Below are 57,354 nucleotides of genomic sequence, written 5' to 3'. Positions count from 1 at the left end.
GTGTGACCGCATCAACGATGAGACGGAGGCCGACATCGACAACCAGCGGACAGGCGGCATGATCACGCTCACGTTTGCCAACCGCAGCCAGATTGTGATCAATCTGCAAAAACCGCTGCAGGAAATCTGGATGGCCGCCCGCGCCGGCGGCTTCCACTACAAATTTATAAACGGCCAATGGACGGACACCAAGGACGCCAGCGAGCTGTTTGCCCGGCTGTCACGGCACGCCAGCGAACAGGCCGGTCAGGCGCTGGTGTTCAACGCCGCGCCGTAGTGCACAAAGTGGGGGGCACGAACGCAGTGAGCGAACGTGGTTGAGCATGCCATTTTCCGCAAGGCCGCCCCAAGGAAAATTAGCCCCCTCGGGGGGCAGCGCAGCACACGCAGTGGCAAGCGTGGGGGGCAATATTTCTAGTTCTTGAACAGATCCAGAATCCGTTTTCTTTCGTCACCGGGCGGTGGCGATTGGATCGCTGCGCCCGGCGGCACTGGCTGGCCCGTGACCGGGTTGTCGGTGCCGGCGCCTGGGGCGGGCTTGTCGCCCAGACCGACACTGCTGATGCCTGAACCTTTGGCGTATTCGTCATAAAACCACTCGCCACCCATGTTGATCACGCCTTCAGGCGGTGAATACTCGGTGACGGGCACACCTTTGAGTGCGTAATCCATGTAGTTGATCCAGATGGGCAAGCTCAGGCCGCCGCCGGTTTCCCGGTCGCCGAGCTTTTTCGGCGTGTCATAACCCATCCAGACCGCCGCCGTCAGCGTCGGCTGGTAACCGACAAACCAGGTATCTATCGAGTCATTGGTGGTGCCGGTTTTGCCAAACAGATCGGGCCGTTTCAGGGTGGCTTGCGCTCTGGCGGCGGTGCCGCTGCGGGCGACCTCCTGCAGCAGGTTGGACATGACGAAGGCGTTGCGCGTGCTGATGCCGCGCACCGACTCATCCAGCACGGGGACCGGGCTTTCAACCAGCACCTTTCCTTTTTGGTCGGTGATTTTGGTGATCAGGTAGGGGTTGACTCGGAAGCCCCCATTGGCAAACACCGAATAACCGATGGCCATTTGCAGCGGCGTGACAGAGCCGGCGCCCAGCGCCATGGTCAGGTAGGCCGGGTGTTTGTCGGCGTCAAAGCCAAAATGAGTCACCCACTCCTGCGCATATTTGGGGCCAACTGCCTGCAATATTCGGATGGAGATCATGTTTTTGGACCGAGCCAGGCCGCGCCGCAAGCTCATGGGCCCTTCAAACGTACCGTCGTAATTTTTGGGCTCCCAGGGCTGGCCACCGGTGACGCCGGCGTCAAAAAACAGCGGTGCGTCGTTGACGACGGTGGCGGGCGTGAAGCCTTTTTCCAGCGCGGCTGAATAGATAAAGGGCTTGAAGCTGGAGCCCGGCTGGCGCCAGGCCTGGGTCACGTGGTTGAACTTGTTTTTTGCGTAGTCAAAACCGCCGACCAGGGCCTTGATCGCACCGGTGCGCGGGTCCAGAGCGACAAAAGCGCCCTCGACTTCGGGCAGTTGCGTGATTTCCCAGGTGTTTTTGGGCGTTTTGGCGACGCGTATCAAGGCGCCGCGGCGAATCTTGATGTTGGGCGCGGCCTTGTCGGACAAGCCGGACTGGGCTGGTTTGAGGCCATCACCGGTGATCTCTATGGTCTCGCTGTTCTGGCGAACCGCCACGATTTTCTTCGGTCCGGCTTCCAGGACGATCGCCGACATCACATCGTCGTTGTCCGGGCTGTCGGCCAGGGCATCGTCAATCGCGTCTTCGATGTCCTGGGGGTCTTTGGACAGCTCGATGAACTTCTCGGGGCCGCGGTAAATCTGCCGCCGTTCATAATCCATGATGCCTTTGCGCAAGGCCTTGTAGGCCACGGTCTGGTCGGCGGCGCGCAGGGTGGTGAAAACATTCAGGCCGCGGGTGTAGGTTTCATCGCCGTACTGGTTGAAAACCAGCTGACGCACGGTTTCCGCGACAAATTCGGCATGCACCCGGCCAGCATCGGGACCGGATTTGATTTTGAGCTGCTCGTTTTTGGCCGCCTCCGCCTGCTCTGGCGTGATAAAGCCGTTTTCCAGCATGCGGTCAATGATGTAAAGCTGACGCGTTTTAGCCCGCTTCGGGTTGCTCACCGGGTTGTAGGCGGACGGGGCCTTGGGCAGGCCCGCCAACATGGCGGCTTCGGCGATGCTGACGTCTTTCAGTGGTTTGCCGAAATAGGTTTCCGAGGCGGCGGCAAAACCGTAGGCGCGTTGTCCCAGGAAGATCTGGTTCATGTAGATCTCCAGAATCTGGTCCTTGCTGAGCATGTGCTCCAGCTTGAAGGTCAGCAAAATCTCGTAAATCTTGCGGGTGTAGCTTTTTTCTGTGGACAGGTAGACATTGCGGGCCACCTGCATGGTGATGGTGGATGCGCCCTGGCTCTTGGCGCGTCCTACATTGGCCAGGCCAGCACGGATCACACCGATATAGTCCACACCGCCGTGTGAGAAGAAACGTGCGTCCTCAATGGCCAGCACCGCATCTTTCATCACTTTGGGAATGTCGCCAATCGGGGTCAGGTTGCGGCGCTCCTCGCCAAACTCGCCAATCAGCACGGCATCGGACGAATAAACGCGCAGCGGCAGCTTGGGCCGGTAGTCCAGTAAATCGGACACATCCGGCAGGTTGGGGTAGGCCACGGCCAGCGCAACAGCCACCACCATCAGCAGCGACACAAAGCCAGCCAGCGCCAGCCCTAAGCCCCAGGCGGAAATTTTCAGCAAAACCCGCATCCACTGAGGGCGGTTGGCGGGAGGTGAGCGGGATTCAGAAGGCGAGGAATTTGAAGGCATGGGGTTCAGCGTAAGTGCGCGTCAACATTATAAAAAATTGCCTGCGCGGGAAAACTTGAGGGCTTGTCCGCGATCTCGCATTTTGCGTTTACTGGCAGATCGTGGTTCCCGCATCAATTCGGCCAAAGCTGCGAAAAGCGTCTACTTTTGACAACGGTGATAGTAAGCCAAAACCGGAAAATCCTTTGTTGTACAAGGACCTTACTGATAGCATTCAAGTGATTTCTTAAGTTTGCAGGGCTACACATTAGCCATCATTTGGGGACTGTCTTGATCTCTTTGGGATCCTTATTTAGCCGTCAATCGTCAGCCTTGCTGGGTTTGGACATCAGTTCCTCAAGTGTCAAGCTGGTGGAGTTGAGCCGCGACAAGGCCGGCAACCTGGTGCTGGATCGATGCGCGATTGAACCCCTGGAGCGAGGCTGGATCACCGACGGCAATGTGGAAAAGTTCGACGAAGTGGCCGAGGCGGTACGCCGCCTCGTCAAAAAAAGCGGAACCCGTACCCGCAATGTGGCCATGGCTCTGCCAGCATCGGCCGTGATCACCAAAAAAATCATCCTGCCGGGTGGATTGACCGAGCAGGAACTCGAAATCCAGGTCGAAGCCGAAGCCAACCAGTACATTCCTTTTTCGCTGGATGAAGTCAGCCTGGATTTTTGCGTGATCGGTCCCAGCGCCAGTTCGGCGGGCGATGTGGAAGTGTTGATCGCCGCCTCCCGCAAGGAAAAAGTCAATGACAGGCAAGGTCTGGCCGAGGCGGCGGGGCTCAAGCCCGTGGTGGTGGATGTGGAGTCCTATGCGTCGCGCCTGGCCACGGCCCGCCTGATAGAAAACCTGCCCAACAAGGGGCTGGACACCATGGTGGCCTTGTTCGAAGTGGGTGCCCTGACGACCAGCATGCAGGTCATCAGGAACGACGAGGTGTTGTACGAGCGTGACCAGGCTTTTGGCGGTGCCCAACTGACCCAATTGATCGTGCGTCAATATGGTTTTTCCCCGGAAGAGGCCGAAAGCAAAAAACGCAGCGGCGACCTGCCGGATGACTATGAGTCCAGCGTGCTCAGGCCTTTTGTCGACAGCATGGCGCAGGAAATTGGCCGTGCGCTGCAGTTCTTTTTTACCAGCACGCCGCATAACAAAGTCGACTATGTGATGCTGGCGGGGGGCTCGTCGGCTTTGCCCGGCCTGACCGAGGCCGTGACTCAGCAAACTTCCTTTTCTTGCATGGTGGCCAATCCTTTTGAGGGGATGACCCTGGGCAGCAATATCCGGGAGAAAAAGATGAAGCGTGAAGCAGCGTCTTACCTGACCTCGTGCGGCTTGGCCTTGCGGAGGTTTTTCCAGTGATTCTGGTCAATTTACTTCCCCACCGCGAAGCGGCGCGCAAGCGCAGGCGCGAGGCATTTTTTGTTGCTTTGGGTATTGCGGCTTTGGCCGGTGGCCTGATTTGCGGCGCTGTGTATTCGTGGTACCAGGCGCAGATCTCGGGGCAACAGGATCAAAACACCTATCTGAAGACAGAAATCACCCGCCTTGACAATCAGATCAAGGAAATCGCCGGTTTGCAGCAGGAAATTGCTGCACTGCGTGCCCGGCAAAATGCCGTGGAAGACTTGCAGGGCAACCGCAATCTGCCGGTTTACCTGCTGGATGAACTGGTCAAACAATTGCCTGATGGCGTCTACCTGACCAGCATGAAGCAAGACAACCAGGTGGTTCTGCTGGCCGGGGTGGCCCAATCCAACGAACGGGTTTCCGAGTTGCTGCGCAATCTCAGTAACAACAGTCCGTGGCTGACCCGGCCTGAACTGATTGAAATCACAGGCAGGAGCCTGTCGCTCGGAGCGCGTGACCAGCGCCGCGTGGCCAATTTTTCGATGCGGGTGGCGCTCAAACGCGCGACAGATGTACAGAAAGCCGCGGCATCTCCGGGTACGCCAGGATTCACTGGCCCCGCAACGGTCAAACCCGCGCAAGCCAGCCCTGTCGCGGCCAAGAGCTGACCAAACGACTGGGAACAAGCACTGAATATGGCAAGTACTTCTAAAGTTAGCATCGATTTTGCGGCGCTCCAGGATGGACTGAAGGCCCAATTTGTGGGCCTCAATCCGAACGATCCTTCCTCCTGGCCCGCCTTTCCCCGCTACCTTCTCTGTGTGTTTGTGACCGTGGTCGTGGTGGTCGCCTTGTGGTTTTTGTGGCTCAGTGCTTCCGACGAGGAACTCCAGGCCGAACAGGCCAAAGAAGTGCAGTTGCGGGAAGACTTCAAGAAGAAGCTGGCACAAGCCGTGAATCTGGAGGCTTTGAAGAAGCAGCGAGAGCAGGTCCAGCAATACGTGACCCAGCTGGAAAAGCAGTTGCCGAGCAAAGCCGAGATGGACGCGCTCTTGTCGGACATCAACCAGGCGGGATTGGGCCGCAGCCTGCAGTTCGAGCTGTTCAGGCCTGGGCAGGTCAGCGTCATGGACTATTACGCCGAGTTGCCGATCGCCATCAAGGTGACGGGCCGTTACCATGACATTGGTGCTTTTGCCGCGGATATTGCCAACCTTTCGCGCATCGTGACCCTGAACAATATCGCGATTGCCCCAGTCAAGGACGGCATGATGAGCATGGACAGCACGGCCAAGACTTTCCGCTATCTGGATCCCGACGAGGTCGCTCTGCAGCGTAAAACGGCGGCGGCCGCGAAAGGCCCGAAAAAATGAAACAGACGCGTATTAAAAAAGCGGTTTTACTGGCATTCGCGTTGGGCGCATGTGTGGGGCTGACGGCTTGCAGTTCCTCAGAACAGGAAGAGCTGCAGCAATGGATGACCGAGCAGCGCAGCCAGACCCGGCCAAAAATCGAGCCCTTGCCAGAGCCGACAAAATTCTCGCCGCAGGCATATACCCAGGAGGCGGCGATTGAGCCTTTCAGCAATCAGAAATTGATGCAGGCGCTTAAACGTGACTCCAACCAGGCGACCGCCAATGCCGCGCTCATTGCGCCCGAACTGAACCGGCGCAAGGAACCTCTGGAAGCCATGCCTCTGGACAGCGTGGCCATGGTGGGCAGTCTTGTGAAGCTGGGTCAACCGGTGGCCTTGGTGCGGGTGGATAACTTGTTGTACCAGGTGCGGATAGGCAACTATTTAGGTCAGAACTACGGCCGTATCACGAAAATTTCTGAAACCGAGCTTGCCCTGCGTGAAATTGTGCAGGACGCCGCAGGGGAGTGGATGGAGCGGACGGCCAATTTACAGCTTCAAGAGGGATCCAAATGAATAAGAAGGCTTGGGCGATGCAGACGGATATGTTGTGGGGCACATGGTCACGGGTATCTGCTCGCGTTGTCATCGGTACGGCATTGTTGGCGGCTTCTTTGTCCACATCGCTTTGGGCGCAAGCCCAGAATGCCATTCAGTCCGTGACCGGCTCTGTGCAGGGTGGTACTGAAGTGATTCGTATCGACCTCGCGGAAGCCTTGACGGCAGTACCTACGGGCTTCGCGATTCAAACGCCGGCCCGCATTGCGCTGGATTTCCCCGGCGTCAGCAATTCAATGGGGCGTTCGGCCGTCGACCTGAATCTGGGCAATTTGCGTTCGGCCAACGTGGTGCAGGCGGGAGAGCGAACCCGTGTTGTTTTAAATCTCAAGGCGCCGACGGCCTACACCGCGCAAATTCAGGGCAAGTCTCTGCTGATCACGCTGAATCCAGTGACCGTCGCCGAACCATCAGCGCTTGCTGCCCCCATTTTTGCGGAAAACCGTAACCGCGATACCTTGCCGTTGAAGGATATCGATTTTCGACGGGGTGCCGACGCCTCCGGCCGGATTGTGGTGGATCTGGCGAACAACCAGGTGGGTGTGGACATCCGCCAGCAGGGCCAGACCCTGGTCGTCGAATTCCTGAAAACTGCCTTGCCCGAGGGTCTGCGCCGCCGTCTGGATGTGTCGGACTTTGGCACACCGGTTCAAAGCGTGACGACCTCCCAGGTTGGAGATAAGGTCCGCATGGTGGTAGAGCCCAAAGGCTTGTGGGAGCACAGCGCTTATCAAAGCGACAATCAGTTCGTGGTGGAAGTGCATCCGCAAAAAGTGGATGCCTCCAAGCTGTCTCAGGGGCCTGGGTACACCGGCGAAAAACTGTCGCTGAATTTCCAGAACATTGAAACCCGCTCCTTGCTGCAAGTCATTGCCGACTTTACCAACTTCAACATCGTGACCTCCGACAGTGTCACAGGTGCTGTGACCTTGCGGCTGAAAGATGTGCCTTGGGATCAGGCCCTGGACATCATTTTGCAGGCCAAGGGCCTGGGCATGCGGAAAACCGGCAATGTGTTGCTGATCGCGCCCAAGGATGAACTGGCGGCGAAAGACAAGCTTGATCTGGAGTCGCGCAACGCGATTCAAAATCTGGAGCAGGTGCGCACGCAGGATTTCAGGTTGAACTATGCAAAGGCGGCGGACATTGCAAGGGGATTGACAGGAACCGGAGCGGCTGGCGCCACCAAAATATTGTCCCCGCGAGGCAGCGTGATTTCAGAGGTGCGGACCAATCAGCTGTTCGTGACCGATATTCCTTCCAAGCTTGAGCAGGTCCAAAGCCTGATTGCCAAGTTGGATATTCCCGTACGCCAGGTCTTGATTGAGGCGCGTATTGTGGAGGCCTCGGATACCTTTGGTAAATCAATCGGTGTCCGGCTTGGCGGACGACCATTCACTCTGAATGGAAGCCAGAATACACAGTTCGGTGCAACTTACATCACGCCTAATATTCCGCCAGGTACAGCCCCGTCGTTGGGCAGTAATTTTGGAACCACAGCCGGCGATTTTGTCAACTTGCCTGGGGTCGGTCAAAATGGATTTCCTGCGGCAACCTTTGCTGTCTCCCTGTTCAACTCTTCATTAACAAGGCTCTTGAACCTCGAGATTTCAGCGATGGAAGCCGATGGCAAAGGCAAAATTGTGTCCAGCCCCAGGATTGTGACCGCCGACCAGGTCAAGGCGCTGATTGAGCAAGGCACGGAGTTGCCTTATCAGCAGGCGACCTCCAGCGGGGCAACGTCCATTGCCTTCCGCAAAGCCAACCTGAAACTTGAAGTGACACCGCAAATCACCCCTGAAGGCAACATCATCCTGCAAGTGGATGTGAACAAAGACAGCGTGGGCCGATCGACGACCAATGGTTTTGCGATTGATACCAAACATATCCAGACCCAAGTCCTGGTCGAAAACGGCGGCACCGTGGTGATTGGCGGTATTTTTGAGCAGACCGAGCGTGAGGATGAAACCAAGGTGCCTTTGCTAGGCGACCTGCCAGGGGTGGGAAATTTGTTCAAAACGAGAACACGTACCGCCAACAAGTCCGAGCTGCTGGTCTTTATTTCGCCCAAAATGATATCGGGCACTGCCCTGCGCTGAGCTTGGTCGCCGGGCCTGAGTCAGGGTTGGATTGAAAGGCCTGCTGGGTAGCAGGCCTTTCAATTTTCTGATTCAGTACTCGCTCAGTTGCTTTCCTCAACTCTCTGCTTTTTGACGATGACTCTTGAGATGAGTGTCCCTTGACCCCCCTTTCCCATATCTCTCTTGTCGGCCTGCCGGGCTCCGGAAAATCCACGGTGGGTCGCCAGTTGGCCAAACGTCTGGGCCTGCCCTTTCTGGACAGCGATCACGTCATTGAGGCGCGTCTCGGCTTGACGATTCGCGAGTTTTTCGAGCGGGACGGCGAAGCGCCATTTCGCGACCTGGAGCAGACAGTCATTGATGAGTTGACGCTGGCTGGCGAAGCCTGTGTTCTGGCAACAGGCGGTGGTGTGGTGTTGCGGCCGGCTAACCGTGAACATTTGATGCAGCGCACCCAGGTCGCGTATTTGCATTCATCCCCGGAAGAGATATTTCGCCGTCTGCGCCATGACCAGAATCGGCCGCTGCTGCAGGTGCCGGATCCGCTGGGGCGTTTACGCGAGCTGTATACCTTGCGCGATCCCCTCTACCGCGAAAGCGCCCGTTTTGTGGTGGAAACCGGGCGGCCTTCGGTGGCGGCACTGGTCAACACCATTGTGGCGGAGTTGGAAGCGGCAGGGTTTCTGCCGGCTCCGCCTGCTTGAGCGCGATCTTTCTGGCGCGCGTCCGGCGCTGAAACAAGCCTCACACCTAACCTCTACACTTGAGTCATGCAAGCAAATTTTCCTCCGGCGACGCAGCAGGTACACATAGCCCTGGGCGAGCGCAGTTACCCCATCCTCATTGGCGCCGGCCTGTTGGGCGAGCCCACGACCTACCAGAACCTGCCTGCCGCCAGCACGGCGCTGATAGTGTCGAACGACACCGTCGCACCGCTTTACGCCCCAGCCTTGCAGAAGGCGCTGCAGACGCATTACAAAAGGGTGTTGCTGGTGACCCTGCCCGATGGCGAGGTGCACAAGGATTGGGCCACCTTGCAACTGATTTTTGATGCCTTGCTGGGCAACGGGTGTGATCGCAAAACCGTGTTGTTTGCGCTGGGCGGCGGCGTGGTGGGCGACATGACGGGTTTTGCCGCGGCCTGCTACATGCGCGGTGTGCCTTTTGTGCAGGTGCCCACCACCCTGCTCGCGCAGGTGGACTCCTCGGTCGGGGGCAAAACGGCCATCAACCACCCCTTGGGTAAAAACATGGTGGGCGCGTTTTACCAGCCTGAGCGCGTGATTTGCGACCTGGACGTGCTGCAGACCTTGCCGCCGCGCGAGTTGAGCGCCGGTCTGGCCGAGATCATCAAATACGGGCCGATTGCCGACATGGTGTTTCTGGACTGGATCGAGACAAACATCGACGCGCTGCTGGCGCGTGAGCCGGCGGCTCTGGCCTACGCCATCCAGCGCAGTTGCGAAATCAAGGCCGCTGTGGTGGGTCAGGACGAGCGCGAAGCCGGCCTGCGCGCCATTTTGAATTTTGGCCACACCTTTGGCCACGCGATCGAGTCCGGCCTGGGTTACGGTCAGTGGTTACATGGTGAAGGTGTGGGCTGCGGCATGGTGATGGCGGCCCGTCTGTCGCAACGTCTGGGTCTGGTCGATGCCGCTTTTGTGGATCGCCTGCGTACCTTGATTCAGCGGGCTGGACTGCCGGTTGTGGGCCCCCGTTTGTCGCCTGACGACAGCGCCGGGCGTTACCTGGAACTCATGCGTGTCGACAAAAAAGCCGAAGCCGGCGAAATCCGCTTTGTGGTGATTGATGCGCCCGGCAGTGCCGCAGTACGCAGTGCGCCGGATGCGCTGGTGCGCGAAGTGATTGACGCCAGCTGTATCTGACATCTCTAAAACGCTATAAAAATAGTAGCTGCTTGCGCTCATTTCTAAAGGGCTAGAGCCCGATTTGATGCATAAACCATGACAAACTTGGCCTCTTACGCCTGCGACCCGGCGCATTCTCTTGGTCGCCGCCACCTGGAGCCCGCCGCGCCCACACGTTCGGACTTTCAACGCGACCGCGACCGGATTGTGCATTCCACCGCGTTTCGCCGGCTGGTGTACAAGACCCAGGTTTTTTTAAACCACGAGGGCGATCTGTTTCGCACCCGCCTGACGCATTCGCTCGAAGTGGCTCAGCTCGGTCGTTCGATTGCCCGCACCTTGCGCCTGAACGAAGACCTGGTCGAAGCCATCGCCCTGGCCCACGACCTGGGACACACACCTTTTGGTCACGCCGGGCAGGATGCGCTGAATGCCTGCCTGAAAAGCCACAACCCGGACAGCGCCGGCTTTGAGCACAACCTGCAAAGTCTGCGTGTGGTGGACACGCTGGAAGAGCGTTACCCGGATTACGACGGCTTGAACCTGTCGTTTGAAACCCGCGAAGGCATTCTCAAACATTGCTCGCGCCGCAATGCCCGACGTATCGAAGCGCGCGAACCCGGCGGTGTGGCGCAGCGTTTTCTCGCGTCTGCCGATGGGCATGCGCAGGTGATGCAGCCCAGCCTGGAAGCCCAGCTCACCAACCTGGCTGACGAAATCGCCTACAACGCCCACGACATTGACGACGGTGTGCGTTCCGGCCTGCTCAGCCTGGAGCAACTCGGCGAGGTGGCGCTGTTCGATCAATACAGCCGCGAAACACTGGCGCAGCACCCCGGGCTGCAGGGGCGGCGCCTGCTGTTTGAAACCATACGCCGCATGCTGAGCGCGCAGGTTTACGACGTGATGGACGCCACCCGCGCGGCCCTGCGTGCTGCAGCGGTGGGCGATATACAAGCCGTGCGCCAAAACCCGCCGCTGGTTTGTTTCAGCCAGGACATGGCCTTGAAGTCCTCATCCCTCAAGCGCTTTCTGCTACAAAATTTATACCGCCATCCGCAGGTGGTGGAGACCACGCAAACCGCGCAGCAGGTAGTGCGTGAACTGTTTGCCGCCTACATGGCCGATCCGGCGCAAATGCCGCAAGCTCACACCGACCGTTTTGACCGCTTGGACAGCAGCTTGCCGGCCAGCGCCAAGTACCCCGCAAAACCCGAACGTGTGGTGGCCGACTACATCGCCGGCATGACGGATCGTTTTGCCGCCAAGGAACACGAACGCCTGCACGGCCGCGTGGTCTTTCCGGTTTGAAAGCCATACACCCCGCCAGCTGCGTGATTGCCGCCGGGGTGGTGGCTGCGCTGCATGTGGCCAAGTTGCCGCCGGCGCTGCCGGTGTTGCAGCAAGCCATCGGGGTGTCGCTGCTGCAGGCCGGGTTTTTGTTGTCGCTGGTTCAACTCGCCGGCATGACGCTGGGGCTGCCGGCTGGTTTGCTGATTCAGCGCTGGGGCCCGCGGCGCAGCCTGCTGGCCGGTTTATCGCTTCTGAGCCTGGCCAGTGTGTGGGGCGGCACAGCCCAGACGGCGACTGTTTTGCTGCTGACCCGCGCGCTCGAAGGCCTGGGTTTCTTGTGCGTGGTCTTGCCCGCGCCCGGCTTGCTGCGTGTATTGGTGCCGCCTGAGCGCCTGAGCCGCATGTTGGGTGCCTGGGGGGCCTACATGCCGCTGGGCGCCGCGCTGGCCTTGCTGGTCGGCCCGTCGGTGATGGCGCTGGCCGATGCCGATTGGGGCTGGCGCATCTGGTGGTGGGGCTTGTCGGCCTTGTCGGTGTTGCTGGTGGCGTTGGTGTTCTGGCGGGTACCGGCTGACGCGCGGTCGCACGCTTCATTGCCCAACCAGACGTCTGTTGCCCCGCACTGGCGCGTGCTGCTGCTGCGTACCTTGCGTTCACGCGGAGCCTGGCTGGTGGCTTTGAGTTTTGCGATGTATTCGGGCCAATGGCTGGCCGTGGTGGGTTTTTTGCCCTCGATTTATGCGCAGGCCGGCCTGGCGCCTGGCACCACGGCCTGGCTGACCGCGCTGGCGGCCGGCGTCAACATCATTGGCAACCTGGCGGCCGGTCGTTTATTGCATCGGGGGATTGCTCCGGTCACACTGCTGATCGCCGGTTTTGTTGCCATGGGGCTGGGCGCTGTGCTGGCTTTTGGGGTGACGGGTATGCCCTGGCTGCAATACATCGCCGTGCTGGCTTTTTCCATGCTGGGCGGGTTGATTCCCGGCACCTTGTTCAGCCTGGCGGTCCAACTGGCACCAGGCGCGTCGGCCGTGCCCACCACGGTGGGCTGGATGCAGCAGTGGTCGGCGCTGGGCCAGTTCTGCGGACCACCGCTGGTGGCCTGGGTTGCCGGCCAGGCCGGCCACTGGCAACTGACCTGGACTGTCACCGGTACCTGTTCGCTCGTTGGGCTCTTTTTGGCCTGGCAAATTCAGGTCTTGTTAAAGCCGGCACACCTCTGACAGCTTCGGGTGCGCGGGTGGCCCACGCATAGCCTTATGACGTGTTGGCATTCACCCGCTTGCCTTCTGATGCCTGAAAGGGCTAACCTGCGGGTGCTTGTTCAGTTTGTTACGAATTGGCGATGCGGGCCGGTCAGCCGCCCGGGCATCCATCTTGCGTGACCCTCCGGCATTTCAACAAAGGTGTGGCATGAGACTTAATCGACGTGTACTCATTGTGGGCGGGATGTCAGCGGGCGCCGCCGTCCTCAGCCCGGCGGTCTGGTCGCAGGCGAGCAAGGGCAGCCGCAAGCTGGTAGTGGGGCAGTCGGTTCCCCTGACCGGTGCGGCAGACCAGATCGGCCTGGCCTACCTCAATGGAGCCAAGCTTTATTTCGATGCCATCAACGCCAAAAACGGAGCGGCCGGTTACAAGATCGAGGTCAAGGCGCTGGATGACGGCTACAACCCGCAGAAAGCCGCAGCCAACGCCAGGCAGTTGATTGACGAGGGGGTGGATGCGCTGTTTGGTTTTGTCGGCACGGCCAGCTGCGATGCGGCTTTTGCCGTCGCCAAACCTGCCAACACCTTGTTTTTTGCACCGTTTGCGGCATCGGATGCGCTGCGCGATGCGGCTCTGGCCAACACCTTTCATATTCGCCCGGCCTTGGCCGACGAGGCTTACAAAATGGTGCGCCATTGCGCCACGCTGAACCAGGACCGTATCGCCGTGTTTGGCGAAGACGACGCCATGGGGCGTGCCGGCCTGGCCGCGGTCAACCAGGCCCTTGTCGACCTGAAACGCCCGGCGCTTGTTGCCAGCGCCTTTGCGCCCGTCAACAGCAGCAAGGTGGAGGCGGCGGTGGCGCAGCTGGCCAAGGCACAAGCCCAGGCCATCATCCAGGTCAGCCTGTTCAACACCTCGGCCGCGTTTATTCGCGCCATGCGCAAGACCGGGTTCGCCGGCCAGTTCCTGAACTTTTCGGTGGTCGGGATAGATCCGCTGTTCACCGCCCTTGGCAAGGAGATAGGCGGCGTGGTCATCTCGCAGGTGGTGCCCTCACCACGCAGTGCCGGGACACCCATCATCAAGGAATACCTGGATGCGGTGAATCAGACCGACCAGAACCCCAGCTACGAAAGTGTGGAAGGTTATATCGCGGCACGGGCTTTTGCTGAAGGTGTGCGGCGCAGTGCCGCAGGCGGTGGCAAGGCCGACCGGGCCGGCCTGCAAAAAGCCTTCGAGGCCATGACCGACTACGACGTGGGCGGTTTTCGCATCAACCTGCGCGCCAAAAAATACGAATCGGTACGTCTGGTGGACCTGGTGACCATCACGCCCGACGGCAAAGTGGTTCGTTAGCCACCCAGTAATTGGGGTCAGGTTGGATTTATGATGGGGCAGAACCACCACGCAGTTTGTCATGGCCCGTCTTCCCCGCCTCAGTCTTCCCGGCTACCCGCACCACGTCATTCAGCGTGGCAACAACCGGCAAGCCATTTTTTCGTCGACAGCCGATTACCAGACCCTGTTGGGCCTGATCGACGAAAACGCCAAAAAGTTTGGTGTGGCGATTCATGCTTATGTGTTGATGGGCAACCACTTTCATCTGCTGGCCACCCCGGAGTCGACCGAGGCCTTGCCCAAAATGATGCAGGCCGTGGGCCGGCGTTATGTGCGTTATTTCAACGACAGCCAGGGCCGCTCCGGGACTTTGTGGGAAGGCCGTTACCGTTCCACCGTGATCCAGACCGAGTTGTATTTGTTGGCCTGTATGGCCTACATCGACCTCAACCCGGTGCGCGCCGGCCTGGTGGCTGAAGCGCGCGACTACCCCTGGTCCAGCCATGCTCACTATGTCGGCTTGCGCAGCGACAAGCTGGTGACACCGCCGCCGCTGTTCTGGGCGCTGGGCAACACGCCTTTTGCCCGGGAGGCGGCTTACGCCGATAGGGTGCATGCGGGGGTGTCGGACCAGCAGCAACTTGCGCTGACGCAGTCTGTGCTCAGCGGCTGGGCTTTGGGGGATGCCGACTTCGTCGCGGACTTACAAAAGAAAACGCCACGCAGAGTCAGTAAAACGCAGGCGGGCCGCCCCATTCGTCAACCGCTTGCCGGGTCGTAGATGCTTGTAGTTCATTGATTTTTATGGAGTTTTTCAATTAATTTTAATACGTCCCTAATTAAAAGTTGATGAAATTTACAGGTGATTAATTAGATTCTGACCCTAATTATTCTGCTTGGCATTGTTGTTGCATTGCACTATGCTCCTTATCCCTGCGACATATTACGAAACCTGGCTGGACAGCCCATCGCGTACCCCACGCGTCGGCATGTCCCCCAACCGACTAGGAGTGCGCCATGACAACGGCAGCTGAAATCAAACATTTTGAACAAAACGGTCTTTACAGCCCGGCGAACGAACATGACGCCTGTGGTGTCGGTTTTGTTGCGCATATCAAGGGTCACAAAAGCCACGCCATCGTGCAGCAGGGCCTGAAGATTCTCGAAAACCTGGACCACCGGGGTGCGGTCGGTGCCGACAAATTGATGGGTGATGGCGCCGGTATCCTGATTCAGCTGCCTGATGCGCTTTACCGCGAAGAAATGGCCAAACAGGGCGTGAACCTGCCGCCGCCCGGCGAATACGGCGTGGGCATGGTGTTTTTGCCCAAAGAACATGCCTCCCGCCTGGCCTGCGAGCAGGCGCTCGAACGTGCCGTGCGTCTGGAAGGCCAGGTCTTGCTGGGCTGGCGTGATGTGCCGGTTAACCGCGACATGCCGATGTCGCCGACGGTGCGCGCAAAAGAGCCCATCCTGCGCCAGATTTTTATTGGCCGCGGCAATGATGTGATCGTGCAGGACGCGCTGGAGCGCAAGCTGTATGTGATCCGCAAAACCGCCAGCGCCGCGATCCAGAGCCTGCGCCTGACGCACAGCAAAGAATATTACGTGCCCAGCATGTCCAGCCGCACCGTGGTCTACAAAGGCCTGTTGCTGGCGGACCAGGTCGGCACTTATTTCATGGACCTGACCGACCCGCGCTGCGTGTCGGCCCTGGGGCTGGTGCACCAGCGTTTCTCCACCAACACCTTCCCCGAATGGCCGCTGGCCCACCCTTACCGCTACGTCGCCCACAACGGCGAAATCAACACGGTCAAGGGCAACTACAACTGGATGAAGGCTAGAGAAGGCGTGATGTCTTCGCCGGTGCTGGGCACCGATCTGCAAAAGCTGTATCCGATCAGTTTTGCCGACCAGTCCGACACCGCAACCTTCGACAACTGCCTGGAGCTGCTGACCATGGCGGGTTACCCGATCAGCCAGGCCGTGATGATGATGATTCCCGAGCCTTGGGAGCAGCACACCACCATGGACGAACGCCGCAAGGCTTTTTACGAATACCACGCCGCCATGCTGGAGCCCTGGGACGGCCCGGCCTCCATCGTGTTCACCGATGGCCGCCAGATCGGCGCCACGCTGGACCGCAACGGCTTGCGTCCCTCGCGTTATTGCGTGACCGACGACGACCTGGTCATCATGGCGTCCGAGTCCGGCGTGTTGCCGATTCCTGAAAACAAGATCGTGCGCAAATGGCGTTTGCAGCCCGGCAAGATGTTCCTGATTGATCTGGAACAGGGCCGCATGGTGGACGACGAAGAGATCAAGGCCACGCTGTCCCACAGCAAGCCTTACAAGCAGTGGATTGAAAACCTGCGCATCCGCCTCGACGACGTGCTGGCCACCAATGTGCCGGCACCAACCGATGGCACGAAGATGGGCTCCGACGAAGCCAGTGCAACCTCGTCTTCCAGCTCCGGCCTCACGGAATCCCCGTCGTTGCTGGACCGCCAGCAGGCCTTTGGTTACACCCAGGAAGACATCAAATTCCTGATGTCGCCGATGGCCGTCAATGGTGAAGAAGGCACAGGCTCCATGGGCAACGACAGCCCGCTGGCCGTGTTGTCGAATAAAAACAAGCCGTTGTACAACTACTTCAAGCAGCTGTTTGCGCAGGTGACGAACCCGCCTATCGACCCGATCCGCGAAGCGATCGTGATGTCGCTGGTGTCCTTTGTCGGCCCCAAGCCCAACCTGCTGGACATCAACCAGGTGAACCCGCCCATGCGGCTGGAGGTCAGCCAGCCGGTGCTCAACGTCGCCGACATGAAAAAGCTGCGTGACATTGAAACGCATACCCAGGGCAAATTCAGAAGTTACACGCTGGACATCACCTACCCGCTGGTCTGGGGCCACGAAGGTGTGGAAGCCAAGCTGGCATCGCTGTGCGCGGAAGCGGTGGATGCGATCAAGAGCGGCAAGAACATCCTGATCGTCAGCGACCGGGCCATCAGCCCGACACAAGTCGCCATTCCAGCCGTGCTGGCGCTGTCGGCGATTCACCAGCACCTGGTCAAGGAAGGCTTGCGCACCACGGCTGGCCTGGTGGTAGAGACCGGCTCCGCCCGGGAAGTGCATCACTTTGCCGTGCTGGCGGGTTATGGCGCGGAAGCCGTGCATCCCTACCTGGCGATGGAAACACTGGCCGAGCTGTCCAAAAACCTGCCGGGTGACCTGAGCACGGACAAAGCCGTCTACAACTATGTCAAAGCCATTGGCAAAGGCCTGTCCAAGATCATGTCCAAGATGGGCGTGTCGACTTATATGAGTTATTGCGGCGCGCAGTTGTTCGAGGCCATCGGCCTGAACCGCGCCACCATTGACAAATTTTTCACCGGCACCGCCAGCCAGGTCGAAGGCATGGGGGTGTTCGAGATCGCCGAAGAAGCGCTGCGTATGCACAAGGCCGCATTCGGTGCCGACCCGGTGCTGGCCAACATGCTGGACGCTGGCGGCGAATACGCGTGGCGCGTGCGCGGCGAAGACCACATGTGGACGCCTGACGCGATTGCCAAGCTGCAACATGCCTCACGTGCGAACAACTGGAACACCTACAAGGAATACGCCCAGCTGATCAACGACCAGAACCGTCGCCACATGACTTTGCGTGGCCTGTTTGAGTTCAAGATCGATCCGTCCAAAGCCATTCCGATCGACGAGGTCGAGCCGGCAAAAGAGATCGTCAAACGTTTCGCTACCGGCGCCATGTCGCTGGGGTCCATCAGCACCGAAGCGCATGCCACCTTGGCCGTGGCCATGAACCGCATAGGCGGCAAGAGCAACACCGGCGAGGGCGGTGAGGACCCGAACCGTTACCGCCAGGAACTCAAAGGCATCCCGATCAAGCAGGGTCAAACGCTGAAAAGTGTGATTGGCGAAAGCGTGGTCGAAGTCGACCTGCCGTTGCAAGACGGCGATTCGCTGCGTTCAAAAATCAAGCAGGTGGCTTCCGGCCGTTTTGGCGTGACAGCCGAATACCTGGTGTCAGCCGACCAGATCCAGATCAAGATGGCCCAGGGCGCCAAGCCTGGTGAAGGCGGCCAGTTGCCGGGTGGCAAGGTCAGTGAATACATTGGCGCCTTGCGTTATTCGGTGCCCGGCGTTGGCCTGATTTCGCCGCCACCGCACCACGACATTTATTCGATTGAAGACTTGGCGCAACTGATTCACGACCTGAAAAACGTGAACCCGCGCGCCAGCATCAGTGTCAAGCTGGTCAGCGAGGTCGGTGTCGGCACGATTGCGGCCGGTGTGGCCAAGGCCAAGTCCGACCACGTGGTGATTGCCGGCCATGACGGCGGCACCGGTGCTTCGCCCTGGTCGTCCATCAAACATGCGGGCTCACCCTGGGAAATCGGTCTGGCCGAAACCCAGCAGACCCTGGTGTTGAACCGCCTGCGCGGCCGCATCCGTGTGCAGGCTGACGGCCAGATGAAAACCGGCCGCGACGTGGTGATAGGTGCGCTTTTGGGCGCTGACGAATTCGGCTTTGCCACCGCACCGCTGGTGGTCGAAGGCTGCATCATGATGCGCAAATGCCACCTGAACACCTGCCCGGTCGGTGTGGCCACGCAAGACCCGGTCTTGCGCCAGAAATTCAGCGGCAAGCCCGAACATGTCGTCAACTATTTCTTCTTTGTCGCCGAAGAAGCGCGTCAACTGATGGCGCAACTCGGTGTGCGCAAGTTCGACGACCTGATCGGCCGCGCCGACCTGCTCGACACCCAGAAGGGGATTGAGCACTGGAAGGCCGACGGCCTCGACTTCTCGCGCCTGTTCTACCAGCCCAATGTGCCGGCCGACGTGCCGCGCCTGCATGTGATGGCGCAAGACCATGCGCTGGAAAAAGCGCTGGATGTGCGCCTGATTGAAAAATCAAAAGCGGCGCTGGAAAAAGGCGAAAAAGTCCAATTCATCGAAACTGTGCGCAACGTCAATCGCACCGTCGGTGCGATGTTGTCGGGTGAGTTGACGCGGCGCCATCCTGAAGGGCTGCCGGACGACACCCTGCGTATCCAGCTCGAAGGCACGGGCGGCCAGTCGTTTGGCGCCTTCCTGGCCAAGGGCATCACCATGTATTTGATTGGTGACGCCAACGACTACACCGGCAAAGGCCTTTCCGGTGGCCGCATCGTGGTGCGACCGAGCATTGACTTCCGCGGTGAGTCGCATAAAAACACCATCGTTGGCAACACCGTGCTTTACGGTGCCACCACGGGGGAGGCCTTTTTCAGCGGCGTGGCCGGCGAACGTTTTGCCGTGCGCCTGTCGGGGGCCACGGCCGTCGTCGAAGGTACGGGCGACCATGGTTGCGAATACATGACGGGCGGCACGGTCGCGGTGCTGGGCAAGACCGGACGCAACTTTGCGGCCGGCATGAGCGGCGGCGTGGCTTATGTCTACGACGAAGATGGCCAGTTTGCCAAACGTTGCAACACCGCCATGGTGTCGCTGGAAAAAGTCCAGCCGGCGGCCCAGCAGGAGGCCGGTAGCGAGCATGGCCTCTGGCATGGCGGCCAGACCGATGAAGCTCAGTTGCGCAAATTGCTGGAAGACCACAACCGCTGGACCGGCAGCAAACGTGCCCGCGAATTGCTGGACAACTGGGCGGAAGCGCGCGGCAAATTCGTCAAGGTATTCCCGCTGGAATACAAACGCGCGCTGGGCGAAATGGCGGCTAAAAAATCAGCCGCTGTTGCAGCCCCCGCCAAAGCAGCAGGCAAGACAGTGGTCGCCAAAGCCACACAAGCCGCCGCCTAAACAAGAAGTATCTGGAGTAGCCATATGGGAAAAGTCACCGGTTTCATGGAATACGAACGTATCGAGGAGGGCTACAAGCCCGTGCCCGAGCGTCTGAAAAACTACAAAGAGTTTGTGATCGGACTCGATGATGCGCAGGCCAACAAACAGGCGGCGCGTTGTATGGACTGCGGCACGCCGTTTTGCAACAGCGGCTGCCCGGTCAACAACATCATTCCTGATTTCAACGACATGGTGTTTCAAGCCGACTGGAAAAGCGCCATCGAAACGCTGCACAGTACCAACAACTTTCCGGAGTTCACCGGCCGCATCTGCCCCGCACCCTGCGAGGCGGCCTGCACGCTGAATGTGAATGACGATGCGGTGGGCATCAAGTCGATTGAACACGCCATCATCGACCGCGCCTGGGCCGAAGGCTGGGTCAAGCCGCAATTGCCCCAGCACAAGACGGGCAAAAAAGTGGCGGTGGTGGGTTCTGGCCCGGCTGGCATGGCCGCGGCGCAGCAACTGGCGCGCGCCGGTCATGACGTGACCTTGTTCGAAAAGAACGACCGTATTGGCGGCCTGCTGCGTTACGGCATCCCCGACTTCAAGATGGAGAAAATCCACATCGACCGTCGTGTCGAACAAATGCAGGCCGAAGGGGTGACCTTCCGCACCGGGGTCATGGTTGGCAAGGCCAAGGACCCGCTGGGCAAGGACACCAAGGTCACCAACTGGGCCAAGGAAACCATCACGCCCGAACAGCTGCAAAAAGACTTTGACGCGATCATTCTGACCGGCGGTGCCGAGCAGTCGCGCGATTTGCCGGTCCCCGGTCGTGATCTGGATGGCGTGCATTTTGCGATGGAGTTTTTGCCGCAACAAAACAAGGTCAATGCCGGTGACAAGGTCAAGGACCAGCTGCGTGCCGATGGCAAACACGTGATCGTGATCGGCGGCGGGGACACCGGCTCTGACTGCGTCGGCACCAGCAACCGCCACGGCGCGCTTAGCGTCACGCAGTTTGAGCTGATGCCCCAGCCCCCGGAAGAAGAAAACCGGCCCATGACCTGGCCTTACTGGCCGATCAAGCTCCGCACCTCTTCCTCCCATGAGGAAGGCTGCGAGCGCGAATTCGCGATTTCCACCAAGGAGCTCATGGGTGAGAAGGGCAAAGTCACCGGCCTGAAAACTGTGCGTGTCGAATGGAAAAACGGCAAGATGGTCGAAGTGACGGGTTCCGAACAGACCCTCAAGGCTGACCTCGTCTTGCTGGCCATGGGTTTTGTGGCCCCGGTCCCGGCGGTGCTGGAGGCCTTTGGTGTTGAAAAAGATACACGCGGCAACGCAAAAGCGACGACAGACTTCAGCGGCGGTTATGCGACCAATGTGCCCAAGGTGTTTGCGGCCGGCGACATACGCCGTGGGCAAAGCCTGGTGGTGTGGGCGATTCGCGAGGGCCGCCAGGCGGCGCGCTCCGTCGACGAATTCCTCATGGGTTACAGCGACCTGCCGCGCTGAAAGCGGCCAGCCCTCGCCAATCGCCTCTTGGGTGCTTGGCGAGGGTGCGGGCCGGTGCGAAGCGCGTCAGCTTGCGAGAGCCTTGGTCCTGCAACTATCTGCTCATGTGAGTTTTGCTATAAAAATAGTAGCTGCTTGCGCCCGTGATTAAAGGGCTGCAGCCTGATTTTTTGTAAATTTTAGGCGCTGCAGGGCATTTTGTGGTTATTTGGCGCTTTTGGCGCAGTGGCCGCCTCATGGGCGAGGTGTGGTTTTCGCGGGAACTGGCTTTTGTTCGCTCAACCGGATCAGGGCAAACCCTTTATCATTGGGGAATCGTAACCAAAGGTCGGCATGTCTGCCGGCTTTTCTTTTTCCTTCATGTCCGACAGCGCGCCGTCCTCTCTGGTTGAATTCAAACATGTGACCTTCGCCTACCCAGGCGCCAAAGGGGATCGCGTGATTTTGAACGACGTCACGCTGTCCGTGCCGCGCGGCAAGGTCACCGCCTTGATGGGGGCCTCAGGCGGCGGAAAAACCACGGTGTTACGCCTGATAGGCGGGCAGCAAAAAGCCGGGAGCGGCGAGGTTTTGTTTGACGGCCGCAACGTGGGCGGCCTGAGCCAGACCGACTTGTATGCCGCGCGCCGCCGAATGGGCATGTTGTTCCAGTTCGGCGCCCTGTTCACCGACTTGAGTGTGTTTGACAACGTGGCCTTTCCCCTGCGCGAGCACACCACCTTGACCGAAGTACTGATTCGCGACATTGTGTTGATGAAGCTCAACGCGGTCGGGCTGCGCGGCGCCCATGCGCTGATGCCTAGCGAAATTTCGGGTGGCATGGCCAGGCGGGTGGCGCTGGCCCGGGCCATTGTGCTGGACCCGGAACTCATCATGTACGACGAGCCCTTTGCCGGCCTGGACCCAATTTCGCTTGGCACCGCCGCGCAACTGATACGCCAGCTCAACGACACCCTGGGCATCACCAGCATTGTGGTGTCGCACGATCTGGAAGAAACCTTCCGCATTGCCGACAAGGTCATCATCCTGGCCAATGGCGGCATTGCCGCCCAGGGTACGCCCGACGAAGTGCGCCATTCCAGCGACCCGCTGGTCCATCAGTTCGTCAATGCGCTGGCCGAGGGGCCGGTGCAGTTTCATTACCCGGGCCCGAACGTGGCCGATGACTTTGGCCTGCAGTCCGTGGCCGGCAAGGAGAGGCGCCCATGAGCAAGTCTGTGCTGCTCAATCTGGTCGCCGACCTGGGTTTTGCCACGCGTTGCAAGCTGGTCGAAATGGGTTACGGCGCCCGCATGATGGCCAGGTTGCTGGCGTTGACGGGGCCGGTGTTTGCCCGTTTTGGCCTGATTCGCGACCAAATTTTCTTTCTGGGCAACTACTCGCTGGCCATCATCACGGTCTCGGGCTTGTTTGTTGGTTTTGTGCTGGGTTTGCAAAGTTATTACGCCTTGCAGCGTTACGGTTCGTCCGAGGCGCTGGGCCTGCTGGTGGCCCTGGCCCTGGTGCGCGAACTGGGGCCGGTGATCACCGCGCTGCTTTTTGCCGGACGCGCCGGTACGGCGCTGACGGCGGAAATCGGCCTGATGAAAGCCGGCGAGCAATTGTCGGCCATGGAAATGATGGCGGTGGACCCGGTGCGCCGTATTCTCGCCCCGCGTTTCTGGGGCGGCGTGATCGCCATGCCCTTGCTGGCCGCGGTTTTCAGCGCTGTCGGTATTCTGGGCGGATGGGTGGTCGGCGTGCTCATGATCGGTGTGGATGCCGGCGCTTTCTGGAGCCAGATGCAGTCGGGCGTGGACGTCTGGCGCGACGTCGGCAATGGCATCGTCAAGAGTTTTGTGTTCGGCGTGACCGTGACGTTTATCGCTTTGTTTCAGGGTTTTGAGGCCCAGCCAACACCCGAAGGGGTGGCGCGGGCCACGACGCGTACCGTGGTGCTGGCCTCGCTGGCGGTGCTGGGGCTGGACTTTGTATTGACGGCCCTGATGTTCAGCGTGTGATTTTTGTCACCTCAACCATTGCCCCGTCCGATGCGAAAATTCACCACTTATTTACCGGCCGGCATCTGCCGCGGCCCGTGCTTTTTTAGGAATCAAGATGCAACGCTCCAAAAATGACTTGTGGGTCGGCCTGTTTGTGCTGGCCGGCGCTGCAGCCGTTCTGTTTTTGGCGCTGAAGTCGGCCAATTTGCTGACCTTGAGCTTCGACAAATCGTATGCGGTGGTCGCCAAGTTTGACAATATTGGTGGTTTAAAACCACGCGCGGCCGTCAGAAGTGCGGGTGTGATCGTCGGCCGTGTTGAGAATATTACGTTTGATGACAAGTCCTATCAAGCCAGTGTTAATCTGGCATTGGAAAGCCGCTATGTTTTCCCCAAAGACAGCTCACTGAAAATTCTGACCAGTGGTTTGTTGGGAGAGCAATACATCGGTGTGGAAGCGGGTGCTGAGGAGAAAAATCTGGCGGCGGGTGACGTGATCAAACAGACACAGTCGGCCGTGGTGCTGGAAAATCTGATCAGCCAATTTTTGTACAGCAAGGCGGCGGACAGCGGTTCCAATTCGACAACTACGCCGCCGGCAGGGACCCCCGATAAAAAATGAAAACAACAAGCACAATGAAATCGGCCGCCCTCTGGGCCGGCTTGCTGGCGCTGGCCCTGCTGCAGGGCTGTGCCACCGGACCCAATCCGCGCGATCCTTTTGAGCCGTATAACCGCAGCATGACGCGTTTTAACGAAGGCGTGGACGAGGCGGTGCTCAAGCCGGTGGCCCAGGCCTACCAAGCCGCCTTGCCCTCGCCGGTGCGCACCGGCGTCAACAATTTTTTCGGCAATTTGTCGGATGTCTGGTCAATGGTGAACAACCTTCTCCAGTTCAAGCCGCAGGCGGCCGGTGAAAGCCTGATGCGGGTCAGCGTCAACACGGTGTTCGGTCTGGGCGGGGTGCTGGATTGGGCCACGGAAATGGGCATTGACAGGCATCGCGAAGATTTCGGCAAAACCCTGGGACGCTGGGGTGTAGGCACCGGTCCTTATTTGGTACTGCCGCTGCTGGGCCCATCGACGGTGCGTGACGCGTCGGCGCTGCTGGTGGATGCTTATGGGGATCCGGTGTACCAGGGGGTGGAGAGCATATCCACCCGCAACTCCCTGTACGCGCTTCGCATCGTGGACTTGCGCGCCAGCCTGCTGCGTGCCGGGGATGTGTTGGACCAGGCGGCGCTGGACAAATACAGCTTCACGCGTGATGCCTATTTGCAGCGCCGGGGTGCTGCTCTGAGTGGCAGTGGGGCAAGCGAAGAGCGTTTTGACCTGCCCGAAGCTGCGCCGCCCGCGCCGACGAAATAAACAAGCTTTACACGGCAGTGTCATAACTTCACCTGCCGACCCGAACCAACGCAAGAAAAACGCAGTCCAATCAATCACTTGCCACGCAGTCGGTCTTTTTAGCCCAACCCCGGCAGGCAGATGTTCTGACCTGAAAGGAAACCATGAACCGTCGAATTTTTAGCCATGTTGTTGGCGCTTCTCTTGCCCTGGCCTTGCTGGCCGTGGGCCCCGCAGCACGCGCCGCCGACGAGGCGCCGGATGCCCTGATCAAACGCACCTCCACCGAGGTGCTGGACGCGATCCGGTCCGACAAGGCGATTCAGGGTGGTGATGTGAGCCGGGTCATTACGCTGGTGGACAGCAAAATCATGCCGAATGTCAATTTCACGCGCATGACGGCTGCCGCTGTCGGACGGAACTGGCGCCAGGCCACGCCCGAGCAGCAAAAACGGCTGCAGGAAGAATTCAAGACCTTGCTGGTCCGTACCTATGCGGGCGCGCTGTCCCAGGTCAAGGACCAGACCATCAATGTCAAGCCTTTGCGTGCCGCACCGGCGGACACCGAAGTGTTGGTGCGCACCGAGGTGATTGGCCGCAGCGACCCGATCCAGCTGGATTACCGCATGGAAAAAACAGCTGGCGGCTGGAAAATTTATGACCTCAACGTCTTGGGCATCTGGCTCGTGGATACCTACCGCACCCAGTTTGCGCAGGAAATCACTGCCAAAGGTGTGGATGGCCTGATCGCGACGCTGGCCCAGCGTAACAAGTCCAACAACGGCGACAAGAAGTCCTGAGTGATGCGGCTTCCTGACCAGTTGACGCATGACCTGGCGGTGCCGGCGCTGCTGGCTCTGAAACAGGCGCTGGCTGCGCAAACGGGCGCTGCCGTGGTGGCGGATGCCAGCGCGCTGCGGATCTTTGATTCGTCGGCGCTGGCCGTCCTGCTCGACTGCCGCCGCGAAGTCCTCGCCGCCGGCAAGACCTTTTCCGTGCAGGGTTTGCCCGAGCGCCTGCGCCAGTTGGCGGGTCTGTACGGCGTGGAAGTACTGCTGCCAGCGACCGTCTGACACCGTTCCTGAGGGCTGAATGCCCTTATCTGCACGGTCTCGGGCAGACTCCGGGCCGGCGCCCTTAAAATAGACGGCTCATGCCCGCCATCTCATTCCAGTCCGTCTCCAAAAATTACCACAATACACGCAGCCGGTCCGGTCCAGGCGTCCGGGCGCTGGATGATGTCAGCTTTGACATACAGCCGGGCGAGTTTTTTGGCCTGCTCGGCCCCAACGGCGCCGGTAAAACCAGCCTGATCAGCATTCTGGCGGGACTCTCACGCGCCAGCAGCGGCACCGTGACGGTGCATGGCAGCGACGTGGTGAGCGACTATGCCAATGCCCGCCGCAAACTCGGCGTGGTGCCGCAAGAGCTGGTGTTCGACCCCTTTTTCACGGTGCGCGAGGCGCTGCGCATCCAGTCTGGCTATTTTGGCGTCAAGAACAACGAGGACTGGATCGACGAGTTGCTGGCCAGCCTGGGCCTGGCCGACAAGGCCGATGCGAATATGCGGCAGCTGTCGGGCGGCATGAAACGCCGCGTGCTGGTGGCCCAGGCCCTGGTCCACAAACCCCAGGTGATTGTGCTGGACGAGCCAACCGCCGGTGTTGATGTGGAGTTGCGCCAGACCTTGTGGCAATTTGTCGCCAAACTCAACAAGCAAGGCAGCACCGTGCTTCTGACCACGCATTACCTCGAAGAAGCCGAAGCCCTGTGCAGCCGCATCGCCATGCTCAAGCAAGGGCGTATGGTGGCGCTGGCGCAGACCTCCGAACTGCTCAAGTCCGCATCCTCCAATGTGCTGCGTTTCAAGATCGACAGCGAGCTGCCCAAAGCGTTGGCCGACAAGGCGCGTATCACCGGTCGGATTGTGCAACTGCCTGCGCACAATGCCCATGAAATCGAGCAATACCTGAGCGCCATGCGTGAGGCCGGCCTGGTGGCCGAAGATGTCGAAATCCGCAAGGCCGACCTGGAAGATGTGTTCCTGGAAGTGATGGCTGAAAAAACAGTCGCAAAACCATTTGCGCCGGAGCCGGCCCCAAGAACAGGCGCCTTTCCTGATGGCGCAAAAGGCGGCACGCCGCCGCAAGCCAGCGAAGCGACCAGCGTGGGAGTTGCAGAATGACCGGCTGGCAAACACTTTTTTATAAAGAGGTGCTGCGTTTCTGGAAAGTTGGTTTCCAGACCGTGGGTGCGCCCGTGCTTACCGCTGTCATGTACATGCTGATTTTTGGCCATGTGTTGCAGGACCAGGTCAAGGTCTACGGCAGCGTGAGTTACACCGCCTTTTTGGTGCCCGGCCTGGTCATGATGAGTGTGTTGCAAAACGCCTTTGCCAACAGCTCTTCCTCGCTGATCCAGAGCAAGATCATGGGCAGCCTGGTGTTTGTGCTGCTGACGCCGCTGTCGCACTGGGCCTGGTTTTGTGCCTACGTCGGCTCCTCCGTGGTGCGCGGCCTGGCGGTCGGTCTAGGCGTGTTTGTGGTGACGGTTTATTTTGGCCGCCCGAGTTTTGTCGCGCCACTGTGGATTGTGGTGTTTGCCGTGTTGGGTGCGGGTTTGCTGGGTTCCCTGGGGCTGATCGCCGGTCTCTGGTCGGAAAAGTTCGACCAGATGGCGGCCTTCCAGAACTTTGTCATCATGCCCATGACTTTTCTGAGTGGCGTTTTTTACTCCATTCATTCGCTGCCACCGTTCTGGCAAACCGTCAGTCACCTGAACCCGTTTTTCTACATGATTGACGGGTTCCGTTACGGCTTTTTCGGTATCAGCGACGTCTCGCCCTGGATCAGCTTCGCCATTGTGGGCACGGCGTTCCTGGTGGTCAGCGGCGTGGCGGTGAACATGCTGCGTGTTGGCTACAAAATCCGGCACTAGATATGGCCCCCACGCTTCTCGCTTCGCGTAGTACGCTGCCCCCCGAGGGGGCGCTGCGCCTGCGGGCTGGCAGAGCCAGACCCGCGGCCCTGACTGAAAAATACCGTTTCAGCGAACAACATTGATTACCCGTCTGATAAATTAAATATGACCAGCGAAGAACTCCAGACCATCATCGCGGCAGGTTTGCCGTGCGACCACCTTGAGGTGACCGGCGACGGCCGGCACTGGTATGCCACCGTGGTGTCCAGCGCCTTTGAAGGCCAACGCCTGATTCAGCGCCACCAGCGGGTGTACGCCACGCTGGGTGGCCGCATGCAGAGCGACGAGGTTCATGCCTTGTCGATGAAGACCTATACGCCCGTCGAGTGGGCCAACAACCCGGCCCAATAAAAATCATGGACAAACTACGTATCAAAGGCGGCAAAACGCTGGCCGGCACGGTGGATATTTCGGGCGCCAAAAACGCGGCCTTGCCGGAGTTGTGCGCCGCGCTGCTGACCGCCGAGCCGGTCACGCTGGACAACGTGCCGCGCCTGCAGGACGTGGCCACCATGCTCAAGCTGATCCGCAACATGGGTGTGACGGCCGAACACGATAGCGCCACGCCCGGCCGTGTCACCATCAACGCCAGCGGCTTGAGTTCACCGGAAGCACCGTACGAACTGGTCAAGACCATGCGCGCCTCGGTGCTGGCCCTGGGCCCGCTGCTAGCGCGTTTTGGCGAGGCCACGGTGTCCTTGCCAGGCGGCTGCGCGATTGGTTCGCGGCCGGTGGACCAGCACATCAAGGGCATGCAGGCCATGGGCGCCGAGATTGTGGTCGAACACGGCTACATGATTGCCAAACTGCCCGCCGGACAGACACGGCTCAAGGGCTGCAGCATCACGACCGACATGGTGACCGTCACCGGCACCGAAAACTTCCTGATGGCCGCCAGCCTGGCCGAAGGGGAGACCATCCTCGAAAACGCCGCGCAAGAGCCCGAAATCGGCGATCTGGCCGAGATGCTGATCAAGATGGGCGCGAAGATCGAAGGTCATGGCACGCGCCGCATTCGTATCCAGGGTGTGGAGCGCCTGCACGGTTGCACCCACCAGGTGGTGGCCGACCGCATCGAAACCGGGACTTTTCTCTGTGCCGTGGCCGCCACGGGCGGCGATGTGGTGCTGCGCCATGGCCGCGCCGACCACCTGGATGCGGTGATCGACAAGTTGCGCGAAGCCGGTGCCCTGGTGACGGCGGGCGACGGTTTTATCCGTGTCCAGGCGCAAGGCCGCATGAAAGCGCAGTCCTTCCGCACCACCGAATACCCGGGTTTCCCGACCGACATGCAGGCCCAGTTCATGGCACTCAATGCGATTGCGCAGGGTTCCAGCACGGTGACTGAAACGATTTTTGAAAACCGCTTCATGCACGTCAACGAGATGGTGCGCCTGGGCGCGAAAATCCAGATCGAAGGCAAGGTGGCCGTCATGGAAGGCGTTGAAAAACTCTCGGGCGCCACGGTGATGGCGACCGACCTGCGGGCCTCGGCCAGCCTGGTGATCGCCGGCCTGGTGGCCCAGGGCGAGACCCTGGTTGACCGCATCTACCACCTGGACCGTGGTTATGACCAGATGGAAGCCAAGCTGCGCAGCATAGGCGCCGACATCGAAAGGGTCCAATGAGCCCCCACGCTCCCCACTTCGTGTGGTTCGCTGCCCCCCGGGGGGGCCGCCCGCCTGCAGTCCGGCAAAGCCGGTCCTGCGGCTTGAGCTTGCAAAAACGGGCTAAGGACGTCAACTTTTCAAAGGCATCACTGTGATAACGCTCGCTCTTTCCAAAGGCCGCATCTTCGACGAAACCCTGCCGCTGCTCAAAGCCGCCGGCATCGAGGTGCTGGAAGACCCGGAAAAATCGCGCAAGCTGATCCTGGCAACGAATCGGCCCGACGTGCGTGTGGTGCTGGTGCGCGCCACCGACGTGCCGACCTATGTGCAATACGGCGGCGCCGACATCGGCGTGACCGGCAAGGACACTTTGATCGAACATGGTGGACAGGGCTTGTACCAGCCGCTGGATCTGCAGATTGCCAAGTGCCGCATGAGTGTGGCGGTGCGCGCCGGTTTTGACTACGAAGCTGCCGTCAAACAGGGTTCTCGCCTGAAGGTCGCGACCAAGTTTGTCAGCATCGCGCGTGATTTTTTCGCCACCAAAGGTGTGCACGTGGACCTGATCAAGCTTTACGGCAGCATGGAGCTGGCGCCGCTGACCGGCCTGGCCGACGCGATTGTCGACCTGGTCAGCAGCGGCAACACACTGAAAGCCAACCACCTGGTCGAGGTCGAACGCATCATGGACATCAGCTCGCACCTGGTGGTCAACCAGGTCGCGCTCAAGCTCAAGCAGGCGCCCCTGCGCAACATCATTGACGCCTTTGCATCGGCTGTTGTGCAACCCACTTCCTGAAAACGCTATGAATCTGGTAGCTACTCCCGCCCGTCTGTCAACGGCTGACAACACTTTTGATGCTCAACTGAAGGTGCTGCAGCACTGGTCGGCAGAAGCCGACCAGGCGATCGAGACAGTCGTGGCCGACATCCTGGCGGATGTGCAGCAGCGCGGCGACGCCGCCGTGCTGGACTACACCCGACGTTTTGACCACCTGCAGGCCGACAGCGTGCAGGCGCTGGAGTTGACGCAGGCCGAACTCAAGGCCGCCTTTGACACGATTCCCGCCGCCCAGCGCGAGGCGCTGCAGGCCGCCGCGCGCCGTGTGCGCAGCTACCATGAGGCCCAGAAGAAGGCCTGCGGCGAAAGCTGGCAATACCGTGACGAAGACGGCACCTTGCTGGGCCAGAAAGTCACGCCGCTGGACCGCGCCGGCATTTATGTGCCAGGCGGCAAGGCGGCTTATCCTTCCTCGGTGCTGATGAACGCGATCCCCGCCCATGTGGCCGGTGTGGGCGAAATCATCATGGTTGTGCCCACGCCCCGGGGCGAGAAAAACGCGCTGGTGCTGGCCGCGGCTTATGTGGCCGGTGTCACACGCGCCTTCACCATAGGCGGCGCGCAAGCGGTGGCGGCGCTGGCTTACGGCACGGCGACAATTCCGGCCGTGGACAAAATCACCGGCCCCGGCAACGCCTATGTGGCGGCGGCCAAGCGCCGGGTCTTTGGCACCGTCGGCATAGACATGATTGCCGGCCCCAGCGAAATCCTGGTGCTGGCCGACGGCAGCACGCCGGCCGACTGGGTGGCCATGGACTTGTTCAGCCAAGCCGAACACGACGAGCTGGCGCAAAGCATTTTGTTGTGCCCCGACGCGGCCTACCTGGACGCCGTGCAGGAAGCCATCAACCGCCTGTTGCCAGCCATGCCGCGCGCCGAGATCATCGCCAAATCGCTGAACGGCCGCGGCGCCTTGATCCAGACGCGCAACATGGAAGAAGCCTGCGCCATCAGCAACCGCATTGCGCCCGAACACCTGGAAGTCTCCAGCACCGATCCACAACGCTGGGAGCCGCTGCTCAAACACGCGGGTGCGATTTTCCTGGGGGCTTACACCAGCGAATCGCTGGGCGACTACTGCGCCGGCCCGAATCACGTGTTGCCAACCAGTGGCACCGCGCGTTTCTCCAGCCCGCTGGGTGTTTACGATTTCCAGAAACGCTCCAGCCTGATTGAGGTCAGCGAAGCCGGGGCGCAAACCCTGGGGAAAATCGCCGCCGAACTGGCTTACGGCGAAGGGCTGCAGGCGCACGCCCGCGCCGCTGAAATGAGAATGAAAAAATGAACGAACTCGCGCCCAAGCTGAAAAATTTGATCCGGCAAGATATTCAATCCATGCACGCGTATGCGGTGCAGGATTCGGCGGGTTTACTCAAGCTCGACGCGATGGAAAACCCGCATCGTCTGCCGGCCGACTTGCAGGCCAAGCTGGGTGAACGCCTGGGTGCGCTGGCGCTGAACCGTTATCCGGATGGCCGCATCAACGACTTGCGCGCGGCGCTGGCGTCTTATGCGCAGATGCCCGAAGGCTTTGACATCATGCTGGGCAATGGTTCGGACGAGTTGATCTCGCTGCTGGCCATGGCTTGCGACGTGCCTGGCGCCACCATCCTCGCGCCGCTGCCCGGTTTTGTGATGTACGGCATCAGCGCGCAGCTGCAAGGCCTGAAATTTGTCGGTGTGCCCTTGACGCCAGACTTTGAGCTTGACGAAGCCGCCATGCTGGCCGCGATCTCCGAGCACCAGCCAGCCATCATCTACATCGCCTACCCGAACAACCCGACGGCCAATCTGTGGGACGACGCGGTGATTGACAAAATCATCGCCGCCGCGCCCGGCCTGGTGGTCATCGACGAGGCTTACCAGCCCTTTGCCAGCAAAAGTTACATCAACCGCATCGCCCGGCACCCCCATGTGTTGCTGATGCGCACGCTCAGCAAGTTCGGTCTGGCCGGTGTGCGCCTGGGTTACCTGATGGGCCCCAAGGCGCTGATCGCCGAGATCGACAAGGTGCGCCCGCCCTACAACATCAGCGTGCTGAACTACGAGTGCGCCTTGTTTGCGCTCGACCATGCCGAGGTGTTTTCGGCCCAGGCCCAGGAGATACGGGCGCAGCGCGCTATTCTTTTGGAAGCGCTGCAGGCTTTGCCGGGTGTCAAGACCTGGAAAAGCGACGCCAACATGATCCTGCTGCGGGTGCCGGATGCCCAGAAAACCTTTGAGGGCATGCGTGAGCGCAAGGTCCTGGTTAAAAACGTTTCTAAAATGCACCCATTGCTCGCCGATTGTTTGCGCCTGACCGTCGGCACCGCTGACGAGAACCGGCAGATGCTGGCAGCCCTTAAAGAATCACTATGACTACCCCCGCCTTGCTCCCCCGTATCGCCGAAGTTTCGCGCAGCACCGCCGAGACCCACATCACCGTCAAACTCAACCTGGACGGCAGCGGCCAGGCGGCCCTGTCCACCGGCATCGGTTTTTTCGACCACATGCTGGACCAGATCGCGCGGCACGGCCTGATTGACCTGGACATCCTGGCCAAGGGCGACCTGCACATCGACGGCCACCACACGGTGGAAGACGTGGGCATCACCTTCGGCCAGGCCGTGGCCCAGGCCGTCGGCGACAAAAAAGGCCTGCGCCGTTACGGCCACGCTTATGTGCCGCTGGACGAAGCCCTGTCGCGTGTGGTGATCGACTTTTCGGGCCGGCCCGGCCTGGTGATGAACGTGCCTTTCAAGAGCGGCATGATTGGCAGCTTCGACAGCCAGCTCGCGCACGAGTTTTTCCAGGGTTTTGTGAACCACGCGTTTGTGACCCTGCACATCGACAACCTGAAGGGCGAAAACGCCCACCACCAGGCCGAAACCGTGTTCAAGGCCTTTGCCCGCGCCCTGCGCATGGCGCTGGAGATCGATCCGCGTGCTGCCGGCGTGATTCCTTCGACCAAAGGTTCGTTGTAAGGCTTTTTAGCATGTTTTTAAGCATCAAATTGGCCTCTAGCCCAATACCCATGGGCGCAAGCAGCTATAAATACAGTAGCGAGTCCTGCGTCTGATGGCCAACCCCAAAACAGTCGCCGTGGTGGATTACGGCATGGGCAATCTGCGCTCCGTGTCGCAGGCGGTCCAGCATGTGGCGCAAGGCAGCGGCTTTGACGTGGTGGTGACTTCCCGACCCGAAGACGTGATGAACGCCGAACGTGTGGTTTTGCCAGGGCAGGGCGCCATTGCCGACTGCATGCGCGAGCTGGCCGAGTCCGGCCTCTTGCCCGCCGTCTTGCACGCCGCCGCGCACAAACCGCTGTTTGGCGTGTGTGTGGGCATGCAGATGCTCTTGACCCACAGCGCAGAAGGCCAGCCCGGTGACGGCGGCGCCGGCACCGCCGGTCTGAACCTGATTCCCGGCGAGGTCCTGAAATTTGACCTGGCCGGGCGCCTGCAGCCCGACGGCAGCCGTTACAAGGTGCCGCAAATGGGTTGGAACCAGGTTTACCAGGCCGCGTCAGGCCACCCCATCTGGGACGGTGTGCCCGATGGCGCCTATTTTTACTTCGTGCACAGTTTTTATGCCCGTCCGTCTGATACACGCCACACTGCCGGCGAAGCCGACTACGGCGGGCGCTTTACGGCGGCGGTTGCACGCGATAATATTTTTGCGACGCAGTTTCACCCCGAAAAAAGCGCCGACCACGGACTGACCCTGTACCGCAATTTCCTGCACTGGAAGCCTTAACCCCAAGCTTTTCAAAGCCCTTCACCGCCCACCGGCTCGCGCCGCAGCGGTTTTCCCTCACTCCAACCTCACCGTTTTTCCTTTATTGCCCATGCTACTTATCCCCGCGATTGACTTAAAAGACGGCCATTGCGTGCGCCTTAAACAGGGCGATATGGACCAATCCACCATCTTCAGTGAAGACCCGGCCGCCATGGCGCGCAGCTGGGTGGACAAAGGCGCGCGTCGCCTGCACCTGGTGGACTTGAACGGGGCATTTGCCGGCAAACCGAAAAACGAAGCCGCCATCCGCAAGATCCTGGCCGAAGTCGGCAGCGAGATCGACGTGCAGCTGGGCGGCGGCATCCGCGACCTCGACACCATCGAGCGTTACCTGGATTCCGGCCTGCGTTACGTGATCATCGGCACGGCCGCGGTGAAAAATCCCGGCTTTCTGCAGGACGCCTGCACCGCCTTTGGCGGCCACATCATCGTCGGGCTGGACGCCAAGGATGGCAAGGTTGCCACCGACGGCTGGAGCAAGCTGACCGGCCACGAAGTGATTGACCTCGGCAAGAAGTTCCAGGACTACGGCGTTGAATCCATCATCTACACCGACATTGGCCGCGACGGCATGCTCAGCGGCATCAACATCGAGGCCACCGTCAAGCTCGCCAAGGCGCTGACGATTCCCGTGATCGCCTCGGGCGGCCTGTCCAACATGGCCGACATCGAGGCCTTGTGCGCCGTCGAAAGCGAAGGCGTGGAAGGTGTGATCTGCGGCCGTTCGATTTACAGCGGCGATCTGGATTTTGCCCTTGCGCAAGCCAAAGCCGATGAGCTCAACGGATGATCGCAGCCAGCCAGCCAGGGCCGCGGAACCGGCTTAGCCGGGCCGCAGGCGCAGCGGCCCCCTCGGGGGGCAGCGAACCACACGAAGTGGGTGAGCGTGGGGGCACATGTTAGCCAAACGCATCATTCCTTGTCTGGATGTCACCGGCGGCCGCGTCGTCAAAGGTGTCAACTTCACCCAGCTGCGCGATGCCGGTGATCCGGTGGAAATCGCCGCGCGTTACAACGAGCAGGGCGCCGACGAACTGACTTTTCTGGACATCACCGCGACCAGCGACGGCCGCGACCTGATCCTGCACATCATCGAAGCCGTGGCCTCGCAGGTGTTTATCCCGCTGACGGTGGGCGGCGGTGTGCGCACGGTCGACGATGTGCGGCGCCTGCTGAATGCCGGGGCCGACAAGACCAGCTTTAATTCGGCCGCGCTGGCCAACCCGCAGGTGATTGAAGACGCCTCGGCCAAATACGGCGCGCAATGTATCGTGGTCGCCATCGACGCCAAACGCCGCAGCGACGAAGACGCGGCAAGCCGTGGCGCTGGCTGGGACGTTTACAGCCATGGTGGCCGCAAAAACACCGGCCTGGACGCGGTCGCCTGGGCCACCGAAATGGCGCGGCGCGGCGCCGGCGAAATTTTGCTGACCAGCATGGACCGCGACGGCACCAAGGCCGGTTTTGACCTGGCGCTGACCCGCGCGGTGAGCGACGCCATCAATGTGCCGGTGATCGCCTCCGGCGGCGTTGGCAACCTGGACCACCTGGCCGACGGCATCCAGCTGGGCGGCGCCGACGCGGTGCTGGCCGCCAGCATTTTCCATTACGGCGAATACACGGTGCAGCAGGCCAAGGCACACATGGCCGGGCGCGGCATCCCGGTGCGGTTGTAAGCCCCGTCGGGCGCTCACTGCGTGTAGCGCCTTCCCCCCTGCTGGGGCGATATCTGCGGTCCGGCGGAGCCGGTCCCGCGATATCCTGACTTGGGAAATCCCCGAGGCCTCTCCAAATCCATGACAATTGGCGCATGACTCAAAATTGGCTAGACGACATCAAATGGGACGGCCAGGGTTTGATCCCGGTGATTGCCCAGGAAGCCTCCAGCGGCGACGTGCTCATGTTTGCCTGGATGAACCGCGAGGCCTTGCAAAAAACCGCCGAGCTGGGCCAGGCCGTGTATTTCAGCCGCTCGCGCGGGCGGCTGTGGCACAAGGGCGAAGAGTCCGGCCATCTGCAGACGGTGCATGAAATCCGGCTGGATTGCGACAACGACGTGATTTTGCTCAAGGTGACGCAGCTTGGGCATGAGCCCGATCAACCTGGAATAGCCTGCCACACCGGCCGCCACAGCTGTTTTTTCAGCCTGTACAAGGATGGCCAATGGGTCGTGACCGAGCCGGTCTTGAAAGACCCGCACAGCATCTACAAATAAAACAAGACTTATGAGCTCCAACGATTCCCTGCAGCGCCTGGCGCACATCATTGAAAGCCGCAAAGCGGCCAACGGCGGTGACCCGGGCACCAGCTACGTGGCGCGCCTGTTGCACAAGGGCCCGGACGCCTTTTTGAAAAAAATCGGCGAAGAAGCCACCGAAACCGTGATGGCGGCCAAGGACCTCGACCATGGCGGCGCCACGCCCGCGCTGAAAGCCAAACTGGTTGGCGAAGTCGCTGATTTGTGGTTTCACAGCATGATTGCGCTGGCGCATTACGGCTTGAGCCCGACCGATGTGCTGGCCGAGCTGGAGCGCCGCGAGGGCACCAGTGGTATCGAGGAAAAGGCCTTGCGCAAGGTGCAGGCCCGTGACGCGACTGAAAAATAAGGCAAGTGCCCAAAAGAGGAAACCATGAGCGAGACAGATTTGGCTGAATTCGATTACAAAAACGCCAACGACCGCACCGTCATGCATGTGTTGTACGGCCTGCATACGCTGGCCTGGTTCAGTGGCGGCATTTTTGCGGTGATCGCCCTCATCGTCAATTACATCCGCCGTGCCGACGAGTCCGACGCCTTGTACATCGACCACCACAACTACATGATCCAGACCTTCTGGTGGACCGTGATGTGGCTGGTGCTGCTGTCGCCTTTGTGGCTGCTGTTTTTGCTGCCGGGCATGATTGCCTACGGCATTGTGTACCTCTGGTACCTGTACCGCTGCATACGCGGCTGGCTACGTTTCAACAGCAACCGCCCGGCCCGGGTCCTTCCTTTACTCTGACCCGCAGACACCCATGAGCCATCCCGAAGACAACTGCATTTTCTGCAAAATCGCCGCCGGCAAAATCCCCAGCACCAAGGTCTACGAAGATGAGGACATCTTTGTTTTCGACGACATCCACCCCTGGGCGCCGGTGCACTTTTTGATGATTCCGAAAGCCCACCTCGCGTCCATGGCCCAGGTCGGGCCGACCCACGAAGCCTTGCTGGGCCGCATGATGACGCTGGCGCCCAAGCTGGCGCTGGAAAAAGGCTGCCGACCCTATCCCGAGGGTGGTTTTCGCATCGTGGTCAACACCGGTGCCGAAGGCGGGCAGGAAGTTCAGCATTTACACCTGCACGTGATGGGTGGTCCCCGGCCCTGGTTGCGCGGCTGAACATTGCCCCCACGCTTTTCACTTCGTGTAAGGCGCTGCCCCCCGCGGTGGCGCATTTCCCTTGGGGCGGCCCGGCGGGAAATCACATCGCCTCCACGCTTGTCGCTTCACGTGCGGTACTGACCCCTTGCAAGGCAGGTATTCCCCCGCAAATACCAGTTGAGCCGTCAGGGTGGTCAATGCAAGTCAAGGCGGCGAAACGGCGTACAAGGCCCTTAGAATGGGCGCAACGTTGTGCAAGATTGCAATTACAGATTAGGAGCAAAACATGGGTTCATTTTCCATTTGGCATTGGTTGATCGTTCTGTTGATCGTGGTGATGGTGTTCGGCACCAAAAAGCTCAAGAACATGGGCAGCGACCTGGGCGGCGCGGTCAAGGGTTTCAAGGACGGCATGAAAGAAGGCGGCCAGACCGCTGACGAAAAAGCCGACGCAGCCGCCGGTCAGGTGACCCATGCCCAAAGCGCCGACAAAACCACAATCGACGTCGAAGCCAAGCAGAAGTCTTGATTGGCAGCCGCTCCTTTTCTGACGGCTCACAGGGCTGAACTGCCGTGATCGACATCGGCCTGTCCAAACTCGCCCTGATAGGCGCGGTGGCGCTGATTGTGATCGGCCCCGAAAAACTGCCGCGGGTGGCCCGCATGGTGGGCATGCTGCTGGGCAAGGCGCAGCGTTATGTGGCCGACGTCAAGCAGGAGGTCAACCGCTCGATGGAGCTGGATGAACTCAAGAAGATGAAGGAAAGTGTCGAGGGCGCCGCCCGCGATGTCGAAAACTCCATCCAGACCAACGCCAGCGACTTTGAAAAATCCTGGGCGGAAACCACAGGCACAACGTCCAGCGACGAGTTGCCGGGCATGATCAGTTTCCCCGAGTACAAACACCCGAAGAAAAACTGGCGGCTCAAAGCCGGTGCCACGCCCCAGTGGTACAAGTCCCGCGCCGGTGTGCGCACCAAGGCGCTGTCGGGCGCGGCGCGTGTGGCGCGTTTTCGCCCACGTCCGGCCCGCAATGCCTGATTTTTCGTTTTATCGGCCTTTTCCCGCGCACCCCACGGCGCCTTCCATCCAGCGCAAAGTTCTGCCATGAGTGATTCCAACACCGACAAGCCCGACGAACTCGCGGGCACCGAGCAGCCTTTTGTGCAGCACCTGATGGAGTTGCGCGACCGGATGATCAAGGTGGTGATTGCCATCGGCATCGCGGCCGGCGTGTTGGCCCTTTGGCCTGGCCCGGCGGTGCTGTTTGACCTGCTGGCCGCGCCGCTGGTCGCCACCCTGCCCAAGGGCGCCTCGCTGATCGCCACCTCGGTGATCTCACCTTTTATGGTGCCACTGAAAATTTTGCTGATGGCCGCTTTCATGCTGGCCTTGCCGGTGGTGTTGTACCAGGTCTGGGCTTTTGTCGCGCCTGGGCTTTACACGCATGAAAAGAAACTGGTGATGCCGCTGGTGGTGTCCAGCACTGTGCTGTTTTTTGTCGGTGTGGCTTTTTGCTACTTCTTCGTCTTCGGCCAGGTGTTCCGCTTCATCCAGGGGTTTGCGCCCAAATCGATTGTGGCGGCGCCGGACATCGAGGCCTACCTGGGTTTTGTGCTGAGCATGTTTCTGGCCTTCGGTCTGGCCTTCGAGGTGCCGATCGCGGTGGTGGTGCTGGCGCGCATGAACATCGTCAGCATCGAGAAGCTGAAAAATTTCCGCGGTTATTTCATCGTTCTGGCGTTTGTGATCGCCGCGGTGGTCACGCCGCCGGACGTGGTCTCACAGCTGGCCCTGGCCATTCCGATGTGTCTGCTTTACGAAATTGGTATCTGGGCGGCGCAGATTTTTATCAAAAACACCCAGGCGCCGGAAGACACCGAAGCCGCCAAGCCTTAAGCAAAAAAGGCCTGTAGCCCTTGATTTGCGGGCGCAGGCAGCTATCAAACCGATAGCGATTCAAACCCCCCGGCCTAGCGTCTCACCTTGGGCCGCTGGCGGGTGCCGGGCACCACCGGGATAACCGTCTTTTTGTCCTTGCGCAACACGCCCAGCGGTGCCGGCACGCCCGGCTTGAGGGCGGCCACGGCGCTCAGCAACTCGGACACCGTCGCCACCGGTTTACCCGCCACCTCGACAATCACATCGCCGGGCACAATGCCGGCCTGCGCCGCCGGGCCGTTTTGCAGCACCCCGGTGATGATCACGCCGCCGGCCTTGGCGGTGTCGGGCTTGATGCCAAAGGTCTCGGCCAGTTCCGGGCTCAGGTCCTGCGGCTCCACACCAATCCAGCCACGTGTCACCTGGCCGTCCTTGACGATGCTTTCCAGCACCTGTTTGCCGGTGGACACCGGAATGGCAAACCCAATGCCCATGGAGCCACCCGAGCGCGAATAAATCGCGGTGTTGATGCCCAGCAGCCGGCCTTGGGTGTCGACCAGCGCGCCGCCGGAGTTGCCGGGGTTGATGGCAGCGTCTGTCTGGATGAAGTTCTCGAAAGTGTTGATGCCCAGCTGGTTGCGGCCCAGCGCACTGACAATGCCGCTGGTGACGGTTTGCCCGACGCCAAAAGGGTTGCCTATGGCCAGCACCGGGTCGCCGACTTGTGCCGTGTCCGAACTGCCGAGCACGATGACCGGCAATTTATCAAGCTCGATTTTCAGGATGGCCAGGTCGGTCTCGGGGTCCGTGCCTATGACCTTGGCCTTGGCCTTGCGCGTGTCGTTGAGGATGACTTCGATGTCGTCCGCGCCGTCGACCACATGGTTGTTGGTCAGGATGTAGCCGCTGGCGCTGACGATGACGCCGCTGCCCAGGCCGACCTGCGGCTCGCTCTGGCCCTGGTCGCCGAAGAAGAAGCGGAACCAGGGGTCGTCCATATTGGGGTTGCGCGTCGCCGTCTTGCTGGTGTTGATGCTGACCACGGCGGCCGACGCGGTTTTGGCGGCGGCGGCCAGGCTGCCGGGCGCGGGGGCAGCCGGCGTGTTGCCGGCCGGGGCCTGGATCACGGCGACCGCATGGCCCAGCGCAGCCCGGTTCAGCCATTGTGGCTGGAGGGTGGCCACCACAAAATAGGCGGCCAGGAGCACCGTGACGGTTTGGGAAAACAAAAGCCAGGATTTGCGCATGGTGGTTCCAGGGTGATACGGCGGGAAAGATCGGGAAAGGTCAGGCAAGCAGGGCAGGGGGCGTGACCGTCAATGGACCCGCCCCTGCATGCGCCAATTCTCGCCCAATTTGTGCACCTTGCTGAGGCCTGAAGGCGCACCAGGCCGGTGTTTGGTGTCAAGCGTCATAATTTGCCAAATCCCAGGCTGAGCCGCCATCACCACAACCCTCAAGGACCTTGCCATGAAAGCTTCCAGCGTTCTCGCCACCATAGGCAACACGCCGCACATCCGCATGAACCGGTTGTTTGGCGCGGCCTGCCAGACCCACCAGATTTACATCAAGTCCGAACGCAGCAACCCGGCCGGCTCCATCAAGGACCGCATTGCGCTGTCCATGGTCGAAGCGGCCGAGCAATCCGGCGCGCTCAAGCCGGGCGGCACCATCATCGAGCCGACTTCGGGCAACACCGGCGTCGGGCTGGCCATGGTGGCGGCGGTCAAGGGTTACAAACTGGTGCTGGTGATGCCCGACAGCATGAGTGTTGAACGGCGCCGCCTGATGCTGGCCTACGGCGCCACCTTCGAGCTGACCCCGCGCGAAAAAGGCATGAATGGCGCGATTGCCCACGCGAAAGAACTGGTGGCCCAAACAGCTGGCGCCTGGATGCCGCAGCAGTTTGAGAATCCGGCCAATATCGACGTCCATGTGCGCACCACCGCGCAAGAAATCCTGACCGATTTTCCGCTGGGCGTGGATGTCCTGATCACCGGGGTGGGCACAGGCGGGCATTTGAGCGGCGTGGCCCAGGTCCTCAAGGCCAAGTTTCCGCACACCCAGGTCTATGCGGTCGAGCCTTCGGCCTCGCCCGTGATCAGCGGCGGTAAACCTTCGCCGCATCCGATTCAGGGCATAGGTGCGGGCTTTATCCCGGTCAATCTGCAGACCAGTTTGCTCGACGGCGTGATCCAGGTCGAAGGTGATGCCGCCAAAGACTATGCACGTCGTTGCGCCGCGCAGGAAGGCCTGCTGGTCGGTCTTTCCTCGGGCGCCACCCTGGCGGCGATTGCGCAAAAACTGCCGGAGATTCCACCCGGTAGCACGGTGCTGGGTTTTAACTACGACACCGGCGAGCGTTATTTGTCGGTCGAAGGTTTCCTGCCCTGAAGGGCGGAATCCCCCAGCCCGTTAAATGCTAGGGAAAACCCTTAAAATACAGGCAGGCTGTGCAAGCCGACCTGTTCCTCGCGGCAGCCACGATACCCGGCTGCCGCCCGCCTGACGCCAGATCCTGGCGCGCCTGAACGGCCGCTGCCGGCAGGCAGTGACCCCGCCTGTCCCTTTTCGCGCAGCAGTTTTTTACCACTGATCACTGCCTCGGGAAGACCCATGACCAAGCCGACTCCATCCCGCGCGAGCGCCGCTGCCGCGCCTTCGCGCACGCTATCCCGCCACGATTACCAGACCCTGGGGCTGTCCGCCCTGGGCGGCACGCTGGAGTTTTACGACTTCGTGATCTACGTCTTTTTTGCCACCGTGCTGGGTAGCCTGTTTTTCCCCGCCGACATGCCGGACTGGCTGCGCCAGTTGCAGACCTTTGGCATTTTTGCCGCCGGCTACCTGGCGCGCCCGCTGGGCGGCATTGTGATTGCCCATTTCGGCGACAAGCTGGGCCGCAAACGCATGTTCACCTTGAGCATTTTCATGATGGCGCTGCCCACCCTGGTGATTGGCTTGTTGCCCACCTACGCCAGCATTGGCGTGGCGGCGCCCTTGTTGCTGCTGGCCATGCGGATGTTGCAGGGCGCGGCGATTGGCGGTGAAATGCCGGGCGCCTGGGTTTTTGTGGCCGAACATGTGCCGGCCAAGCGTTATGGCCTGGGCATAGGCACGCTGACGGCGGGCATCACGGGCGGCATCTTGCTGGGTTCGCTGGTCGCGATTGCGCTGAATCACCACTACAGCCCAGCGCAGGTGAGCGATTTTGCCTGGCGCATTCCTTTCATCCTGGGTGGTGTTTTTGGCATGGTGTCGGTCTACCTGCGCCGTTTTTTGCAGGAAACCCCGGTGTTTCAGGCGCTGGCCGCGCGCCGCGACGTGGCCCGCGAGATGCCGGTCAAAACGATTTTGCGCGAGCACCGCGCCGCCAGCTTGCTGGTCGGCCTGCTGACCTGGGTCTTGTCCGCCGCGATCGTGGTGGTGGTCTTGTTCACGCCGACCTATTTGCAGACCGTGCACCACATTCCGGTGACCTTGGCACTGGAGGCCAACTGCGTCGCCACTTTGATGCTGACCTTGGGCTGTGTGTTGGTCGGCTGGGCGACGGACCGTTTTGGCACACGCCCGGTGATGCTGATTGGTTTTCCCGGCCTGTTCATCTCGTCCTATCTGTTTTACAGCAGCCTGCCTGGCACACCCGCCTCGCTGATGGTCAGCTACGCGCTGGTGGGCCTGTTTGTCGGCATCATCGCCGTGGTGCCCATCGTCGGTGTGCGGGCCTTTCCGGCGGCGGTGCGATTTTCCGGGCTGTCTTTTGCCTACAACATGTCTTACGCTATTTTTGGCGGCCTGACACCCATCATCATCAGCGCCTGGGTGCAACAGGACGCGATGGGGCCGGCGCATTACGTCGGCGGGCTGGCCATCCTGGGTTTTGCCCTGGGTCTGCTGCCCATGACCCACCGGGCTTATGTCGAGAAACAGGTGGGGAAGAAAAGGGCGGCCCGGCGCGGCCCGCGCAAAGCCTGACGCCAGGCCGCGGGCCTGAGACAATCGCCGCATGACTACTTCTTTCCCGGCCCACCGACAGGCTGTGCTGCAGGCGCTGGACATGCTGCTGCAGCCCGAACGTTTCAAGGACTACGGCCCCAATGGCCTGCAGGTCGAAGGCAAGGCCGAGGTGCGCAAAATCGTGTCCGGTGTCACCGCCAGCCTGGCGCTGATCGAGGCTGCGGTGGCTGCGCAGGCCGACGCGATTTTTGTGCACCACGGCCTGTTCTGGCGCGGCCAGGACGGCCGTGTCACCGGCTGGATGAAACAACGCCTGGCGCTGCTGCTGGCGCACGACATCAACCTCTACGCCTACCATTTGCCGCTGGACGCCCACCCCGAGCTGGGCAACAACGCACAACTGGGGCGGCAACTGGGCTTGCGCGCCGACCGTTATTTCGGCGAGAACAACCTGGGTTTTCTGGGCTGCCGCAGCGACCCGGCGGCGGGTGCCGGCTTTGACAGCGCCGAGCAACTGGCCGAACACATCAAACAGGCATTAAATCGGCCTGTGGTCCTTGTGGGTCGGCCGCAAGCAGCTATTAAAAACATAGCATGGTGCAGCGGCGGCGCGCAAGGCTATTTTGAGGCGGCGATTGCCGCCGGCGCCGATGCTTTCATCACCGGCGAAATCTCCGAGCCGCAAGCGCATTACGCCCGCGAAATGGGCGTGGCCTTCATCGCCTGCGGCCACCACGCCTCCGAGCGTTATGGCGCGCCCGCCGTGGCCGCGCATGTGGCGGCGCAGCTGGGCCTGGACCACGAATTCATCGACATCGACAACCCGGCATGAGCGCCGCAGTGCGAAGCACCAAGGTATTCGAATGAATAAACCTTTTCTCATCACCATGGGCGATGCGGCCGGTATTGGCCCGGAAATCATCGCCAGGGTTTTTCGCGACGCGCCGACTGACACGGCTGGTTGTGTGGTGGTCGGTGACGTGGCCACCCTGCGCCGTGCCTGCGCGTTGACCGCGGCGTCGGTGCCGCTGGCCGTGGCGCACTTGGAGACTCTGGCGCAACTCGGCTCGGTGCCGCCGCGCTGTATCCCGGTGTTGCAAAAATGTGCGCTGCCTGCGCCCGTTCCTTATGGGTTGGTCAGCCCTTTGGCCGGACTGGCAGCTGCCGATTGCATCGTCTGGGCCGCCCGCGCCGTGCTGGCCGGTGACGCCGCCGCTCTGGTGACCGCGCCTATCCACAAGGAAGCCCTGGCCGCCGCCGGCGGCTGGGCCGCACAGTTTCCGGGACATACCGAAATGCTGCAGGCAGAGGCCGCGGCGTTTCTCGGCCAGCCCGTGTTGGACGTGCCGGTGCGCATGATGCTGGCCAACAACGAGCTCAAGACTGTGTTGGTTAGCATTCACATGTCGCTGCGCCAGGCGATCGAGGCGGTGACTTTTGAGAATGTGCTGCAGACCCTGCGTATCACGCACACCGCCGTAGGCGCCAGCCTGGGCCGGCCGCCGCGTATCGGGGTGGCGGGCCTGAACCCGCACGCGGGCGAGGGCGGCCTGTTTGGGAGTGAGGAGCAAGCCATCATCGCGCCGGCCATCGCCGCCGCACGGGCTGAAGGCCTGGACGTGAGCGGCCCTTTTGCGCCGGACACGGTTTTCATGCGCGCGCGAAACACGCCGGACAAACCCGGCGAGTTCGACGTGGTGGTGGCGATGTACCACGACCAGGGTCTGATCCCGGTCAAATACCTGGGGGTGGAGCAGGGCGTCAACGTCACCTTGGGCCTGCCGCTGGTGCGTACCAGCCCGGACCACGGCACGGCGTTTGACATCGCCGGCAGCGGCGTAGCCGATGCGGCCAGCCTGCTGGCGGCGATTCGCATGGCACGCCAGTTGGCCGCCTGAATCGCGGCTGCCTCAAAAATTCAAGGAAAAAAGGCCTCCAGCCCAGCAGGAGCGGGCGCAAGCAGCTATCAAGTCGATAGCGTCTGCCGGCACCGGCTGCTTCGGGCTTAGCGGTTTTTCAGGCTGTCGCGAATTTCGCGCAGCAGCACCACGTCTTCCGGCGTAGGTGCCGGCGCAGCGGGCGCGGCCGGGGTTTCCTTTTTCATGCGGTTGATTTGTTTGATCATCAGGAAAATGATGAAAGCCAGGATGGCAAAGTTGACCGCCACCGTGATGAAGTTGCCATAGGCAAACACCGGGACGCCGGCTTTTTTCAGGGAGTCCAGGGTCATGGCCGTTCCGGCGGGCACGCTGCCCAGCACGATGAACAGGTTGGAAAAATCAATCTTGCCGATCACCGCGCCCACCACCGGCAGGATCAGGTCGCTGACCACGGAGTCGACAATTTTGCCGAACGCCGCACCAATGATCACGCCGACTGCCAGGTCGACGACGCTGCCCTTGATGGCAAACTCCTTGAATTCCTGCATCATGCCCATGGCGTACTCCTTTGTTGTTGCTTGAATCAGTGCTTGCCGCTTGGATGCAGGCCCGCAGCCGGATTATGGGCGCAGCTTGCGGGCTTGTGCCAGCCCGGACGGTGGTTTCCGGCAGCGTGGCGGCCTTGCCATGCCGCTGTCGGGTACCCAGGCGGCCGCCTGGCCGCTTGAAATACCCCTTCGCGCTCCGCTACAATCCCGGGTTGACCCCAATAAGCCTCTTTTCAAGTTTTTCAAGCCCCGTTCTTGTAGGACACCCATGACCCAAGCAAGCCACAAGGCGCCGCTCAGTGCGCCGATCGATAAAGATAAAAGAAACTGGATCGTGACCACCTGCGCCGTTGGCGGCGCTGGTGTTGCCGCTGTTGCTGTGCCCTTTGTCAGCAGTTTTCAGCCGTCCGAAAGAGCCAAGGCTGCCGGTGCCGCTGTCGAAGTCGACATCTCGGCCATGAAGCCGGGTGAAAAACTGACCGTGGAATGGCGCGGCAAGCCGGTCTGGATCGTCAAACGTACGCCCGAACAACTGGCTGGTTTGCCCAAGCTGGATTCGCAGCTGGCGGATCCGAAGTCCGAGCGCAAGCCCGACGAACTCACACCCGCGTACGCCCGCAACGAAAACCGCTCGATCAAGCCCGAGATTTTTGTGGCCGTCGGTATCTGCTCGCACCTGGGCTGCTCGCCCACCGACAAGTTCCAGCCCGGCGCGCAGCCTTCGCTGCCGGACGACTGGGCCGGCGGCTTTTTGTGCCCTTGCCATGGCTCGACCTTCGACATTGCTGGCCGTGTTTATAAAAACAAACCAGCACCGGACAACCTGGAAGTGCCGCCCCACATGTACCTGTCAGACGCCAAGCTGCTGATCGGTGAGGACAAAAAAGCCTGAAGCTTTGCTGGACAAGCAGGCCGGCGCCGCGTGGCGTCCGCCCAAGTCCTCCACCGACTAGCGAATAGGATCCCTTATGGCTGAACTAAAAGAAATTTCCCCCGATGCGCCGGCTGCTGCCAAGTTGATGAACTGGGTCGACAACCGCTTCCCCGCCAGCAAGCTCTACAAAGAGCACATGAGCGAATATTACGCACCGAAGAACTTCAACTTCTGGTACGTGTTCGGCTCCTTGGCCCTGCTGGTGCTGGTCATCCAGATCGTCACCGGTATTTTCCTGACCATGCATTACAAGCCCGACGCCGCACTGGCTTTCGGCTCGGTCGAATACATCATGCGCGATGTGCCCTGGGGCTGGCTGGTGCGTTACATGCACTCCACCGGGGCTTCGGCATTTTTTGTCGTGGTTTACCTGCACATGTTCCGTGGCCTGATCTACGGCAGCTACCGCAAGCCGCGCGAGCTGATCTGGATTTTCGGCTGCGCGATTTTCCTGTGCCTGATGGCCGAAGCCTTCATGGGTTACCTGCTGCCATGGGGCCAGATGTCCTACTGGGGCGCCCAGGTGATCGTCAACCTGTTTGCCGCGATTCCTTTCATCGGTCCTGACTTGGCGCTGCTGATCCGCGGCGACTACGTGGTGGGCGACGCCACGCTGAATCGCTTCTTCGCGTTTCACGTGATTGCCGTGCCGCTGGTGCTGCTGGGCCTGGTGGTGGCGCATTTGATCGCGCTGCATGAAGTTGGCTCCAACAATCCTGACGGCGTGGAAATCAAGGCACACAAGGACGCAACGGGCAAACCGCTGGATGGCATTCCTTTCCATCCTTATTACACGGTGCATGACATTTTTGGTGTCAGCGTGTTCCTGATGGTTTTCTCGGCGATCATTTTCTTCGCGCCTGAGGCCGGTGGTTATTTCCTTGAATACAACAACTTCATCCCGGCTGATTCGCTGAAGACACCTTCACACATCGCCCCGGTCTGGTATTTCACGCCGTATTACTCGATGCTGCGTGCCATCACCAGCGAGATGATGTATGCGCTGATCGCCTGTGTGCTGGCGGGTGCCGTGCTGGGTGTGCTTAAGGCCAAGATGGCGGCCCTGTTCAAAGCCGTCATCGTCGCCGCTGCGGTGGTGCTGATCGCCGCGATGCTGATGATCGACGCCAAGTTCTGGGGCGTGGTGGTCATGGGTGGTGCGGTCATCATCCTGTTTTTCCTGCCTTGGCTGGACAACAGTGCGGCCAAATCGATTCGTTATCGGCCTACCTGGCATTCGTGGTTGTACGGCATTTTTGTCGTCAACTTCCTGGTGCTCGGCTACCTGGGTATCAACCCGCCTTCGCTGATCAACGAGCGTGTGTCGCAGATCGGAACGCTGTTTTACTTCGGCTTCTTCCTGTTGATGCCGTGGTGGAGCCGTCTCGGCACCTTCAAGCCCGTCCCCGATCGCGTGACTTTTGCTGCCCACTGAGCCGGAGATCCAGAACATGATGAAGACATTGAAACAACTCGCTCTGGGTGTAGTGACCGTGCTGGCGCTGGCCGGCAGCAACGGCGTGTACGCCGCGAGCGAAGGCATTGCCTGGGACAAGGCGCCGAATAAAGTCAACGACCTCGGGGCCCTGCAAAATGGCGCCAAGCTGTTTGTCAACTACTGCCTGAACTGCCACTCGGCCGCGTTCATGCGTTACAACCGCCTGCGCGACATTGGTTTGACCGAGCAGCAGATCAAGGACAACCTGCTGTTCGCAACCGACAAGGTCGGCGAAACCATGAAGGCGTCCATTGATCCCAGGCAGGCCAAGGATTGGTTTGGCGGCAACCCACCCGACTTGTCCGTGATTGCACGTTCGCGCTCCGGCCACGGCGGCACCGGTGCAGACTACCTCTACACCTACCTGCGCACCTACTACCGCGACGACACCAAGGCCACCGGCTGGAACAACCTGGCTTTCCCCAGCGTGGCCATGCCACACGTGATGTGGGAACTGTCGGGCGAACGCAAGCCGCTGTTTGACGAAAAAGAAGAACACGGCCACAAGGTGTCGGTCTTCAAGGGCTGGCAACAGGTCACACCGGGCACCCTGACCCCGTTGCAGTACGACCAGGCGGTGGGTGATCTGGTCGCTTACCTGCAATGGATGGGTGAGCCGGCGCAAAATACCCGTGTCCGTGTGGGTGTCTGGGTATTGATGTTTCTGCTAATGTTCACTTTCATTGCCTGGCGCCTGAACGCTGCGTTCTGGAAAGACATCAAGTAATTTTTTCGCCGGGGCACGTGCCCGGCACCTTCTGGAGTGGATGCTTTCAACGTATCCACTCCTTTGCATTTAGGAGTCCCGTACCATGATGGTCCTTTATTCAGGCACGACCTGCCCTTTCTCGCACCGCTGCCGTTTTGTGCTGTTTGAAAAAGGCATGGATTTCGAAATCCGCGACGTGGACTTGTACAACAAGCCCGAAGACATCAATGTGATGAACCCGTACGGCCAGGTGCCAATCCTGGTCGAGCGCGACCTGATTCTGTACGAGTCGAACATCATCAACGAATACATTGACGAGCGTTTCCCGCATCCACAGCTGATGCCCGGCGATCCGGTCGACCGCGCGCGTGTTCGCCTGTTCCTGCTCAACTTCGAAAAAGAGTTGTTCGTGCATGTCAACACGCTGGAAGCCCGCGCTTCCAAGGGCAATGAAAAAGCGCTGGAAAAAGCCCGTTCGCACATCCGCGATCGCCTGACCCAGCTCGCCCCGGTGTTCCTGAAAAACAAGTTCATGCTGGGCGACAACTTCTCCATGCTCGACGTGGCGATTGCACCGCTGCTCTGGCGTTTGGACTACTACGACATCGACCTGTCGAAGAATGCCGCGCCGCTGCTCAAGTACGCTGAACGCATCTTCTCGCGTCCGGCTTACATCGAGGCGCTGACACCCTCCGAGAAAGTCATGCGTAAGTAATATGGCCCCCACGCTTGTCGCTTCGCGTACTGCGCTGCCCCCCGAGGGGGTGCTGCGCCTGCGGCCCGGCATAGCCGGTTCCGCGGCCCTGGCTGGGGAAGAGGGCGCCGGTTCGCATGTTGCGCTGGTTTGGATTTAAATGGCTGATTTGATGAACGCTCTGGACGCCACCTCCACGCGCCCCTATTTGATACGGGCGCTCTACGAATGGTGCACCGACAACGGTTTGACGCCGTATGTGGCTGTGGCCGTTGATGAAACGGTGCAGGTGCCGCGCGAATACGTCAAGAACAATGAGATCGTGCTCAACATCAGTTTTGATGCCACGAGTTCGCTCAAGCTGGGCAACGATTTCATCGAGTTCAAGGCCAGGTTTGCCGGCAGCGCACGTGAAATCATGGTGCCCATCAGCCGTGTCATCGCCATTTACGCGCGTGAAAACGGCCAGGGCATGGCCTTTCCGCTGGTGACGCCGGGCGCGTCACGTCCGCAGCCAGCGGCCGATGCGCATGCGCAAGACGCGTTGGATGAGCCGGCATCGGCTCTGCCTGCAGAAGATGAGAAACTTTCTGCGGGACCGGAAATAAAGATCGTACAATTGGTACCGGCCAACAATGCCGCTTCGGGCCGTGACGATGATACGGACCCCCCGGAGCCACCCAAACCGCAGCAAGGAAAACGTCCTTCGCTGAAACGGGTCAAGTAAAATAAAGTTTGTGCCGCTTTAGCTCAGTTGGTAGAGCAACCGCCTTGTAAGCGGTAGGTCGTCAGTTCGAATCCGACAAGCGGCACCATTCATAACATCCCTGCACCGGCACGTTTGCTGCTGGTGCAGGCGACTATCACTTCAATAGCATCATCATCAATACCTGCAAGCCTTTGCAGCGTGTTCGACTTCGATTTTGACTACTTTCGGGTGATTAGTATCTTCAGCCGAATTGAGGTAACCTTCAAACCTTTGCCCGTCAAACGGGACTGGATCAGTGGCAGCAACTGGCGAACTTTGGCCGCCGCCGCATTGCTGCTGACCAGCAGGCACCAGACACCGTCGTCAATCGGCCCGGCCTGAATCGCGGAGCGCAAGCTGGCCGGAAGCAAGGACTCAATGGCTTTGAGTCTATCGTTGGATTCCTTGACCAGCATGGCCAGTCGCGCCAGGGACGGCGCATTTTCTGCCGCCTGGCTGAGGGTGACGGCTTGGTGCAGGCGGGGGCGGGAAATCACGGTGAGTGGGCTCAGGTTTTCAAGGAGTGGGACAGGTGCATTTGATTATCACGGATGCGTGGCTGGCAAAAAGCCGCGCCATTTATTTAAGTGGCACCAAACTGGTGGTGGCGATTTTTGTCGGGGCTCTGGTCTTGATGCTGGTGGCCGCAGGCTTGTACCACTGGGTGTTTCTCAAGGGCGCGCGTGAAGGCTGGCCGGTGGTCGGCGCCCTCGTCAAACTGGTGGTGAAAGACGAGTTCGAGCAGCGTGACCGTTTCCTGCGCGAAAACCTCGACGCCATGGCCAAGCGGCTGGGCGAAATGCAGGCCAAGATGATGCAGCTCGAAGCCTTGGGCGAACGGGTTTCCGGCCTGGCCGGGGTCAATCCCAACGACATCAAGACCATGCCCGGCCGCGGCGGGGTGCTGGTCACCGGCCGTTCGCTGACCATGGATGAATTGCAGGCCACGCTGGCCGATCTCGACAAACTGACAGATCAGCGTGTGGACCTGATGACGGTGATGGAGTCCCGTCTGTTTGACCAGAAAATCAAGAAAATGATGGTGCCCACCCAGCAGCCGGTGTCGGCCGGTGTGCTTGGCTCCTCGTTTGGCTGGCGGCTTGATCCCCTCAATGGTCGCTCCGCACTGCATACCGGGCTGGACTTTCCAGCTGACCCCGGCACGCCGATTCTGGCGGCCGCCGGCGGCATTGTGGTGACGCAGGAATACCATTCGGCTTACGGCAACATGGTCGAAGTGGACCATGGCAACGACCTGGTGACCCGCTACGCGCATGCCTCCCGAGTCTGGGTCAAAAAGGGCGACCTGATCAAGCGTGGCCAGAAAATAGCCGAGGTCGGCACCACCGGACGCTCGACCGGCCCACATCTGCATTTCGAGGTGCTGGTGCAGGGTGTGTTCCAAGACCCGCAAAAATTCCTCACCGCCGGTCAGAAACTGCCTCCGGCGCCCATGGTGGCAGCAGTCGCGCAACCGGTCGTGCAGCCCGCTCAGGCGCCCCGTCCGAAATAGCGCCACAGCAGAGGTAAAATCCGCCGTTGGCGCGCAGTTGAACAAACTGGAAGCGCCCCTAACTTAAGTCGATACTCAATAAGGGATTTCGGCCGCACTGCCAGCTCACCGGGGCTGCCAGCGCGGCCTCGCATTTATGGCTTCCAATATCCTGACTCAAATCTTCGGCAGCCGCAACGACAGGCTGCTCAAAACTTATCGCAAATCCATTGAGCGCATCAATGCGATGGAATCGCAGCTTGAAAAGCTCGACGACACAGAGTTGCGCGCCAAAACCCGGGAATTCATAGACCGCGTGGCCAAGGGTGAAACCCTGGATGCCATCCTGCCGGAGGCTTTTGCCGTCGTCCGCGAAGGCAGCAAACGGGTCATGAAGATGCGTCACTTCGACGTGCAGATGTTGGGTGGCATGGCGCTGCACAACGGCAAGATCGCCGAGATGGGGACAGGCGAGGGCAAAACCCTGACGGCGACCCTGCCGGTCTACCTCAACGCACTGACTGGCAAGGGCGTGCATGTGGTGACGGTCAATGATTACCTGGCCAACCGCGATGCACGCTGGATGGGCAAGCTCTACAACTTCCTGGGCCTGACGGTCGGCATCAATTTGCCAAACATGTCACGCGAAGAAAAGCAGGAAGCCTACAACTCCGACATCACTTACGGCACCAACAACGAGTACGGTTTCGACTACCTGCGCGACAACATGGTCTACGAAGTGGCGGATCGCGTGCAACGCGTTCTCAACTACGCCATCGTCGACGAGGTGGACTCCATCCTGATCGATGAAGCCCGCACGCCGCTGATCATCAGCGGCCAGGCCGAAGACCACACCGAGATGTACCTGGCGATGAACAAGGTGGTGCCCTTGTTGACACGCCAGGAAGGCGAAGCCGACCCGCGCACCGGCGAGGGCGTCACCAAACCCGGCGACTTCACGCTGGACGAAAAAACACACCAGGTGTTTCTGACCGAACAGGGCCATGAAAATGCCGAGCGCATTTTGTTCGGCCTGGGCATGATCCCGGAAGGCGCGACCCTGTACGACCCGGCGAATATTTCGCTGATGCACCACTTGTACGCCGCGCTGCGGGCCAACAATCTGTATCACCGCGACCAGCACTACGTGGTGCAGGACGGCGAAATTGTCATCGTGGACGAGTTCACCGGCCGCCTGATGTCGGGCCGGCGCTGGAGCGAAGGTTTGCACCAGGCTGTGGAAGCCAAAGAAGGTGTGCAGATCCAGGCTGAAAACCAGACCATGGCATCGATCACCTTCCAGAACTACTTTCGGCTCTACGGCAAGCTGGCCGGCATGACCGGTACCGCCGACACCGAAGCCTACGAGTTCCAGTCGATCTACGGTCTGGAAACCACGGTGATCCCGCCCAACCGTCCGAGCCGGCGCGAAGACCAGCTTGACCGCGTTTACAAAACCACGCGTGAGAAATACGAAGCGGCGATCAAGGACATCCGCGAATGTTATGAGCGCGGCCAGCCGGTGCTGGTCGGCACCACCTCGATTGAAAACTCGGAAATCATCGACCAGCTGCTGGAAAAGGAAAAGCTCCCGCACCAGGTGCTGAACGCGAAACAACATGCGCGTGAAGCCGAGATCGTGGCCCAGGCAGGTCGTTCCGGCATGATCACGATTGCCACCAACATGGCCGGCCGAGGCACCGACATTGTGCTGGGCGGCAACGTGGAAAAACTCGTGGAAGCCGTCGAGGCCGACGAGTCGCTGGACACCGCCGCCAAGCAGGCGGAAATTGTGCGTTTGCGGGCTCAGTGGACACTGGAGCATGAAAAGGTCAAGGCGCTGGGCGGCTTGCGCATCATTGCGACGGAACGTCATGAGTCACGCCGTATCGACAACCAGTTGCGTGGCCGGTCGGGCCGCCAGGGTGACCCCGGCTCTTCGCGGTTTTACCTGAGCCTGGACGATCCGCTGATGCGCATTTTTGCCGGCGACCGCGTGCGTGCCATCATGGAGCGGCTGAAGATGCCCGATGGCGAGGCCATCGAAGCCGGCATCGTGACCCGCAGCATCGAATCCGCGCAGCGCAAGGTGGAAGCACGCAACTTTGATATTCGCAAGCAACTGCTGGAATATGACGATGTGTCCAATGACCAGCGCAAGGTGATTTACCAGCAGCGCAACGACATCATGGATGCGGGCAGCCTGCAGGAGCAGATCGCTTCCCTGCGCGAAGGCTGTTTCACCGACCTGACGCACCAGTACATTCCGCCCGAAAGCGTCGAGGAGCAGTGGGACCTGGCCGGTCTTGAAAAAGTGCTGCGCGACGAATGGCAGATCGAACTGGCGCTTCAGGCCGAAGTGCAGGCCGCCAGCGCCATCACCGGCGAAGAGGTGATGGAGAAAGTGCTGGCCGCCGCCAACGCGGCTTTTGCCGCCAAGGTCGAAAAAATCGGTGAAGAGAACTTCACGCAGTTCGAGCGGATTGTGCTCTTGCAAACCATAGACACCCATTGGCGTGATCACCTGAGCGCGCTCGACTATTTGCGGCAGGGTATTCACTTGCGGGGTTATGCCCAGAAGCAGCCCAAGCAGGAATACAAACGCGAAGCCTTTGAGTTGTTCGGCCAGTTGCTCGACAGCGTGAAAAACGCGGTCACCAAAATCCTGATGACGGTGCAAGTGCAGTCGGGTGAACAGCTCGAACAAGCGGCCGTGGAAATGGAAAACCGCGCAGAAAACATCGCCAACGTAACCTACACGGCGCCCACCGAAACCGGCGAAGTCCAGACCACGGTCGACGAAGAGTCGTTGCGCCGCGGCCAGGCGCTGCCGGCCTCGGCGATGCCACGTGTCGGCCGCAACGATCCCTGCCCTTGCGGCTCCGGCAAAAAATACAAGCTTTGCCACGGCAAGCTGAACTAAGACCTTCAATCACCGTTACCCACCTCTTACCTGGAACAAAGAGAACATGCCTGTCAATCTGGTTGCCACGCCCGCCGCTGACCTCTATCCCGTTCCCGGCGTGCGCTGGGGCATTGCCGAAGCGGGGATACGCAAGGTCGGCCGCAAAGACCTGTCGGTGTTGTTGCTGGAGGAGGGCGCCTCGGTCGGTGCGGTTTTCACGCAAAACCGTTTTTGCGCCGCACCGGTCCAGATCTGCCGCGAACATCTGGCCAAAAACCTGGGCATCCGTGCCATGCTGATCAACACCGGCAATGCCAATGCGGGCACCGGTGCCGACGGTTTGAACCGGGCCCAGGCCAGCTGTATCGCGCTGGCCCGTGAGCTGAATCTGTCGCCGGAGCAAATCCTGCCTTTTTCCACCGGCGTGATCATGGAGCCTTTGCCCCATGACCGTATTGCTGCCGGCTTGCCGGCAGCGCTGGCAGATGCCCGCGAAGACAATTGGGGCAAGGCCGCCGAAGCCATCATGACCACCGATACGGTGGCCAAGGCTTTTTCGACGCGCATCAAGCTAGGCGGCGCAGACATCACCATCACCGGCATCAGCAAGGGCGCGGGCATGATCCGTCCCAACATGGCGACCATGCTGGGTTTTCTGGCGACCGACGCCTGTGTGTCGCAAGCGCTGATAAACCAGTTGGCCACCGAGCTGGCCGAAGGTTCGTTCAACCGCGTCACGGTCGATGGCGACACCTCGACCAACGACTCCTTTGTGGTCGTGGCCAGCAACAAGGCGGCGCATGCACCGATCACCGCCCTCGACAGCGTTGACGGCCAGGCCCTGCGTGCGGCCATGCTGACGATTGCGCGGCAATTGGCGCAAGCCATCGTGCGCGACGGCGAAGGCGCGACCAAGTTCATCACCATCCAGGTGGAGGGTGGAAAAAACGGTGCCGAATGCCGCCAGGTGGCTTATGCGATTGCACATTCCCCGCTGGTCAAAACCGCTTTTTTCGCCAGCGACCCCAACCTTGGACGCATTTTGGCGGCGGTTGGTTATGCCGGCATCAACGACCTGGATCAGACCCGGATCGACTTGTACCTGGACGACGTGCTGGTGGCCAAAAACGGCGGCCGGCATGGCGATTACGTCGAGGCCGACGGCCAGCGCGTGATGAAACAAAGCGAAATCACCGTGCGGGTGGTGTTGGGCCGCGGCACAGCCGCCGACACGGTCTGGACCTGCGATTTGTCCTACGACTACGTCAAGATCAACGCGGACTACCGCAGCTGAAGCTTTCAGCCTTTTACCTCTTATCCGACCATGAACGAGCAATTTGAACGCCTGATGGCGCGCGCAGAGTCCCTGCTTGCGCGTATTGAATCCGTGTTGCCGCAGCCTCTGTCGGCGCCGGACTGGAGTGCCTCGGTCGCTTACCGTTACCGCAAGCGCAGCTCTGGCCATGGCTCGCTGGAGCCGGTGCGCCACATTGGCAGCATGAGTCTGGGTGACCTCAAGGAAATCGAAGACCAGAAGGAAAAAATCAAACGCAATACCGAGCAGTTTGTGCTCGGCAAACCCGCCAACAATGTGTTGCTGACCGGCGCTCGCGGCACCGGCAAGTCCTCACTCATCAAGGCCTGCCTGAATGAATATTCGGCGCGTGGTCTGCGGCTGATCGAGGTCGACAAAGCCGACCTGACCGACTTGCCCGACATCGTCGACGTGGTCTCCGGCCTGTCCGAGAAATTCATCGTTTTTTGCGATGACCTGAGTTTTGAGGAAGGCGAGCCGGGCTACAAGGCGCTCAAGTCCATTCTTGATGGTTCTGTCGCGGCGGCCACGCCCAATGTGCTGATTTACGCGACCAGCAACCGGCGCCACCTGCTGCCCGAATACATGACGGAAAACCTCACCTACAGCCGCAGCGAAGACGGTGAGGTGCATCCCGGCGAAGTGGTGGAAGAAAAGATTTCGCTGTCTGAACGTTTTGGCCTGTGGGTCAGCTTCTACCCCTTCAGCCAGGATGAATACCTGACCATCGTCGCGCAGTGGCTGTCGTCTTTCGGCGTGACGCCTGAAGCCATTACCGCCGCCAAACCGGCGTCGCTGGTGTGGGCGCTGGAGCGCGGCTCACGCAGCGGTCGCGTGGCCTACCAGTTCGCCCGTGATTACGCCGGCCGTGACAGCGACAACCGGCCCGTGTCGGCACCTGCCATCGCGGCGTATGAGCGGCCAGGCGCCGCAGCCGTGGTGTCGCCCGATCAGGACGACCAGGCCCCCGATCATTCGACATGAGTGTGCTGGTCGCTGACGGCGAACGCCCGCGTGAGGGCGGCGCAGACCGCAAGGTGGTCGATGTGGCGGTGGGTGTGTTGGTGCGTGCCGATGGCGACTTTCTGCTGACCTCACGCCCGCCCGGCAAGGTCTACGAAGGTTATTGGGAATTCCCCGGCGGCAAGCTGGAGCAGGGCGAAACCGTCGAGCAGGCCTTGCGCCGCGAGTTGCATGAAGAAATCGGCATCACCATTGGTGCCGTGCAGCCCTGGAAAGTCGAACTGGTGGACTACCCGCATGCGCTGGTGCGGCTCAACTTCTGCAAGGTGTTGGACTGGGCGGGCGAGCTGCACATGCGCGAAGGCCAGCTGTTTGCCTGGCAGCGTTTGCCGGTCGAGGTCATACCGGTCTTGCCCGGCACCATCCCGGTACTGGCCTGGTTCGCCAGCGAGCGCGCATTTGCCGGTGCGACCCACGCCGTGGCTTGAGGCCGACCGGCGACGTTTGCGTCGCTCTTTTATTGATAGCTGATTACACCCGTTAAATAAGGGCTAGTACATCAACACGCAAGTTTCGAAACATAGTATCGCCCAAGCTTTGTATCTGCATCCTGCCGAGTGAATTTCCACTCGATGGTTCGCTGAAGGGCGTTTCGAGCTTGCTGCCAAGCATCG

56 protein-coding genes and 1 tRNA gene (1 of these 57 only partly in view) are annotated in these 57,354 nt (G+C 60.4%); 53 read left to right on the top strand and 4 right to left on the bottom strand.

Annotation, left to right across the window (positions count from 1 at the left end; all coding sequences use genetic code 11):
• Positions 1–277, top strand: partial view of an iron donor protein CyaY gene (gene cyaY, locus R6254_RS16275; RefSeq protein WP_318408336.1) — the 3' portion only. Its footprint begins 59 nt before the window's first position; the window shows 277 of its 336 coding nt (coding positions 60–336); the start codon falls outside the window, past its left edge; its stop codon occupies positions 275–277.
• A 137-nt stretch (positions 278–414) separates the two neighbouring features.
• Here cyaY and R6254_RS16270 read toward each other — a convergent pair whose 3' ends face one another.
• Positions 415–2,841 carry a penicillin-binding protein 1A gene (locus R6254_RS16270; protein ID WP_318408335.1) on the bottom strand — a complete coding sequence of 809 codons (2,427 nt, stop codon included), beginning with the start codon at positions 2,839–2,841 and terminating at the stop codon, positions 415–417.
• A gap of 270 nt (positions 2,842–3,111) precedes the next feature.
• Between R6254_RS16270 and R6254_RS16265 the strand changes: the two genes are divergently transcribed.
• The 37 genes from R6254_RS16265 to tatC all read left to right on the top strand — a co-directional run bounded on the left by R6254_RS16265 (position 3,112) and on the right by tatC (position 39,055).
• Positions 3,112–4,191, top strand: coding sequence for a pilus assembly protein PilM (locus R6254_RS16265; protein ID WP_318408333.1), 1,080 nt, complete (start codon positions 3,112–3,114; stop codon positions 4,189–4,191).
• Entirely contained in the window at positions 4,188–4,847 is a 660-nt protein-coding gene (locus R6254_RS16260) for a PilN domain-containing protein (RefSeq protein WP_318408331.1), read from the top strand. Before R6254_RS16265 ends, R6254_RS16260 begins: the two co-directional genes overlap by 4 nt.
• A 27-nt stretch (positions 4,848–4,874) precedes the next feature.
• A complete protein-coding gene (locus R6254_RS16255) occupies positions 4,875–5,552 on the top strand; it encodes a type IV pilus inner membrane component PilO (protein ID WP_318408330.1) in 678 nt (225 codons plus the stop codon).
• Positions 5,549–6,109, top strand: coding sequence for a pilus assembly protein PilP (locus R6254_RS16250; RefSeq protein WP_318408329.1), 561 nt, complete (start codon positions 5,549–5,551; stop codon positions 6,107–6,109). Before R6254_RS16255 ends, R6254_RS16250 begins: the two co-directional genes overlap by 4 nt.
• Positions 6,106–8,250: a type IV pilus secretin PilQ gene (locus R6254_RS16245; protein ID WP_318408328.1), complete on the top strand. Its 2,145-nt coding sequence runs from the start codon at positions 6,106–6,108 to the stop codon at positions 8,248–8,250. The genes R6254_RS16250 and R6254_RS16245 overlap by 4 nt, the downstream gene beginning before the upstream one ends.
• Before the next feature lie 140 nt (positions 8,251–8,390).
• On the top strand, positions 8,391–8,936 hold the full coding sequence (locus tag R6254_RS16240) for a shikimate kinase (protein ID WP_318408326.1): 546 nt from the start codon (positions 8,391–8,393) through the stop codon (positions 8,934–8,936).
• A 66-nt stretch (positions 8,937–9,002) separates the two neighbouring features.
• Positions 9,003–10,118 carry a 3-dehydroquinate synthase gene (gene aroB, locus R6254_RS16235; RefSeq protein WP_318408324.1) on the top strand — a complete coding sequence of 372 codons (1,116 nt, stop codon included), beginning with the start codon at positions 9,003–9,005 and terminating at the stop codon, positions 10,116–10,118.
• A 78-nt stretch (positions 10,119–10,196) separates the two neighbouring features.
• A complete protein-coding gene (locus R6254_RS16230) occupies positions 10,197–11,411 on the top strand; it encodes a deoxyguanosinetriphosphate triphosphohydrolase (protein ID WP_318408322.1) in 1,215 nt (404 codons plus the stop codon).
• Positions 11,408–12,616, top strand: a complete 1,209-nt coding sequence (locus tag R6254_RS16225; protein ID WP_318408320.1) for an MFS transporter — start codon at positions 11,408–11,410, stop codon at positions 12,614–12,616. The genes R6254_RS16230 and R6254_RS16225 overlap by 4 nt, the downstream gene beginning before the upstream one ends.
• Before the next feature lie 190 nt (positions 12,617–12,806).
• Positions 12,807–13,958: an ABC transporter substrate-binding protein gene (locus R6254_RS16220; RefSeq protein WP_318408318.1), complete on the top strand. Its 1,152-nt coding sequence runs from the start codon at positions 12,807–12,809 to the stop codon at positions 13,956–13,958.
• Between the two features lie 61 nt (positions 13,959–14,019).
• Positions 14,020–14,721, top strand: a complete 702-nt coding sequence (locus R6254_RS16215) for an REP-associated tyrosine transposase (RefSeq protein ID WP_318408317.1) — start codon at positions 14,020–14,022, stop codon at positions 14,719–14,721.
• A 236-nt stretch (positions 14,722–14,957) separates the two neighbouring features.
• Positions 14,958–19,757: a glutamate synthase-related protein gene (locus tag R6254_RS16210; RefSeq protein ID WP_318408315.1), complete on the top strand. Its 4,800-nt coding sequence runs from the start codon at positions 14,958–14,960 to the stop codon at positions 19,755–19,757.
• Between the two features lie 24 nt (positions 19,758–19,781).
• Positions 19,782–21,260 (top strand): glutamate synthase subunit beta, encoded by a 1,479-nt coding sequence (locus R6254_RS16205; protein ID WP_318408313.1) that lies wholly within the window; start codon positions 19,782–19,784, stop codon positions 21,258–21,260.
• Positions 21,261–21,620: 360 nt separating this feature from the next.
• Positions 21,621–22,469, top strand: a complete 849-nt coding sequence (locus R6254_RS16200) for an ABC transporter ATP-binding protein (protein ID WP_318408312.1) — start codon at positions 21,621–21,623, stop codon at positions 22,467–22,469.
• A complete protein-coding gene (gene mlaE, locus R6254_RS16195) occupies positions 22,466–23,260 on the top strand; it encodes a lipid asymmetry maintenance ABC transporter permease subunit MlaE (protein ID WP_318408311.1) in 795 nt (264 codons plus the stop codon). Before R6254_RS16200 ends, mlaE begins: the two co-directional genes overlap by 4 nt.
• 97 nt (positions 23,261–23,357) lie before the next feature.
• On the top strand, positions 23,358–23,864 hold the full coding sequence (gene mlaD, locus R6254_RS16190; RefSeq protein WP_318408310.1) for an outer membrane lipid asymmetry maintenance protein MlaD: 507 nt from the start codon (positions 23,358–23,360) through the stop codon (positions 23,862–23,864).
• Positions 23,861–24,610 carry an MlaA family lipoprotein gene (locus tag R6254_RS16185; protein WP_318408309.1) on the top strand — a complete coding sequence of 250 codons (750 nt, stop codon included), beginning with the start codon at positions 23,861–23,863 and terminating at the stop codon, positions 24,608–24,610. The genes mlaD and R6254_RS16185 overlap by 4 nt, the downstream gene beginning before the upstream one ends.
• A 143-nt stretch (positions 24,611–24,753) precedes the next feature.
• On the top strand, positions 24,754–25,389 hold the full coding sequence (locus tag R6254_RS16180; protein ID WP_318408308.1) for an MlaC/ttg2D family ABC transporter substrate-binding protein: 636 nt from the start codon (positions 24,754–24,756) through the stop codon (positions 25,387–25,389).
• 3 nt (positions 25,390–25,392) lie between these two features.
• On the top strand, positions 25,393–25,662 hold the full coding sequence (locus R6254_RS16175) for an STAS domain-containing protein (RefSeq protein ID WP_318408566.1): 270 nt from the start codon (positions 25,393–25,395) through the stop codon (positions 25,660–25,662).
• A gap of 80 nt (positions 25,663–25,742) precedes the next feature.
• A complete protein-coding gene (locus tag R6254_RS16170; RefSeq protein ID WP_318408307.1) occupies positions 25,743–26,774 on the top strand; it encodes an ABC transporter ATP-binding protein in 1,032 nt (343 codons plus the stop codon).
• A complete protein-coding gene (locus R6254_RS16165) occupies positions 26,771–27,526 on the top strand; it encodes an ABC transporter permease (RefSeq protein WP_318408306.1) in 756 nt (251 codons plus the stop codon). Before R6254_RS16170 ends, R6254_RS16165 begins: the two co-directional genes overlap by 4 nt.
• Positions 27,527–27,673: 147 nt before the next feature.
• On the top strand, positions 27,674–27,919 hold the full coding sequence (locus R6254_RS16160) for a BolA family protein (RefSeq protein WP_318408305.1): 246 nt from the start codon (positions 27,674–27,676) through the stop codon (positions 27,917–27,919).
• A 5-nt stretch (positions 27,920–27,924) separates the two neighbouring features.
• Positions 27,925–29,196 (top strand): UDP-N-acetylglucosamine 1-carboxyvinyltransferase, encoded by a 1,272-nt coding sequence (murA, locus tag R6254_RS16155; RefSeq protein WP_318408304.1) that lies wholly within the window; start codon positions 27,925–27,927, stop codon positions 29,194–29,196.
• Positions 29,197–29,329: 133 nt separating this feature from the next.
• On the top strand, positions 29,330–29,977 hold the full coding sequence (gene hisG, locus R6254_RS16150; RefSeq protein WP_318408302.1) for an ATP phosphoribosyltransferase: 648 nt from the start codon (positions 29,330–29,332) through the stop codon (positions 29,975–29,977).
• A gap of 7 nt (positions 29,978–29,984) precedes the next feature.
• A complete protein-coding gene (gene hisD, locus R6254_RS16145; protein WP_318408301.1) occupies positions 29,985–31,304 on the top strand; it encodes a histidinol dehydrogenase in 1,320 nt (439 codons plus the stop codon).
• Complete coding sequence (gene hisC, locus R6254_RS16140) at positions 31,301–32,377, top strand: histidinol-phosphate transaminase (RefSeq protein WP_318408300.1); 1,077 nt, start codon at positions 31,301–31,303, stop codon at positions 32,375–32,377. Before hisD ends, hisC begins: the two co-directional genes overlap by 4 nt.
• On the top strand, positions 32,374–32,982 hold the full coding sequence (hisB, locus tag R6254_RS16135) for an imidazoleglycerol-phosphate dehydratase HisB (protein WP_318408298.1): 609 nt from the start codon (positions 32,374–32,376) through the stop codon (positions 32,980–32,982). The genes hisC and hisB overlap by 4 nt, the downstream gene beginning before the upstream one ends.
• A 94-nt stretch (positions 32,983–33,076) precedes the next feature.
• On the top strand, positions 33,077–33,754 hold the full coding sequence (gene hisH, locus R6254_RS16130) for an imidazole glycerol phosphate synthase subunit HisH (protein ID WP_318408297.1): 678 nt from the start codon (positions 33,077–33,079) through the stop codon (positions 33,752–33,754).
• A 91-nt stretch (positions 33,755–33,845) separates the two neighbouring features.
• Entirely contained in the window at positions 33,846–34,586 is a 741-nt protein-coding gene (gene hisA / locus R6254_RS16125; RefSeq protein WP_318408296.1) for a 1-(5-phosphoribosyl)-5-[(5-phosphoribosylamino)methylideneamino]imidazole-4-carboxamide isomerase, read from the top strand.
• A 106-nt stretch (positions 34,587–34,692) separates the two neighbouring features.
• Positions 34,693–35,472, top strand: a complete 780-nt coding sequence (hisF, locus tag R6254_RS16120) for an imidazole glycerol phosphate synthase subunit HisF (RefSeq protein WP_318408295.1) — start codon at positions 34,693–34,695, stop codon at positions 35,470–35,472.
• Positions 35,473–35,606: 134 nt separating this feature from the next.
• Complete coding sequence (gene hisI, locus R6254_RS16115) at positions 35,607–36,011, top strand: phosphoribosyl-AMP cyclohydrolase (protein WP_318408294.1); 405 nt, start codon at positions 35,607–35,609, stop codon at positions 36,009–36,011.
• Between the two features lie 10 nt (positions 36,012–36,021).
• Positions 36,022–36,402, top strand: coding sequence for a phosphoribosyl-ATP diphosphatase (locus R6254_RS16110; protein WP_318408292.1), 381 nt, complete (start codon positions 36,022–36,024; stop codon positions 36,400–36,402).
• A 24-nt stretch (positions 36,403–36,426) separates the two neighbouring features.
• Positions 36,427–36,798 carry a DUF4870 family protein gene (locus tag R6254_RS16105; RefSeq protein ID WP_318408290.1) on the top strand — a complete coding sequence of 124 codons (372 nt, stop codon included), beginning with the start codon at positions 36,427–36,429 and terminating at the stop codon, positions 36,796–36,798.
• 13 nt (positions 36,799–36,811) lie between these two features.
• Positions 36,812–37,174: a histidine triad nucleotide-binding protein gene (locus R6254_RS16100; protein ID WP_318408289.1), complete on the top strand. Its 363-nt coding sequence runs from the start codon at positions 36,812–36,814 to the stop codon at positions 37,172–37,174.
• A 268-nt stretch (positions 37,175–37,442) separates the two neighbouring features.
• A complete protein-coding gene (tatA, locus tag R6254_RS16095) occupies positions 37,443–37,685 on the top strand; it encodes a Sec-independent protein translocase subunit TatA (protein WP_318408288.1) in 243 nt (80 codons plus the stop codon).
• Between the two features lie 44 nt (positions 37,686–37,729).
• Positions 37,730–38,197: a Sec-independent protein translocase protein TatB gene (gene tatB / locus R6254_RS16090; protein WP_318408287.1), complete on the top strand. Its 468-nt coding sequence runs from the start codon at positions 37,730–37,732 to the stop codon at positions 38,195–38,197.
• A gap of 66 nt (positions 38,198–38,263) precedes the next feature.
• The gene (tatC, locus tag R6254_RS16085) at positions 38,264–39,055 is read left to right on the top strand and encodes a twin-arginine translocase subunit TatC (protein ID WP_318408286.1); all 792 of its coding nucleotides are present in this window, start codon (positions 38,264–38,266) and stop codon (positions 39,053–39,055) included.
• A gap of 74 nt (positions 39,056–39,129) precedes the next feature.
• Here the strand turns inward: tatC and R6254_RS16080 are convergent, their stop codons facing one another.
• The gene (locus R6254_RS16080; protein ID WP_318408285.1) at positions 39,130–40,284 is read right to left on the bottom strand and encodes a trypsin-like peptidase domain-containing protein; all 1,155 of its coding nucleotides are present in this window, start codon (positions 40,282–40,284) and stop codon (positions 39,130–39,132) included.
• A gap of 223 nt (positions 40,285–40,507) precedes the next feature.
• Between R6254_RS16080 and cysK the strand changes: the two genes are divergently transcribed.
• From cysK to pdxA, 4 genes are all read left to right on the top strand, one after another.
• The gene (gene cysK, locus R6254_RS16075) at positions 40,508–41,431 is read left to right on the top strand and encodes a cysteine synthase A (protein ID WP_318408284.1); all 924 of its coding nucleotides are present in this window, start codon (positions 40,508–40,510) and stop codon (positions 41,429–41,431) included.
• A 222-nt stretch (positions 41,432–41,653) separates the two neighbouring features.
• Positions 41,654–43,012 carry an MFS transporter gene (locus R6254_RS16070; protein WP_318408282.1) on the top strand — a complete coding sequence of 453 codons (1,359 nt, stop codon included), beginning with the start codon at positions 41,654–41,656 and terminating at the stop codon, positions 43,010–43,012.
• 31 nt (positions 43,013–43,043) lie between these two features.
• The gene (locus tag R6254_RS16065) at positions 43,044–43,826 is read left to right on the top strand and encodes a Nif3-like dinuclear metal center hexameric protein (protein ID WP_318408280.1); all 783 of its coding nucleotides are present in this window, start codon (positions 43,044–43,046) and stop codon (positions 43,824–43,826) included.
• Positions 43,827–43,857: 31 nt separating this feature from the next.
• Positions 43,858–44,892: a 4-hydroxythreonine-4-phosphate dehydrogenase PdxA gene (gene pdxA / locus R6254_RS16060; protein ID WP_318408278.1), complete on the top strand. Its 1,035-nt coding sequence runs from the start codon at positions 43,858–43,860 to the stop codon at positions 44,890–44,892.
• A gap of 107 nt (positions 44,893–44,999) precedes the next feature.
• Here pdxA and mscL read toward each other — a convergent pair whose 3' ends face one another.
• A complete protein-coding gene (gene mscL / locus R6254_RS16055; protein WP_318408277.1) occupies positions 45,000–45,431 on the bottom strand; it encodes a large conductance mechanosensitive channel protein MscL in 432 nt (143 codons plus the stop codon).
• A gap of 259 nt (positions 45,432–45,690) precedes the next feature.
• Here mscL and petA point away from each other — a divergent pair, with 259 nt between their 5' ends.
• The 6 genes from petA (at position 45,691) to R6254_RS16025 (ending at position 50,072) form a co-directional block, all read left to right on the top strand.
• A complete protein-coding gene (gene petA, locus R6254_RS16050) occupies positions 45,691–46,314 on the top strand; it encodes a ubiquinol-cytochrome c reductase iron-sulfur subunit (protein ID WP_318408276.1) in 624 nt (207 codons plus the stop codon).
• Positions 46,315–46,390: 76 nt separating this feature from the next.
• Positions 46,391–47,791 carry a cytochrome b gene (locus R6254_RS16045; protein WP_318408275.1) on the top strand — a complete coding sequence of 467 codons (1,401 nt, stop codon included), beginning with the start codon at positions 46,391–46,393 and terminating at the stop codon, positions 47,789–47,791.
• A 19-nt stretch (positions 47,792–47,810) separates the two neighbouring features.
• The gene (locus R6254_RS16040; RefSeq protein WP_318408565.1) at positions 47,811–48,581 is read left to right on the top strand and encodes a cytochrome c1; all 771 of its coding nucleotides are present in this window, start codon (positions 47,811–47,813) and stop codon (positions 48,579–48,581) included.
• An 85-nt stretch (positions 48,582–48,666) separates the two neighbouring features.
• On the top strand, positions 48,667–49,278 hold the full coding sequence (locus R6254_RS16035; protein WP_077594012.1) for a glutathione S-transferase N-terminal domain-containing protein: 612 nt from the start codon (positions 48,667–48,669) through the stop codon (positions 49,276–49,278).
• A 151-nt stretch (positions 49,279–49,429) separates the two neighbouring features.
• Complete coding sequence (locus R6254_RS16030) at positions 49,430–49,984, top strand: ClpXP protease specificity-enhancing factor (RefSeq protein ID WP_318408272.1); 555 nt, start codon at positions 49,430–49,432, stop codon at positions 49,982–49,984.
• Between the two features lie 12 nt (positions 49,985–49,996).
• A tRNA-Thr gene (locus R6254_RS16025) sits at positions 49,997–50,072 on the top strand.
• 112 nt (positions 50,073–50,184) lie between these two features.
• Here R6254_RS16025 and R6254_RS16020 read toward each other — a convergent pair.
• On the bottom strand, positions 50,185–50,502 hold the full coding sequence (locus tag R6254_RS16020; RefSeq protein ID WP_318408271.1) for a hypothetical protein: 318 nt from the start codon (positions 50,500–50,502) through the stop codon (positions 50,185–50,187).
• Positions 50,503–50,537: 35 nt separating this feature from the next.
• Here R6254_RS16020 and R6254_RS16015 point away from each other — a divergent pair, with 35 nt between their 5' ends.
• From R6254_RS16015 to R6254_RS15995, 5 genes are all read left to right on the top strand, one after another.
• Positions 50,538–51,518, top strand: coding sequence for a M23 family metallopeptidase (locus R6254_RS16015; protein WP_318408270.1), 981 nt, complete (start codon positions 50,538–50,540; stop codon positions 51,516–51,518).
• A gap of 136 nt (positions 51,519–51,654) precedes the next feature.
• Positions 51,655–54,420 (top strand): preprotein translocase subunit SecA, encoded by a 2,766-nt coding sequence (gene secA / locus R6254_RS16010; protein WP_318408269.1) that lies wholly within the window; start codon positions 51,655–51,657, stop codon positions 54,418–54,420.
• Between the two features lie 46 nt (positions 54,421–54,466).
• The gene (gene argJ / locus R6254_RS16005) at positions 54,467–55,696 is read left to right on the top strand and encodes a bifunctional glutamate N-acetyltransferase/amino-acid acetyltransferase ArgJ (RefSeq protein ID WP_318408267.1); all 1,230 of its coding nucleotides are present in this window, start codon (positions 54,467–54,469) and stop codon (positions 55,694–55,696) included.
• A gap of 30 nt (positions 55,697–55,726) precedes the next feature.
• On the top strand, positions 55,727–56,701 hold the full coding sequence (locus tag R6254_RS16000) for an ATP-binding protein (RefSeq protein WP_318408266.1): 975 nt from the start codon (positions 55,727–55,729) through the stop codon (positions 56,699–56,701).
• A complete protein-coding gene (locus tag R6254_RS15995) occupies positions 56,698–57,168 on the top strand; it encodes an NUDIX domain-containing protein (RefSeq protein WP_318408264.1) in 471 nt (156 codons plus the stop codon). The genes R6254_RS16000 and R6254_RS15995 overlap by 4 nt, the downstream gene beginning before the upstream one ends.
• Positions 57,169–57,354: the final 186 nt, after the last annotated feature.

Source organism: Polaromonas potterensis (assembly GCF_033446725.1).
GTDB lineage: Bacteria > Pseudomonadota > Gammaproteobacteria > Burkholderiales > Burkholderiaceae_C > Polaromonas.
Note: the sequence above shows the minus strand (reverse complement) of the source record. Positions and strands in the feature narration are given on the sequence as shown.

Coding starts and splice junctions, on each gene's coding strand:
- R6254_RS16270 (WP_318408335.1), bottom strand. CDS start 2,841: ATGCCTTCAAATTCCTCGCCTTCTGAATCCCGCTCACCTCCCGCCAAC.
- R6254_RS16255 (WP_318408330.1), top strand. CDS start 4,875: ATGGCAAGTACTTCTAAAGTTAGCATCGATTTTGCGGCGCTCCAGGAT.
- R6254_RS16250 (WP_318408329.1), top strand. CDS start 5,549: ATGAAACAGACGCGTATTAAAAAAGCGGTTTTACTGGCATTCGCGTTG.
- R6254_RS16245 (WP_318408328.1), top strand. CDS start 6,106: ATGAATAAGAAGGCTTGGGCGATGCAGACGGATATGTTGTGGGGCACA.
- aroB (WP_318408324.1), top strand. CDS start 9,003: ATGCAAGCAAATTTTCCTCCGGCGACGCAGCAGGTACACATAGCCCTG.
- R6254_RS16230 (WP_318408322.1), top strand. CDS start 10,197: ATGACAAACTTGGCCTCTTACGCCTGCGACCCGGCGCATTCTCTTGGT.
- R6254_RS16220 (WP_318408318.1), top strand. CDS start 12,807: ATGAGACTTAATCGACGTGTACTCATTGTGGGCGGGATGTCAGCGGGC.
- R6254_RS16215 (WP_318408317.1), top strand. CDS start 14,020: ATGGCCCGTCTTCCCCGCCTCAGTCTTCCCGGCTACCCGCACCACGTC.
- R6254_RS16210 (WP_318408315.1), top strand. CDS start 14,958: ATGACAACGGCAGCTGAAATCAAACATTTTGAACAAAACGGTCTTTAC.
- R6254_RS16205 (WP_318408313.1), top strand. CDS start 19,782: ATGGGAAAAGTCACCGGTTTCATGGAATACGAACGTATCGAGGAGGGC.
- R6254_RS16200 (WP_318408312.1), top strand. CDS start 21,621: ATGTCCGACAGCGCGCCGTCCTCTCTGGTTGAATTCAAACATGTGACC.
- mlaE (WP_318408311.1), top strand. CDS start 22,466: ATGAGCAAGTCTGTGCTGCTCAATCTGGTCGCCGACCTGGGTTTTGCC.
- mlaD (WP_318408310.1), top strand. CDS start 23,358: ATGCAACGCTCCAAAAATGACTTGTGGGTCGGCCTGTTTGTGCTGGCC.
- R6254_RS16185 (WP_318408309.1), top strand. CDS start 23,861: ATGAAAACAACAAGCACAATGAAATCGGCCGCCCTCTGGGCCGGCTTG.
- R6254_RS16180 (WP_318408308.1), top strand. CDS start 24,754: ATGAACCGTCGAATTTTTAGCCATGTTGTTGGCGCTTCTCTTGCCCTG.
- R6254_RS16175 (WP_318408566.1), top strand. CDS start 25,393: ATGCGGCTTCCTGACCAGTTGACGCATGACCTGGCGGTGCCGGCGCTG.
- R6254_RS16170 (WP_318408307.1), top strand. CDS start 25,743: ATGCCCGCCATCTCATTCCAGTCCGTCTCCAAAAATTACCACAATACA.
- R6254_RS16165 (WP_318408306.1), top strand. CDS start 26,771: ATGACCGGCTGGCAAACACTTTTTTATAAAGAGGTGCTGCGTTTCTGG.
- R6254_RS16160 (WP_318408305.1), top strand. CDS start 27,674: ATGACCAGCGAAGAACTCCAGACCATCATCGCGGCAGGTTTGCCGTGC.
- murA (WP_318408304.1), top strand. CDS start 27,925: ATGGACAAACTACGTATCAAAGGCGGCAAAACGCTGGCCGGCACGGTG.
- hisD (WP_318408301.1), top strand. CDS start 29,985: ATGAATCTGGTAGCTACTCCCGCCCGTCTGTCAACGGCTGACAACACT.
- hisC (WP_318408300.1), top strand. CDS start 31,301: ATGAACGAACTCGCGCCCAAGCTGAAAAATTTGATCCGGCAAGATATT.
- hisB (WP_318408298.1), top strand. CDS start 32,374: ATGACTACCCCCGCCTTGCTCCCCCGTATCGCCGAAGTTTCGCGCAGC.
- hisH (WP_318408297.1), top strand. CDS start 33,077: ATGGCCAACCCCAAAACAGTCGCCGTGGTGGATTACGGCATGGGCAAT.
- hisA (WP_318408296.1), top strand. CDS start 33,846: ATGCTACTTATCCCCGCGATTGACTTAAAAGACGGCCATTGCGTGCGC.
- hisF (WP_318408295.1), top strand. CDS start 34,693: ATGTTAGCCAAACGCATCATTCCTTGTCTGGATGTCACCGGCGGCCGC.
- hisI (WP_318408294.1), top strand. CDS start 35,607: ATGACTCAAAATTGGCTAGACGACATCAAATGGGACGGCCAGGGTTTG.
- R6254_RS16110 (WP_318408292.1), top strand. CDS start 36,022: ATGAGCTCCAACGATTCCCTGCAGCGCCTGGCGCACATCATTGAAAGC.
- R6254_RS16105 (WP_318408290.1), top strand. CDS start 36,427: ATGAGCGAGACAGATTTGGCTGAATTCGATTACAAAAACGCCAACGAC.
- R6254_RS16100 (WP_318408289.1), top strand. CDS start 36,812: ATGAGCCATCCCGAAGACAACTGCATTTTCTGCAAAATCGCCGCCGGC.
- tatA (WP_318408288.1), top strand. CDS start 37,443: ATGGGTTCATTTTCCATTTGGCATTGGTTGATCGTTCTGTTGATCGTG.
- tatC (WP_318408286.1), top strand. CDS start 38,264: ATGAGTGATTCCAACACCGACAAGCCCGACGAACTCGCGGGCACCGAG.
- R6254_RS16080 (WP_318408285.1), bottom strand. CDS start 40,284: ATGCGCAAATCCTGGCTTTTGTTTTCCCAAACCGTCACGGTGCTCCTG.
- cysK (WP_318408284.1), top strand. CDS start 40,508: ATGAAAGCTTCCAGCGTTCTCGCCACCATAGGCAACACGCCGCACATC.
- R6254_RS16070 (WP_318408282.1), top strand. CDS start 41,654: ATGACCAAGCCGACTCCATCCCGCGCGAGCGCCGCTGCCGCGCCTTCG.
- R6254_RS16065 (WP_318408280.1), top strand. CDS start 43,044: ATGACTACTTCTTTCCCGGCCCACCGACAGGCTGTGCTGCAGGCGCTG.
- pdxA (WP_318408278.1), top strand. CDS start 43,858: ATGAATAAACCTTTTCTCATCACCATGGGCGATGCGGCCGGTATTGGC.
- mscL (WP_318408277.1), bottom strand. CDS start 45,431: ATGGGCATGATGCAGGAATTCAAGGAGTTTGCCATCAAGGGCAGCGTC.
- petA (WP_318408276.1), top strand. CDS start 45,691: ATGACCCAAGCAAGCCACAAGGCGCCGCTCAGTGCGCCGATCGATAAA.
- R6254_RS16045 (WP_318408275.1), top strand. CDS start 46,391: ATGGCTGAACTAAAAGAAATTTCCCCCGATGCGCCGGCTGCTGCCAAG.
- R6254_RS16040 (WP_318408565.1), top strand. CDS start 47,811: ATGAAGACATTGAAACAACTCGCTCTGGGTGTAGTGACCGTGCTGGCG.
- R6254_RS16035 (WP_077594012.1), top strand. CDS start 48,667: ATGATGGTCCTTTATTCAGGCACGACCTGCCCTTTCTCGCACCGCTGC.
- R6254_RS16030 (WP_318408272.1), top strand. CDS start 49,430: ATGAACGCTCTGGACGCCACCTCCACGCGCCCCTATTTGATACGGGCG.
- secA (WP_318408269.1), top strand. CDS start 51,655: ATGGCTTCCAATATCCTGACTCAAATCTTCGGCAGCCGCAACGACAGG.
- argJ (WP_318408267.1), top strand. CDS start 54,467: ATGCCTGTCAATCTGGTTGCCACGCCCGCCGCTGACCTCTATCCCGTT.
- R6254_RS16000 (WP_318408266.1), top strand. CDS start 55,727: ATGAACGAGCAATTTGAACGCCTGATGGCGCGCGCAGAGTCCCTGCTT.
- R6254_RS15995 (WP_318408264.1), top strand. CDS start 56,698: ATGAGTGTGCTGGTCGCTGACGGCGAACGCCCGCGTGAGGGCGGCGCA.